Origin of the sequence: Nostoc sp. ChiQUE02, assembly GCF_034531305.2 — a bacterium.
GTDB lineage: Bacteria > Cyanobacteriota > Cyanobacteriia > Cyanobacteriales > Nostocaceae > Nostoc.
In genome coordinates, this window is the sequence record NZ_JAVRBN020000008.1 from 115,344 (window position 1) to 173,014 (window position 57,671).

General features: G+C 41.4%; 51 protein-coding genes and 2 pseudogenes (2 of these 53 cut by a window edge). 21 read left to right on the forward strand and 32 right to left on the reverse strand.

The annotated features are described in order from the left end of the window. Positions 1–457 carry the 3' portion of a DUF1392 family protein gene (locus RM347_RS11020; protein ID WP_322721862.1) on the forward strand. 2 nt of this gene lie to the left of the window's left edge, so 457 of the gene's 459 nt are visible here — the last part of the coding sequence; its start codon straddles the left edge of the window (only 1 of its three bases is visible, at position 1); it ends in the stop codon at positions 455–457. A gap of 90 nt (positions 458–547) precedes the next feature. Here the strand turns inward: RM347_RS11020 and RM347_RS11025 are convergent, their stop codons facing one another. Further along, positions 548–934, reverse strand: a complete 387-nt coding sequence (locus RM347_RS11025; RefSeq protein ID WP_322721863.1) for a winged helix-turn-helix transcriptional regulator — start codon at positions 932–934, stop codon at positions 548–550. A 247-nt stretch (positions 935–1,181) separates the two neighbouring features. Here RM347_RS11025 and RM347_RS11030 point away from each other — a divergent pair, with 247 nt between their 5' ends. From RM347_RS11030 to RM347_RS11055, 6 genes are all read left to right on the forward strand, one after another. Continuing rightward, entirely contained in the window at positions 1,182–1,940 is a 759-nt protein-coding gene (locus tag RM347_RS11030; protein ID WP_322721864.1) for a pirin family protein, read from the forward strand. Positions 1,941–2,745: 805 nt separating this feature from the next. Then, a complete protein-coding gene (locus tag RM347_RS11035; protein ID WP_322721865.1) occupies positions 2,746–3,636 on the forward strand; it encodes a lipid kinase in 891 nt (296 codons plus the stop codon). 113 nt (positions 3,637–3,749) lie between these two features. Next, positions 3,750–4,355, forward strand: coding sequence for an exopolysaccharide biosynthesis protein (locus RM347_RS11040; protein WP_322721986.1), 606 nt, complete (start codon positions 3,750–3,752; stop codon positions 4,353–4,355). Positions 4,356–4,840: 485 nt separating this feature from the next. Continuing rightward, positions 4,841–5,398 (forward strand): hypothetical protein, encoded by a 558-nt coding sequence (locus tag RM347_RS11045; protein WP_322721866.1) that lies wholly within the window; start codon positions 4,841–4,843, stop codon positions 5,396–5,398. A gap of 281 nt (positions 5,399–5,679) precedes the next feature. Further along, positions 5,680–6,588 carry a hypothetical protein gene (locus RM347_RS11050; RefSeq protein ID WP_322721867.1) on the forward strand — a complete coding sequence of 303 codons (909 nt, stop codon included), beginning with the start codon at positions 5,680–5,682 and terminating at the stop codon, positions 6,586–6,588. Positions 6,589–6,707: 119 nt separating this feature from the next. After that, on the forward strand, positions 6,708–7,484 hold the full coding sequence (locus RM347_RS11055) for an SDR family NAD(P)-dependent oxidoreductase (protein WP_322721868.1): 777 nt from the start codon (positions 6,708–6,710) through the stop codon (positions 7,482–7,484). Between the two features lie 120 nt (positions 7,485–7,604). Here RM347_RS11055 and RM347_RS11060 read toward each other — a convergent pair whose 3' ends face one another. The 8 genes from RM347_RS11060 to RM347_RS11095 all read right to left on the reverse strand — a co-directional run bounded on the left by RM347_RS11060 (position 7,605) and on the right by RM347_RS11095 (position 15,203). Next, positions 7,605–8,384 carry a photosystem II S4 domain protein gene (locus tag RM347_RS11060; protein ID WP_322721869.1) on the reverse strand — a complete coding sequence of 260 codons (780 nt, stop codon included), beginning with the start codon at positions 8,382–8,384 and terminating at the stop codon, positions 7,605–7,607. Positions 8,385–8,428: 44 nt separating this feature from the next. Then, positions 8,429–8,665 (reverse strand): GNAT family N-acetyltransferase, encoded by a 237-nt coding sequence (locus tag RM347_RS11065; protein ID WP_322721870.1) that lies wholly within the window; start codon positions 8,663–8,665, stop codon positions 8,429–8,431. A 65-nt stretch (positions 8,666–8,730) separates the two neighbouring features. Continuing rightward, positions 8,731–9,240, reverse strand: coding sequence for a hypothetical protein (locus tag RM347_RS11070; protein WP_322721871.1), 510 nt, complete (start codon positions 9,238–9,240; stop codon positions 8,731–8,733). Positions 9,241–9,659: 419 nt separating this feature from the next. Further along, positions 9,660–10,037, reverse strand: a complete 378-nt coding sequence (locus RM347_RS11075; protein ID WP_322721872.1) for a hypothetical protein — start codon at positions 10,035–10,037, stop codon at positions 9,660–9,662. A 180-nt stretch (positions 10,038–10,217) separates the two neighbouring features. Further along, complete coding sequence (locus RM347_RS11080; RefSeq protein WP_322721873.1) at positions 10,218–12,458, reverse strand: TolC family protein; 2,241 nt, start codon at positions 12,456–12,458, stop codon at positions 10,218–10,220. A 103-nt stretch (positions 12,459–12,561) separates the two neighbouring features. After that, entirely contained in the window at positions 12,562–14,124 is a 1,563-nt protein-coding gene (gene kaiC, locus RM347_RS11085; protein ID WP_322721874.1) for a circadian clock protein KaiC, read from the reverse strand. Positions 14,125–14,201: 77 nt separating this feature from the next. After that, positions 14,202–14,516: a circadian clock protein KaiB gene (gene kaiB, locus RM347_RS11090; protein ID WP_322721875.1), complete on the reverse strand. Its 315-nt coding sequence runs from the start codon at positions 14,514–14,516 to the stop codon at positions 14,202–14,204. 105 nt (positions 14,517–14,621) lie between these two features. After that, complete coding sequence (locus tag RM347_RS11095) at positions 14,622–15,203, reverse strand: KaiA family protein (RefSeq protein ID WP_322721876.1); 582 nt, start codon at positions 15,201–15,203, stop codon at positions 14,622–14,624. Positions 15,204–15,862: 659 nt separating this feature from the next. Between RM347_RS11095 and RM347_RS11100 the strand changes: the two genes are divergently transcribed. Beyond that, positions 15,863–19,120, forward strand: a complete 3,258-nt coding sequence (locus tag RM347_RS11100) for an ATP-binding protein (RefSeq protein ID WP_322721987.1) — start codon at positions 15,863–15,865, stop codon at positions 19,118–19,120. Between the two features lie 79 nt (positions 19,121–19,199). Here the strand turns inward: RM347_RS11100 and RM347_RS11105 are convergent, their stop codons facing one another. Next, entirely contained in the window at positions 19,200–21,140 is a 1,941-nt protein-coding gene (locus tag RM347_RS11105; protein ID WP_322721877.1) for an ArnT family glycosyltransferase, read from the reverse strand. Between the two features lie 114 nt (positions 21,141–21,254). After that, complete coding sequence (locus RM347_RS11110) at positions 21,255–21,893, reverse strand: hypothetical protein (protein ID WP_322721878.1); 639 nt, start codon at positions 21,891–21,893, stop codon at positions 21,255–21,257. A gap of 1,128 nt (positions 21,894–23,021) precedes the next feature. Between RM347_RS11110 and RM347_RS11115 the strand changes: the two genes are divergently transcribed. The 3 genes from RM347_RS11115 to RM347_RS11125 all read left to right on the forward strand — a co-directional run bounded on the left by RM347_RS11115 (position 23,022) and on the right by RM347_RS11125 (position 25,728). Beyond that, complete coding sequence (locus RM347_RS11115; RefSeq protein WP_322721879.1) at positions 23,022–23,354, forward strand: DUF565 domain-containing protein; 333 nt, start codon at positions 23,022–23,024, stop codon at positions 23,352–23,354. Positions 23,355–23,369: 15 nt separating this feature from the next. Continuing rightward, entirely contained in the window at positions 23,370–24,416 is a 1,047-nt protein-coding gene (locus RM347_RS11120) for a glycerate kinase (RefSeq protein WP_322721880.1), read from the forward strand. 79 nt (positions 24,417–24,495) lie between these two features. Continuing rightward, a complete protein-coding gene (locus RM347_RS11125; RefSeq protein ID WP_322721881.1) occupies positions 24,496–25,728 on the forward strand; it encodes a GUN4 domain-containing protein in 1,233 nt (410 codons plus the stop codon). A 299-nt stretch (positions 25,729–26,027) separates the two neighbouring features. On the opposite strand, the gene RM347_RS11130 is transcribed toward RM347_RS11125, so the two are convergent. From RM347_RS11130 to RM347_RS11145, 4 genes are all read right to left on the reverse strand, one after another. Beyond that, positions 26,028–26,651, reverse strand: coding sequence for a Uma2 family endonuclease (locus tag RM347_RS11130; protein ID WP_322721882.1), 624 nt, complete (start codon positions 26,649–26,651; stop codon positions 26,028–26,030). 41 nt (positions 26,652–26,692) lie between these two features. Beyond that, entirely contained in the window at positions 26,693–27,328 is a 636-nt protein-coding gene (locus RM347_RS11135) for a restriction endonuclease subunit R (protein WP_322721883.1), read from the reverse strand. Between the two features lie 155 nt (positions 27,329–27,483). Then, positions 27,484–29,007, reverse strand: a complete 1,524-nt coding sequence (locus RM347_RS11140) for a SulP family inorganic anion transporter (protein ID WP_322721884.1) — start codon at positions 29,005–29,007, stop codon at positions 27,484–27,486. A gap of 430 nt (positions 29,008–29,437) precedes the next feature. Continuing rightward, entirely contained in the window at positions 29,438–30,997 is a 1,560-nt protein-coding gene (locus tag RM347_RS11145; protein WP_322721885.1) for an ABC transporter permease subunit, read from the reverse strand. 87 nt (positions 30,998–31,084) lie between these two features. On the opposite strand from RM347_RS11145, the pseudogene RM347_RS11150 reads away from it, so the two are divergent. Beyond that, a pseudogene (locus tag RM347_RS11150) lies at positions 31,085–31,845 on the forward strand (amino acid ABC transporter ATP-binding protein). A gap of 97 nt (positions 31,846–31,942) precedes the next feature. Here the strand turns inward: RM347_RS11150 and RM347_RS11155 are convergent. Together RM347_RS11155 and lipB are read right to left on the reverse strand one after the other, a co-directional pair. Continuing rightward, positions 31,943–32,143: a hypothetical protein gene (locus RM347_RS11155; RefSeq protein WP_322721886.1), complete on the reverse strand. Its 201-nt coding sequence runs from the start codon at positions 32,141–32,143 to the stop codon at positions 31,943–31,945. A 183-nt stretch (positions 32,144–32,326) separates the two neighbouring features. After that, positions 32,327–33,019, reverse strand: a complete 693-nt coding sequence (lipB, locus tag RM347_RS11160) for a lipoyl(octanoyl) transferase LipB (RefSeq protein WP_322721887.1) — start codon at positions 33,017–33,019, stop codon at positions 32,327–32,329. Between the two features lie 610 nt (positions 33,020–33,629). On the opposite strand from lipB, the gene hpf reads away from it, so the two are divergent. After that, positions 33,630–34,277: a ribosome hibernation-promoting factor, HPF/YfiA family gene (hpf, locus tag RM347_RS11165; RefSeq protein WP_322721888.1), complete on the forward strand. Its 648-nt coding sequence runs from the start codon at positions 33,630–33,632 to the stop codon at positions 34,275–34,277. A gap of 61 nt (positions 34,278–34,338) precedes the next feature. On the opposite strand, the gene RM347_RS11170 is transcribed toward hpf, so the two are convergent. Next, positions 34,339–34,797, reverse strand: coding sequence for a peroxiredoxin (locus RM347_RS11170; RefSeq protein WP_322721889.1), 459 nt, complete (start codon positions 34,795–34,797; stop codon positions 34,339–34,341). Positions 34,798–34,915: 118 nt separating this feature from the next. On the opposite strand from RM347_RS11170, the gene RM347_RS11175 reads away from it, so the two are divergent. The 3 genes from RM347_RS11175 (at position 34,916) to RM347_RS11185 (ending at position 37,868) form a co-directional block, all read left to right on the forward strand. Beyond that, positions 34,916–36,043, forward strand: a complete 1,128-nt coding sequence (locus RM347_RS11175) for an acyltransferase family protein (protein WP_322721890.1) — start codon at positions 34,916–34,918, stop codon at positions 36,041–36,043. 290 nt (positions 36,044–36,333) lie between these two features. Then, positions 36,334–37,038 carry a CAP domain-containing protein gene (locus RM347_RS11180; RefSeq protein ID WP_322721891.1) on the forward strand — a complete coding sequence of 235 codons (705 nt, stop codon included), beginning with the start codon at positions 36,334–36,336 and terminating at the stop codon, positions 37,036–37,038. Positions 37,039–37,058: 20 nt separating this feature from the next. Next, positions 37,059–37,868 carry a hypothetical protein gene (locus RM347_RS11185; RefSeq protein ID WP_322721892.1) on the forward strand — a complete coding sequence of 270 codons (810 nt, stop codon included), beginning with the start codon at positions 37,059–37,061 and terminating at the stop codon, positions 37,866–37,868. A gap of 15 nt (positions 37,869–37,883) precedes the next feature. On the opposite strand, the gene RM347_RS11190 is transcribed toward RM347_RS11185, so the two are convergent. The 10 genes and pseudogenes from RM347_RS11190 to RM347_RS11235 form a co-directional block, all read right to left on the reverse strand. Next, a complete protein-coding gene (locus tag RM347_RS11190) occupies positions 37,884–39,977 on the reverse strand; it encodes a pentapeptide repeat-containing protein (RefSeq protein WP_322721893.1) in 2,094 nt (697 codons plus the stop codon). Positions 39,978–40,007: 30 nt separating this feature from the next. Further along, entirely contained in the window at positions 40,008–40,340 is a 333-nt protein-coding gene (locus RM347_RS11195) for a hypothetical protein (RefSeq protein ID WP_322721894.1), read from the reverse strand. 99 nt (positions 40,341–40,439) lie between these two features. After that, positions 40,440–41,822, reverse strand: coding sequence for a carotenoid oxygenase family protein (locus RM347_RS11200; protein ID WP_322721895.1), 1,383 nt, complete (start codon positions 41,820–41,822; stop codon positions 40,440–40,442). A 90-nt stretch (positions 41,823–41,912) separates the two neighbouring features. Next, a complete protein-coding gene (locus RM347_RS11205) occupies positions 41,913–42,362 on the reverse strand; it encodes an RpiB/LacA/LacB family sugar-phosphate isomerase (RefSeq protein ID WP_322721896.1) in 450 nt (149 codons plus the stop codon). Positions 42,363–42,479: 117 nt separating this feature from the next. Next, positions 42,480–43,153, reverse strand: a pseudogene (locus RM347_RS11210) (efflux RND transporter permease subunit); the annotation flags it as partial. Positions 43,154–43,155: 2 nt separating this feature from the next. Beyond that, positions 43,156–44,739 carry an efflux RND transporter periplasmic adaptor subunit gene (locus tag RM347_RS11215; RefSeq protein WP_322721897.1) on the reverse strand — a complete coding sequence of 528 codons (1,584 nt, stop codon included), beginning with the start codon at positions 44,737–44,739 and terminating at the stop codon, positions 43,156–43,158. Positions 44,740–45,030: 291 nt separating this feature from the next. Beyond that, positions 45,031–45,690, reverse strand: coding sequence for a TetR/AcrR family transcriptional regulator (locus RM347_RS11220; RefSeq protein WP_322721898.1), 660 nt, complete (start codon positions 45,688–45,690; stop codon positions 45,031–45,033). Between the two features lie 90 nt (positions 45,691–45,780). Then, positions 45,781–45,918: a hypothetical protein gene (locus RM347_RS11225; RefSeq protein ID WP_322721899.1), complete on the reverse strand. Its 138-nt coding sequence runs from the start codon at positions 45,916–45,918 to the stop codon at positions 45,781–45,783. A 222-nt stretch (positions 45,919–46,140) separates the two neighbouring features. Then, positions 46,141–47,430 (reverse strand): glycosyltransferase family 4 protein, encoded by a 1,290-nt coding sequence (locus RM347_RS11230; RefSeq protein WP_322721900.1) that lies wholly within the window; start codon positions 47,428–47,430, stop codon positions 46,141–46,143. Positions 47,431–48,154: 724 nt separating this feature from the next. Further along, positions 48,155–48,400: a hypothetical protein gene (locus RM347_RS11235; protein ID WP_322721901.1), complete on the reverse strand. Its 246-nt coding sequence runs from the start codon at positions 48,398–48,400 to the stop codon at positions 48,155–48,157. 87 nt (positions 48,401–48,487) lie between these two features. Between RM347_RS11235 and RM347_RS11240 the strand changes: the two genes are divergently transcribed. Next, the gene (locus tag RM347_RS11240; protein WP_322721988.1) at positions 48,488–50,662 is read left to right on the forward strand and encodes a DEAD/DEAH box helicase; all 2,175 of its coding nucleotides are present in this window, start codon (positions 48,488–48,490) and stop codon (positions 50,660–50,662) included. Here the strand turns inward: RM347_RS11240 and RM347_RS11245 are convergent. From RM347_RS11245 to RM347_RS11260, 4 genes are all read right to left on the reverse strand, one after another. Next, positions 50,631–50,831 (reverse strand): hypothetical protein, encoded by a 201-nt coding sequence (locus RM347_RS11245; RefSeq protein ID WP_322721902.1) that lies wholly within the window; start codon positions 50,829–50,831, stop codon positions 50,631–50,633. The two genes, RM347_RS11240 and RM347_RS11245, sit on opposite strands and share 32 nt — an antisense overlap. A gap of 253 nt (positions 50,832–51,084) precedes the next feature. Further along, the gene (locus RM347_RS11250; protein WP_322721989.1) at positions 51,085–52,263 is read right to left on the reverse strand and encodes a DNA double-strand break repair nuclease NurA; all 1,179 of its coding nucleotides are present in this window, start codon (positions 52,261–52,263) and stop codon (positions 51,085–51,087) included. A gap of 266 nt (positions 52,264–52,529) precedes the next feature. Beyond that, a complete protein-coding gene (locus RM347_RS11255) occupies positions 52,530–53,315 on the reverse strand; it encodes an HAD family hydrolase (RefSeq protein WP_322721903.1) in 786 nt (261 codons plus the stop codon). Between the two features lie 137 nt (positions 53,316–53,452). Continuing rightward, on the reverse strand, positions 53,453–53,812 hold the full coding sequence (locus tag RM347_RS11260; RefSeq protein WP_322721904.1) for a Rieske 2Fe-2S domain-containing protein: 360 nt from the start codon (positions 53,810–53,812) through the stop codon (positions 53,453–53,455). A gap of 727 nt (positions 53,813–54,539) precedes the next feature. Between RM347_RS11260 and RM347_RS11265 the strand changes: the two genes are divergently transcribed. The 4 genes from RM347_RS11265 to RM347_RS11280 all read left to right on the forward strand — a co-directional run. Continuing rightward, positions 54,540–54,875 carry a hypothetical protein gene (locus tag RM347_RS11265; protein ID WP_322721905.1) on the forward strand — a complete coding sequence of 112 codons (336 nt, stop codon included), beginning with the start codon at positions 54,540–54,542 and terminating at the stop codon, positions 54,873–54,875. A gap of 164 nt (positions 54,876–55,039) precedes the next feature. Then, a complete protein-coding gene (locus tag RM347_RS11270; protein WP_322721906.1) occupies positions 55,040–55,777 on the forward strand; it encodes a hypothetical protein in 738 nt (245 codons plus the stop codon). 22 nt (positions 55,778–55,799) lie between these two features. Beyond that, a complete protein-coding gene (locus RM347_RS11275; protein WP_322721907.1) occupies positions 55,800–56,492 on the forward strand; it encodes a prolyl oligopeptidase family serine peptidase in 693 nt (230 codons plus the stop codon). A 1,109-nt stretch (positions 56,493–57,601) separates the two neighbouring features. Then, a protein-coding gene (locus RM347_RS11280; RefSeq protein ID WP_322721908.1) for a GTP-binding protein crosses the window boundary here: on the forward strand, positions 57,602–57,671 show its 5' portion. The gene runs 1,277 nt beyond the window's last position; the window shows 70 of its 1,347 coding nt (coding positions 1–70); it begins with the start codon at positions 57,602–57,604; its stop codon lies off the right edge, out of view.

Genomic DNA, 57,671 nt, shown 5'->3' on the forward strand with positions numbered 1-57,671 from the left:
GATGAGTAACGAAATTGCTGTTTTAGAAGCATGTTGGCATAATTCTGCTCCGTGGGGTCAAGCCATGCCTCCACTAGCAATTCAAATCCTCGAAAAAGTCTTTTTACCAAGCTCTAATTTGTCAGGCTACTGCTGCGGTGTTTACTGGGAGAAGCAAGAGTGGATTTATGCGATTGTTTGCCAAGGTGAAACACTCTACTTGCCTCGACGAGAATTTTCTGGAACAAGTTTGCTAAAAAAAGCTCAGGTTTCAACTTCAGTTTTTAAATTGGGGGATGTGGTGGAAGTTGATTTTGGTGAAAGGTCAACATATCGTATTATTCAAGGCATTTTTTGCCTGAAAAACAATTGGCTTTATGCAGTAGAGTGGTCTTCTCCGACATTAGAAGAAAGACCATCAGCTCAAAGTAGAATTATCTGGCTTGCGGATGTGGATTTAGCAAAAGTGGATGTATGACTAACCCCCAAGAATTGCGATCGCACCCTTTAGCCCACATCTGATCAATCCCCACTGGCTACAGCAGGGCTTGATGACTGAAACAATGGATTATCTGCGAGGGGGTATTCCAGATGCCAGTGAATCCAAGGATTTCTTATTTTCCTCTACTTGGAGTGATAGAAGAGCGTTATTTTGATCAAATTTCTGCTGCGCCAGAGAGATTTGGGGATAGTTCGTCTGCGCCCATACAGCAAGCGCCTTAACTGGTTCTAGCAATGTTTGTCCCAGCGTTGTTAGCTCATAATAAACGCTCGGCGGTACAGTTGGCTCAACTGTCCGCGTCATTAGCCCATTACGTTCAAGCTCCCGTAATGTGCGGGTAAGCATCCGCTGAGAAATGCCATCAATCCGTCGGCGTAACTCATTGAAGCGTAGTGGTCCATCACTGAGTATGACAACAATCAATACACTCCATTTATCACCTACAAGGCTCAAAACTTCGCGTACGGGGGCGCAGCATTATTCTGTATGGTTGATATTTTTAGACAGAGGAACATCGTTGTAACCTTCTGACATAATTGTGCCTTCTTGCGGTCTTTTTTGCAGTTACTATAATATACCTTATTACCTCTAGTCACTAGATAACTTGCAATAACCAAAATCTAGAGAACTCTATAAGCTTCAGCTTTGATAGACGCGAAAAACAGGCAGCGGAAATATCTTAAAAGGCAGCGTAATGGTTATGGAAAAATCAAGCATCACACCTTTGCATTTGAAGACAGTAGACAGCACCTCCTTAAACGACTCCACGCGCCGTATCATTCATCGTACTTGGGGGCAGCGAAACGGGCCGATCACTCGCTTGGTTAGTCCATCTGACATTGGAGAGCTAATCAAACCGTTCGTGTTCCTCGATTATTTTGAGGCGCAACCACTAAGTGCATCTAGCTTTGGATGGCATCCCCACTCAGGCATTGCGACAATTACCTTTATGTTGTCGGGTGAAGCATCTTATGAAGACAGCACGGGCAAGCAAGGTATTCTTCTGCAGGGAGGTGTTGAGTGGATGCGTGCTGGCGGTGGCGTCTGGCATAAGGGGGGGAGTAGCTCAGGCTCACTCATACAGGGCTTTCAGCTTTGGATTGCGTTACCGCCTGAGCAAGAGCTTGCTCCTGCACAAAGCGTCTATTTGCCTCCGCATGAGGTAGAGTCAGAAGGAGCGGTGCGTGTGGTGTTGGGTCGGTACGGGACTGCAAAAAGCCCTATTGCTGCACCGCCATCCATAAACTACCTCGCCGTGCAATTGAAGGATAGCGAACACTGGCACTTTGAACCAGATGTAGGTCACACCGTGTGCTGGGTCGCCGTACAGGCTGGAATACTGCATACTGATGATAATACGTTGGCATCTGGCGAGCTTGTGGTTTTTGAGGAATCAGATGCTGCCATTGATTTCCATGCCCAAGGTGATACTACGTTTGTGCTTGGTTCCGCCATTTAGCACCCACACAATTTGGTGTTAGGCTACTACTCAGTTCACACCAGCCCCGATGCTTTACATCAAGGCGAAACTGAGATTAAACGCATCGCTAAGAGGCTTCGGACTGAGGGTCGGTTGCCCTGAGTATCCATTATCTCGGATGAACCGCTCTTGGCTACTTCGCTGAGTCAAGAAAGAGACAAGGGCATAAGGGGAACGGGGACAAAGGGAAGACTTTATAGCAAAATGGGAGCCTTAGACTGTGGATGTAGAATACCTCGTTGCAAGCAATCAAGGGAACAATTTTTTTTCTCCATAAACAAATTCACTTTTCTTGAAACCGTATGGACAAGGGGTATGAGTTCTTTTTTACCCTTGTCCTTTTCGGTCAGGAGTTTCTGATTTCAATCTGTCACAGCAGGAGTTGACAGATATAATCGTTTTTTCAGCAAAAAATTAAATAATTGTAATTATTAATAGTATAGATACAAATTTAATCTCGAAACATGTATCTATACTGATTAAAAATATTCCTTTTTTTGGGCATAATATTATTTAAATATTCCCCTGTTTGATAAAAAACATACCTAAATTTCAGTCAGTTCTTAAGTAATGATTATATTTACTGGGTATCAAAATAGTGAAGATTAATAGAGCCAACCTAGATAAAAGAAAAATTAAAAATTAGTATTTACAATATAATAAATGTTAACAAAAAGAATTGTTGATAACTTTCATAACAGCCTAAACACTTTTTTATAGTCAACTTCAAACAGAGTACATAGATGCGGATAATTGGACATATCAACTACCAAAGGTACTACCCATGAGTTCCCGCGCACTGCTGTTAGTAAATCGTCATGCCCGCCAAGGGCAAAAGGGTCTGTCGGAAGCGATTCAATATCTGAAGACATTCGACTTTGATTTAATTGAGGAGTCTACAGAAGACCCCAAACATCTTGCTGAAGTTATACTTCGCCATCAGCATCAAGTTGACTTAGTAATCATTGGCGGAGGAGATGGCACTCTCAATGCCGCAATAGATGCTTTAGTTGATACTCAGTTGCCCTTGGGAATCTTGCCTCTGGGAACTGCCAACGATCTAGCGAGAACTTTGGGAATCCCGAATTCCCTCAGCGAAGCTTGCAAAATTATTGCACATGGAAATTTACACCGCATCGATTTGGGATGGGTAAATGGCAAGCACTTTTTTAACGTTGCCAGTCTGGGATTGAGTGTAAAAATTACCCAACGACTTACCAAAGAAGTCAAGCGCCGTTGGGGAATATTTGCTTATGCTGCCACTGCATTGCAAGTAATTTGGGAGGCTAGACCTTTTACTGCGGAGATTGCGATCAACGGTGAATCGGTTCGCGTAAAAACAGTGCAAATTGCTGTGGGTAACGGCCGCTATTATGGTGGCGGTATGGCAGTGGCTGACGATGCCACAATAGATGATCAAAGGCTTGACCTTTATAGCTTGGAGATTGAACACTGGTGGCAGATTATATTATTACTACCCGCAATGCGACAAGGGCGACATATACATTGGCAGAGTGTACGTTCTCTTCAAGGTCAAGAAATAAAGGTGTATACTCGCAAGCCACGCCCTATCAATACTGATGGTGAAATCACTACTTACACACCTGCTCATTTTCGGGTTATACCTAAAGCAATAGCTGTTTTAGTACCCCAGAAATCAGGAGTTAGGAGTTAGGAATTTGGAGAGACGCGATTAATCGCGTCTGTACAAGAGTTAAGAGTTATTCTCCCTCATCTTCCCTATCTTCCTTGACTACAAATGTGGGAACTCGCATTAACTCACGCCAAATGCATCTGAGATTTTCTCAAGATATAAAGTCCCTATTGCAACGCCTAGCGGAACAACCACTGACTCTAGGCGATATTCTGGCAGAAACCTCAGAACGAGGGTTCAGCCTGGTAATTACATTATTAGTTTTGCCTTTTTTATTTCCTATGCCACCGGGATTAACTGGCCCTTTTGGTGGTGCTTGTTTACTGTTGTCAGCGCAAATGCTTTTAGGGAGGCGATCGCCTTGGCTACCGAAAAGAATCGCTAACTACAAATTTCCTCGTCCCTTCGCTCAGTTGCTTTTGCAAAATTTGGGACGTCTTACCAAAATTTTACAGAAAATTGCCCGTCCCCGATTGCCAAAAATAGCCCATAATCCTTTGATTTGGCGAATTAATGGGTTTTGTATCTCTTTATTAACAGTATTACTAATATTACCAATTCCGTTTACAAATCCCATCCCCACTGTAGGTATTTTACTTTTGACTGTTGCCACCATCGAATCGGACGGTTTATTAATTTGCATCAGCTATGGCATTACTGCTCTGATTAGCTTGCTATTTGGTTTTCTTGGTTATGCAGTGTGGTTAGCTCCCAGTTTGCTGCCATCTATATTTAAATAATAAAAGCCCTTAGCTTTAGGCTGAGGGCTGTAATTTATTAGGGTGCATCTACCATTTATTAATCCGCTTTATTGATTGCCATATCCGGGAAGATTTAACTTGTATACAATTTTTTTATTCACCGATTAAAAATATCAGTAATAAAAAAAGCCCCCAACTAAAAGCTGAGGGCTATGATTTAATTAAGGTGCATCTACTATTTATATATCCGCCTTAGTTGTTGCTGCATCAGGAAGAATTGAAAAAAATGCATGGTTATGGAATTGATTTTGTTAGCTACAACGGTAGTACTGACCTCAATGAAGATAACCTACGGTTTTTGACTAGGTAATCGCTGACCACCTTCACAGTAATTTTACAAATATCCCAAATTTCCTCTGGATACACAAAGTTTCTGTTAATATCTCTGATAAGATATCCGCAATAGTACGAATTTAGTTTATTAGTTGAGTATATAACTATGAAAGTTAGACGCACCCAACTTGATGAAGCGATCGCAATTCCTATTAGCCCTTGCTAGTCTTAGTATTGTCGGGGGAAGCTTTTTTCTGAGAACAGCTTTTAGCAGTACTAACGAGCCTAAAATAATAACTGATACATCGCGCTACAAAGAAATTCGTAATCAACTATGGTCTGATAATGATCAAGTAAAACATTTTCCTAATGAGATTCCCATTGATGCCAAAGGCGTTCGCATTGCTTACTCTCCCGAATTTTTGCAAGGAAGCAGTTTTTTTCAAATTAGGCTGAAACAGCCACCAAACAAGATAGAAAAATTACTTTCACAATACAGAAATAGTGCAAAGCACAAATATAGGGGTGGTAACACAAACGACCATATAAACCAGCCTAATGGTGTGCCGACAACTTTCTTCTACACCAGTGACTCTCCTACAGAATCTTTTCCAGCTAATTATGAAATATTGGTATTAAATACAGAGGACAAAGGTAGACCTGGCTTCAAGTGGAATCATGGAGATAGCTACGGCGTCGCTATTAATAGTTCAGCCTCAGAAATTATTTATTGGTCTGAAAAATGGTAATTGGCAATTCAAAATGAATTTGAATCGCTATGAGAAAAATCATTATTTGTGACAGCGAACTTAATAAAGTTCTTACATAAATCAAAAGCCCTCATACTTAATCCCTCACCCAAAATTCGGAAAAGGGGTTAAGGGATGTAGCAAGATACCGCAGGCAAATTTTGCATTTGTGCAAGAGTCTGATAAAAAATACCTATATGTCATACAGAAATTTATCTTACTGGTACAGTTAATAAGGTTGTGTTTTATTCACACTAAATTCAGTAATAGAGGTGTGCCAAATGAAAAATATAGTCAGAAATCTCCTTGATGAACGAATCAAATCGATGGTTAGATCGTCCGATCTGTATCAAGGTTTATATAATAGAACGCATTCCAGTAGGTTAGCTCTTACAGGCAAAAGGCTTGATATTTGTGCTAATGAAATTGCTATCTATCTGCTTCAGTCTGGTAAAGAAAAATATGTATTACGTGATAAAGTTTGTCTTGAAATTGGAAGTGGATGGTTACTTACTCATTCGTTAGTATTTTACCTTCTTGGAGCAAAAAAGGTTTATGCAACAGATATTTGCCCGTTATTACAACCGGACAATATTTTCAAAGCCGTGTGTAATTCTGTAGATTGGAGTATCTTAGATAGTCTATCTACATTTGAAGATCGGGATATTATCCGCTTACGTTTAAAAAAACTGCTTTCATTAAAAAAAATATCTGTAGAAGTCTTAGAAGACTTGGGCATAGAATACATTGCTCCAATTAATTTATCTGAAAAAGTGCCGATTCAAGAAAAAATAGATTTTATATTCTCTAAATCTGTGTTAGAACATGTCCCAATTGATGGTGTTGTGCCACTTTTAGAAAATATTGTAAGTAGCCTGTCAGACGATGGCTTTATGTTTCATCTCATTGATTTACTAGATCACAGAGATACAAAAGAAAGACCATTTGAGTTCTTGATTTATCAACAGGAAGCCTACTCGAGAGAATTACAATCAAGGTGGGGAAATCGAATTCGACGAAGCCAATGGAAGCAGATATTTTCTAGCCTTAAGCATTTAGACTCTAAATTTGTATTTGAGTGGTCGCGCCAGGACGCAGAATTACCAGAAAAAATCGACTCGTCTATTCAATATACAGATGAAGAAGATTTAAGAATCTCCCATATCGGTATATTTGGAGAATTAATATAGTTTCCAAAAGTCACTAAGGGTTGCTTTTACCCTTTTGGATATATCACTTTGGGTAGTTAAAACTTATAGTCAGCATAGTTAAAATTTATAAGTGCTTAAAAACTATCTGAATATGTAGAATGTCAACTGCTTTAATTACTGGTGCCTCTAGTGGTATTGGTAAAGCTTTTGCCCAAGAACTAGCTGCACGCAAGACAAATCTTGTACTCGTTGCTCGTTCCGAAGAGAAACTAAGCCAATTAGCTAAACAACTACAACAACAACACAAAGTTCAAGTAGACGTTATAGTCAAAGACCTCACAGAACCTAATGCAGCAGCTGCTGTATTTGATGCGACTAAAGAAAAGGGATTAACCATTGACTTATTAATCAACAATGCTGGTTTTGGTTACTATGGGGACTTTGCTGAAGGGGATGGAGAAAGACAAGTCAAAATTGTACAATTAAACATTTTGGCATTGGTAGATTTAACCCATAAATTTCTCCCATTGATGCGGCAACGTCGTTCTGGAAGTATTATTAATGTATCCTCTATTACCGCATTTCAACCAATACCATACCTTTCTGTTTATGCTGCCAGTAAAGCTTTTATTCTCAGCTTTAGTGAAGCGCTATGGGCAGAAAATCATCAGTATGGTGTCCGTATTTTAGTCACTTGTCCAGGGCCAATAGAAACAAACTTTTTTGCAGAAGCTAATTTTCCTCCAGCGCTGGCAAGCAGCACAGATAAAGTGTATTCTTGTGAAAAAGTGGTTTGGGAATCTTTGGAGGCTTTGGAAAAAGGGTATCCAACTGTTATTAGTTCTGATAGTAGCACTCAAATTAGAAGCAAATTATCTCGGCTCGTACCGCGCAAACTTTTGCTGAGTATATTAGCAAAACACTTTAAAGCCTAAGTATATAGTTAGGAGTTAGGAGAGACGTGATTAATCGCGTCTGTACAAGAGTTAGGAATTTGGAGTTAAAAAAGTAGTTAATTTTAAACTCCTAACTTTTGATTATTAACTCCTCACTTATTACATATATCTTGTTAATTGAACTCGGTAACGGTCTTTTTTGGTAACAGCGATTTCCCCAACTTCTAAACGTCCTTTAGAGCGAATAGCGATTAAGTCACCTGATTTCACTTGAGAACTAGCTTGGGTAACTTCCTTCCAATTGACGCGGACATCGCCAGCATCAATGAAATCAACCATTTTGCTGCGGGACATACCAAAACCAGCAGATGCGATCGCATCTAACCGCAAAGAAGCCTCCACAGTAGTTAATTCTTTTTTCTTTGGTTCCCGAACCCTTAATTCAGTTACCTCAATTCGCTGAGTTTTCACAGGAACCGATCGCACCTGTTTAAGACTCATTTCCAAAAATTCCACTAACTCTGGGGCGGCAATCGCCTGGGCCCCTCGCTCTCCCAAAACTATAATGTCTCCCGTCTTTTCACGAACAATTCCCGTTCCCAACATTGCACCTAAAAAGTCGCGGTGAGAGGCGGTATCAAACAGGAAATTACCAGCAATTTCCACGGCCACAAGGCTGACTTGAGATTGATCTAAGGGAAGTTCCGAACGAGCGATCGCTATTCTTTGGCGTTCAGCTTGTGGATATCCACCCCACGCAACCAATTGCACTTCTGTTAATCGGTTAAATACCCGTTGAATTTCCGCCAATTCTGGGGGAGACAGAAAATCAGTCAAAACCACTTCCCAAGTTTTGATGGCTTGCTCCGCTTGGTCAATTACACGAGCTAGACTATCTCGATTTTCAACACCTTTTAAAAGTTCTTCTCGTGGCAACATTCTTAAAAATTATGAGTTATGAATTGAGAATTAATCTGCTATAACTATCTTGATTCTAACTTTAATTCCCATTTCAGCAGATTTTCATTCCTAGCAATTTGTTGCATTCCCAGTTTTTCCAAAATGCGAATCGAGGCAACACGATCGTCTGGAGAATGAGCGATAATTCTTTTGAGTTTTTGCTGAGTAAAGGCAAAATCGAGGAGTGCTTCTACTGCTTCAAAAGCAAATCCCTGCTGGTCTACTTGGGATTTGTTTTTGATCGCAGCGGCTTGCGCCACCTCCAAAGAACAGGGAAGTAACTCAAGTCGCTGTGTCGTGTCGTAATGTGTAAACTACGATTCATTCAATACACAGTATTTGTGTCAGCATAACCTTGGATATTTTCTGGATCAAACTGACGTAATATTCGCGTTGCTTGCCGAGTGAGAGTTTCAGAACCTTGAACAGCAACTAAGTATTTACCCGCATCTAAGCGGTTGCGATAAGGTAAAGCATCACCGCTACCTACGAGTAAACCGACTCCGCCACCGACAAATACACCACCCATAGCACCACTAGCAGCACCCAGCAGTCCACCAACGATATGATTACCAACTTCACCTGCCCAGGCAAAAGTATCTAAACCAGTGATCAGGCTGAATGTAAAACCTGCAAAAAAGCCAAATGGTATCAGCCAGGTTGCCATCAGTTTTGCTTGCTTTTTAGCTTGTTCTTTGGGGTCAATTAAGCCAAACTCGTCAGCCGTTTTATACCCTCTCCCCAGGATAGTACTGTTTATGCCTTCTTTTTCTAAAGCTAAGTAAGCAGCTTCGGCTTGAATCCGGTCTGGTAATACGGCAACAAGGTAATTCATTGATTTTACAATTTGTCTAATAGAAGTTTTGCCTTAATTAACAGCGTATCAGTCCTGGTCGAATCAATCTTGCATTGGGTAGGAGTGAGGATTCAAAAGTCAGGAGTCTTACTCCCCAACGCTAGTAGGGAAGGGGTTGGGGGTTAGGTCTCATATTGAACAAGAAGCAGGGGGAATGCTCCTTCTTCCATACTGCGAAACGAAGTCGAGCAAAGGCGCAATCCCCCACTTCAATAAACGTGCTTCTCATTCAGTCTGGGTGTTCACTGGGCTTTGTTGTTGGCGCAGCCTCTCGTAGAGAAGTGTACAATTCCCGTCTGAACATCCCCCTGCTCCCTTGCCTCTTCTTGAACTCAACTGCAAATTGCGTAGGCGTAGCCCGCCGCAGGCATCGCACAAGTTAAATGCACATGGGGCGATCATTTGAGCGAATCTAGCGGCTCACAAAAATTGTTCACGCCTTGCTTGACGACATATATCAAAACTGGCGTTGCCAAAATCTTAGGAAACGTCGGCATCGCTTTTAGACGTTCCATCATCTTTTGAAGTGAAGTATTCAGCAAATCGTCACGATATTCTTGTTCGCAGATCACCGCACGCCATTTTCTAGCTAAAGCATCTAACCACTCGGCATTTGCTCTTTCTGGTTGTTGTCCTGCTCGGATAGCTAGCGTCATTGCTGCATCTTCTAAATCTCCATCACAGTCTTCAATCAAATCCAGCGCTTCCATATCGCTGGGATCATCTGCCAATTGAGAGCGAAACTGTGCAATTTCTTGAGATGTTACTTTAGTCATGAGTCTTTGACAAGGCGAGCGATGCCTACGGCGGTAAACTACGAACACTCCGTTATGCTACATCATTTCACAAAATTGCTGTTACAAATACGTTTTTTTTACCAAAAAGCCTCATTCTTCAATGTAATTATTGAAAAATGAGGCTTTTAGAATTTTTAATTGAGAGATAAGTCAGCAGTACTAGCGTAGTGCTCTGAGGGTAACAGACCGTTGTAACTGAGCTAAAGCACGGTTGTAATCCAAAATTGCTGTGACTCGATTACCTTCAGCTCTTGTGAGGTCGTTTTCAGAGTTAATGACATCAGTTTGAGTACCTACACCAGCTTGGAATCGCAAACGCGCTAAACGTAGAGCTTCCCTAGCTTGTTCTAAAGCGGTATTAGCGGTTTGAACATTCTCCAAACTAGATTGCTGGGTAGAATAGGCTTGTTCTACCTGAAAGCGAATTTGGTTGCGCTGTTCGGCAAATTGAGTTTCTGCGATCGCAATATTAACTCTTGACTGAGCTGCTCTTGCTCTTGCTGCTCCTCCATCAAACAAATTTAGGGTTGCCCTAACTCCAAATGAATAACCATCAGTAACACTGACATTATCATCGAACTGGTCTAGCAGGTCGTAGCTGGCGACCAAACTAACTTGAGGACCTAGCTCGGCAAGGGCCTGCCTACGCTGTTGCTCGCTGATATTGCGTTGTGCCAACTGCTGTTGCAATTCTGGACGATTTTGAAAAGCCAGCACAATACTTTGTTCTAGTGTTGGGTTCCAAAGACCAGCTAATTGTACAGGGTCGGCTGCACTGATATTTATCCCCTGCGGCAAACTTATCCGAGTTGCTAATTGACGACGGGAAATTGCCTGCTGCGATCTAGCATTAGTCAAATCTTGTTGGGCATTTGCTAAATTCACCTGCGATCGCAACACATCAAACCGCGTACCAACCCCAGCTCGCTCTAAAGCTTCTGCATCACGCAAACTAGCTTCAGAGTTCTGCACAGCCGACTGGGCAATACGTACTTGTTCATCTGCTTGTTGCAGATTGTAGTAGTCAGTGGCAACATTCAAACGGATTGTCTCAGACTGAGTTTCTACAGCCAACTCATTAAAACGTACCTGTTCTTCAGCCGCTCTGACGCTAGCTTGCACTCTCCCAGAAGTATAAACGTTATATGAAAGTTGTGCTTGACCAGAAAAAGATGTACTGGGTTGATCTTGGTTAGAGAGTCTGCCATTTCGCCCGTTTATTTCGTCCGTCAGCTGACTACTAGAAGACTGACTACGAGTAAGATCCGTGGTAATTCCCAAAGTGGGCAATAAAGCAGCTTGCGCCTCCCGTAGAGCCGCTCGATTGCGTTCTAGCTCCAATAGAGACACCTGTAAATCCCGATTGTTACGCCGTGCTAACTCCAAAGCCTGTGCCAAAGTAATCGGCTGATTTCCCTGAAGTCTCACTTCCTCAGGTTTGGTGGGAAATTGCAGGGGATTTGAGTTAGGAATCAGGTTATCGGGAATTTGCACCGGCCCTGATGGTGCAGGAGTTACGGTTCTCGGCACAGTGGGAGGTTGCACTGAACCCCCTGGTACAGGAGTTACGGTTCCTGGAACAGTGGAAGGTTGCACTGAACCCTCTGGTGCAGGAGTTACGGTTTCCGGCGCAGTGGGAGTTGGCGTCGAATCTGCCGGAATCGGGGTATTACTCTGAGCCAGGCGGCCAACAGCATTTTGTTGTAAGCAGGTGTTTGAGGTTAGTAGCAAATCGACCAAAGAGTCAGTTTTGCTTTTTCCCAACTCCTGTGGACACCTCTGCGCTGACAACAGTTTTGCTGCTCCTCCACCTTTAGCTGAAGTTTGTAAAAATGTTTGCAAGTGAGTAACAGTATTTATCTTTTGAACCACTGGCTGCTGTGCAGAAGACAGGGACAAAATTTCTTTTTGGACAGAAGGGGATTTTGAAGTGTAGTTGGGAACTACTATCCGCTTTAATTTCTGCCCATAGGCGCTTGAATTACTCTGTTTTTTGTTATTCTGAGCAGAACGGCTGACATCAAGCTGTTGGGAAGGATTAGAGGTAGGTGTCAAACTGAAAAATCTACCTTCATCTTTCTTAAGTACTTGTTTTATTGGCACAACAGTATTTTCAGCCGTGAATACTGGAATACTGTTATTACTTAAAGGCTTGACACTAAGTTTAGTAAAACCAAAAGCAGGTACTAGGGTTGGAACACTAACAAATGCAGCATTAGGCAGTTGCGTATTCATGGTGTCTACAACCAAGTTTTGACCATAAGTAGAAGTCAAAACACTAGGAGAAGACGCCAGTTGTACCCCAGTTAGTTTTGCAGTACCAGCCCAAGAAGGCTGAGTTGTTAAGACCGCTGCCGTTACACCAGGTAAGAAGCTATAAAATAATTGCTGTCCTTTCACCGCATCCCTCACACGAAAATCAATCTAGCGGCAGAAAACCTTTCTTCACCACAGAATATAGCACGATACTAAATTTAGGAAAGAATATACTACGATACTAAATTTAGGGTTCGGAACTCTGTTTGTCTTCAAAACGTCTAACAATGCGAGAAAGTTCCGCCTTTTCATCGATACTAACGCGAGTAGGAGCACCGCTGATAATCCGTTCGTAGTTTCGGAAAGAATCTTTAATATCGGGCCCGTCAGCAGTGATATTATACTCACGAATGCCCTTATCATGCCAAGATCCGCGCATCTTAAATACGTTAATTGCCCGCGACATTTCTCCACGAATTTCTACGTACTGTAACATTAGAATTGTGTCGGTAATCGTAGAAATGTGAGAGTCAGTAATCGAATGCGCTCCCAGAAATTGGTCAGTTGTGTTAGTAAAGAAACCAGTAATTTCTTCTTGTTTAGCATAACCTGTTACACCAATTACAAACTGCCGAAATGCATTATTGCTTACTCCTCTAGCTAGTGCTGATAGGGAATCAATGGCGATGCGAGCTGGTTTGAAGACAGCAATTTCTGATTTAATAATTTGTAAGTGATCTTCTAAACCAGTTGATTCGGGATAGGTACAGATTATTTTGAGTAAACCTTGATGTTCTAATTCTTCAAAATCAATTCCCCAAGAAGAAGCATTACGAGATAGTTGGGCGCGTGATTCTTCATAAGCAAATAGTATTGCCTGTTCTCCATTGAGGCAGCCATCTTGAATAAACTTACTTACTAACAGGGTTTTGCCAGTACCTGTAGCTCCTGTTGCCAAAATAATTGAATCTTTAAAGAAACCACCACCGCACATTTGATCTAAGGTTTTAACACCAGAAGATACTCTGACATTAGAAGACCGTTGAGTTAAGCGCATTGCTCCTAGTGGGAAGATGTTAACTCCTTCATTAGTAATGGTGAAGGGATATTCGCCTTTCATGTGAGTTGTGCCGCGTAACTTGAGAATTTCAATTGTGCGGCGGCGGCGTTCTCCTTCTAAAACATTGCGAACAATTACTACATTATCGGAAACAAATTCTTCTACTCCGAAAGAAGCAACGGGCCCATATTCTTCACTACGTTCAGTGGTAATTACAGTGGTGACACTCAGTAGTTTGAGGCGTGCTACCAGGCGAAAAATCTCGCGCCGCACTACTCCCATCGCTTCATACTGCTGAAATACCGCTGTTATTGAGTCGATTGAAACTCGTTTAGCTTTGTATTTGCGGATGGCATATTGCAAGCGTTCAATGAGTGCAGAAAGATCAAAATTTCCAACGATATCTTGACCTTCTGGATCGGGAGATGCATCAAGAATAAATAACTTGCCTTCTTCGATTAGCCGTGGCAAGTTCCAACCAAAAACATGGGCATTTTTAATAATATCACTGGGTGATTCTTCAAAAGTAACAAATACTCCTGCTTCATCAAAGTAGGTGATACCGTTATAGAGAAACTGAAGAGAGAATAAAGTTTTGCCTGTGCCGGAGGTGCCACTGATCAAGGTAGTTCTACCAATTGGTAAACCACCATGACTAATATCATCAAACCCTTCGATCATCGTGCGAATTTTTTCTACACCCTTAATTATCGGTGTTTGCTTTGGTTCTACTTGCTCGTTTTCACTCATTGCTTGATAACAAAAGGGTATTAAACCAGGTATTTTTATTACTAAAATTTGTACTCAATTCTTTTATGATTAAAATTTTACTCTTCAAAATCTTCTTCACTCAGTTCTTCATAGAGCAAATCTAATCCAATCAATACTCTTTCTCGATCTGAAAGATCCCCAATAATTTTGCGAACTGGTGGAGGTAAAATTTTAGATAATGTCGGCGTCGCCAATATTTTATCTTCTTCGGCCAGTTGCGGGCTTTTCAGGACATCGATCACTTTTAAAGCATAAACACCTTCAAACTCCTGTTCTAAAATATTTTTGAGTGTTTTTAATGCCCGAACTGAATTAGGTGTGTTCCCTGCTACATAAAGTTTGAGAACGTAGGTTTTTCTGGCTTTATTCATATACTTAATAGCTAGTCACGATCTATAGAAATACAAAATGCGAACGTGCATTGAGAGTCATTAACAGCAGTATCTTGTTCCAAGTTGAACATTGATAAATTAAATTTATTTAGAAATCGAACTCCTATAGACTTCGCACAGGTGAGCCAAAATATCTATCAATGTTAGGCGGTAATCAAGTAAAGTTTCATTGCTCCTTCCTTCTAATTTTAGCTGGTTAGAAAATTCTTCAATTACCTCCATGTGAATTTCGATGATTTGGGGCACAGGAATATTAGCATAAAATATAGTATTGATAAATTTATCAATTTTCTCTTTGAGTGTTTTATCTGTGGTAAAATATTCTATAAGAATCAAACTGTAATCAGATTTAAGCTGTCTTAATAATTTTTGCCTTTCTGCTGGAGTCATCTCCTGAAAATGCTGTTGGCTTTTTTGCATCTGACTTGCAAATACATAGACGTACTTGCCAGTGTATGCCTTATTTTGATTTTGTTGCGGCCAATTTAGTAAGTAGTTAATTTTTCCAGAGGTAGTTGCAGCAACAGGTAGGTAGCAAAATTGGGCGGTAATTGCGTGAATAAATTTCCATACCCACGTGCTCCAACCTTTTTGGTTGGCTAAGTCGACTGGATTATCTAAAGATTTGTTAACATCAGGTTGCAGAATCAGTATCGGTAATAACATCTATTCTTGAATATATCTCCTCGATCGCCCTGACCAAGAAACGCGGGCTGATAAATTTGGCTAACGCTTCTAAAGGAATACTAGGTGTGCAGTAAACTGGTGATTTAGCCCCAAAATAACGCTCTGTGTTAGCAGATAGTACTAGCCACTCAACAACCTAGTGCAGCAACTGAGTAATAAAACTTAGTAGGTTTTTGATGATGAGGTATCTGTCTGCATAACAAGACACAGTAGCTAATCTATTATTTGCATATCTATGTATATAAATAGATAGATTTTTTTATTTTGCTCCTTGATAAGATACTTAAACGAACTTAAAGGATTGTCGCATTCTAAATCATTATAATTCCTCAAGGTTCTAAAGCGATTCTTTGGGGCCATAATTGTTTTAGCCGTCGCTATCGATGAGGAGTTTAAATACCAGTAAGACACTGGGGAGGCTAGTTGCTAGAAATGAGAAACGTCGCCTCTTGGAAAAATGCACTCGTCCGCAAGCAAGTGTCCGTGAGGGGAAATCCCGTTGTTTTAATGGCGTTGAAATAACCAGAGTTGCTTATATGAGTCTTCTTAGAGGATATGACTTCAGGCGAAAAGACCATCAACAGTTGGCAGATGGAAATGCCGGAGGGTTCCACAGGAAGAATGACCCCCAAAGCCCTATGTTAATGCTAGATTACCCGCTTTATGACTTTCAGGCAACCGTACCTAGCTGCCCCCAAACAAGTTCTCTGGCAGTGGTGTTGGAGATTTTTGAGCAAGAGCAGTGCGATCGCTTGGTAGTAGTGAATCAACAGCAATGCCCCATCGGATTGCTGTATTCTGCCCGTTTAATCCAAAAATTATTAGCAAATAGTGACGATAAAAATCTAAATTTACACCAATCACTCTCTATCTGGGGTCAAGGTTTAATTGAGCCAATACAGACAATATCAGCTTCTGAGCGTGTAGAGCAATTAAGCTTGCACTTGTGTTATCCACAAGCCGAAAAACACCAGAACTTAGATTGGGCACTGATTGACTCTAATGGTCAATATTTGGGGCTACTGGATAGTTCACGCCTGTTGCGATTGTTGGCTAAGGAACGCATGGCTGGTTCATTAAGCTCAGGTATCCAGAGGCCTTCTGGTGAACATCGCCATGAGTATGATGCTAGTCTGCGGACGCCAAACGAACCCAACTCATTGGGACACCAGCCACTGGTACACTTGCTGGAAAGACTGCCTTGGCCTTTGATGTTGCAAACGGGTACTGGCGAGGTGGTCGCACGAAATCCCGCTTGGTGGCAGCAATTAGGAGCCTTGAAAGATCCAGAAGGAGTTAGGCAACAGGTGGAAGCAATACTTGTCCCTAACCGCTCCGAAAAACCAGAATATGCCACCCAACAAGCAATCAAGGTTCATCCCAATGGTAGGGAGAATGAGCATGGTGGTGAAGAAAAACTGACTCAGCAAGAAGCATCACCTGATGCTGTATACAGTCGGTGCTATTTGGATAGTCAGGTGGGTACTTGTACCTGCGTTGTCGAAGTGCAAAATGGTCAGGAGCGAATCTGGCAGTTTGCCAAAATTCCATTAGATAGTCCTGAGTTTAAAGTCATGAGTGCTGAAGAGGAGGTTGCATTCAGTACTGACCTGTGGTTGGTTTTAGCTACTGATGTCACCGAGCAGCAACAGCTTTGCAAAGAATTGGCAGCGAAGAATGCCGATTTAATTCAACTAAATCGGTTGAAGGACGAATTTTTAGCTTGTATTAGTCATGAACTCAAAACTCCCCTCACTGCCGTTTTAGGATTATCACGCTTGCTGGTGGATCAGCAGTTGGGAGAACTCAACGAGCGTCAAGCCCGTTATGCGGGACTAATTCATCAAAGTGGACGCCACCTGATGAGTGTGGTGAACGACATTTTGGATTTGACCCGCATGGAAACGGGACAAATGGATTTGACGCTGACGCCAGTAAAAATTAGTGCTGTGTGCGATCGCGCCCTATCGGAAGCTAAAGCCATCCATACTCAAACTACCAAAGCCACATCCCAAACTCAACAAAATGCCCGTTCATCTGCTCCCCAATTCTGCCTCTCCATTGAACTAGGCTTAGACCAAATAGTGGCAGATGAATTGCGCTTGCGCCAGATGCTTGTCCACCTACTTTCCAACGCCTTTAAATTCACCGAAATATCTGGCGAAATTGGGTTGCGGGTGAGTCGTTGGGAAGGATGGATTGCCTTTACAGTTTGGGATACAGGTATTGGCATTCCTGAACACCAGCAACACTTAATTTTTCAAAAATTCCAACAACTGGAAAATCCCCTCACTCGCCAATTTGAAGGGACTGGTTTGGGACTGGTACTAACTCGGGCCTTGGCTCGTCTCCACGGAGGAGATGTCAGCTTCTTATCTCGTGAAGGGAAAGGTAGCCAGTTTACCCTACTTCTACCGCCCAGTCCTCCGAAAACAGGCTTTTCTGAACCAGATATGGGAATTAGAGAAGACGAGGAGACACGATATCAACAGACACGGGAAAACCCCGCAGTCGCTCGTCAACTTGTTACGCCCACACAGCATCATCCCGCTAGTTCGCAACGGTTGGTCTTGGTAGTCGAGGCAGTAGCCAGATATATTGAAGACTTGACCGAACAACTAAAAGGTTTAGGATATCGGGTAGTAATTGCGCGATCGGGGACAGAAGCAGTCGAAAAAGCTCGGCGCTTGCAACCAATCGCGATATTTTTGAATCCGTTGCTACCCCTGCTATCAGGCTGGGATGTGCTAACTTTACTAAAATCTGACACCGCAACCCGTCATATATCGGTAATTGTGACCGCAACGGGAGCGGAAAAGGAGCAAGCATTTGCTAACCGAGCCGATGGTTTCTTAAGTTTGCCAGTAGAGCATCAGGTCTTAGCACCAGTTTTAGAAAAATTATGTACTGTACAAACAGTTCCGCAGCAAGGGTTAAACAACAGCGCAATTATTCCAACTAAAACCCCACTGCGAATTCTCAGGTTGGTAAATCCCCAGTTGGAATCGGTCAATCCCCACCCCTCACTTCGAGAACACCGGGTGATTGAAGTAGATGACTTAGATCAGGCAGAACTTTTGGCGCGGGTATGGCAGTTTGATGTCATTTTGCTAGATGTCGAAAGTACCACCGCCCAAATTTATCTGCAACAACTAATTCAGCACCCACGTTTGGCGGCTATCCCACTGGTCACTTGCGATGTCGCAACTACCCTAATAGCTTCTAAGATACCAGGGCTATCTGTATTTCCTTACTTAACACCATTTGCCAAAGACAACAGCAGTCGCACCGAGAAAACAGATGCTTTACTATCAGTACTGCAAATTGCTTCTGGTATTTGCTGTCCTCCTAACATCTTGGTAGTGGATTTGACAATGCTGCGTGATTTACCACAAGTAAGACGCAAGCAAGTTAAGGGTTATCGGACAGCAAAAAATTGCTCAATTAGTAGTGAAACTGCTGAAAGGGGGTCTGAGTGGTTCCAAGCTTTAATTCAGTACCTACAAACAGCAGGTTTCAAAGCGGCGATGAGTCCCTGTTGGGCAGAAGTGTTACAACAAATTCGCCACCAAAGCGTTGACTTACTGCTAATTTGTTTAGGAGAATCTGCTATCCACAAAGACGTGCTCAAAGCACTGAAAACATTGGGAGACTCACCTGAAAAATTACCACCAATTTTGGTACTGAATCAGCGATTAAATCGCCTAGAAACCAGGTTCCAGCCTGGGGTGGCTTATAAGGAAATTGACAAGCAGAAGAAGAATGGTTTGGAATCGATAGAAACTGTTGTTGGTGCGATCGCTACCCAAATATTACCGCGATCGATATCAATGGAAGACCTCTTAAACCAGATCAATCAAGCTTTAGCTGTCAACGGTTACAATGACAAATGTTAATTGGGTAATTAGTCATTCGTCATTAGTCATTAGTCATTGGTTATTCGCAAAGGACAAAGGACAAATGACTAATGACAATTTATGATATATCTATTTTTTCATTTTTCTTTTTCTTAAAAGGAACTCGAACCAAGTTATAAGCACCCTTGGTCGATAAACTCTTGTAATCATCTGGCTGTAAGTCCATTTGTAAAAACTTTTTCTGTTCAGCCAACAGCAGCAGCGAGGGAGGTTGTAATCCTTTGGCAGCCTGGTTTTGAATATGCTCTATAGCCTCTTGGGGAAATCTTAAATAATTTACGTGGATGTGGCTGTAAAATACCACACTAGGCTTTTTGAAGCCAAGCATGATCAATTCTTCATTTGGTTGTTTCGCTTCTAGGATGACCGCAGACAACTCTCTTAAGGGTAATTGACGTTCTCGATCGATAAAGAACGAAGCAGGCGTTAAGACAAAAATTACAAACGCCACAAACCCGATTAAATTAATACTGATAATGTAGTTCCAGCGGCGACTCAATAATAAACCCCCAACCAAAACAGCACAAATTAGCCAAATTACACCCGCTATTACTGGTAAACCAGATTGTTGAATTAGTTCGTGGAAGTTACTTATAGCTGGATCGGTACCTAATATATGGGTTATGTTAAACAGTGCTGTTGCCAAAAATGATAAAAACACTACATTTACCCAACCACTCCAGATGAGTGGGGCGGGGAGAGGGAGACGCAATGAACTAGTATTACTCTGTCCGCGTATCCCCATGTCCTCTTGATTTTCCTTGTCTCCACCTGACCTTGTCTCTATGCTGGGGAAAAGGTCACTCCACAACAGGGCTACTAGGATTGCCGCTGCTGGCATTAAAGGCAATACGTAGCTAGGGAGTTTGGTGACAGCAATGCTGAAAAAGCCAAAGATACTAGCAAACCAGAACCAGGCAAATAAACCAAATTGCTGAAAACGTTTTTGAGAACGCCAATGCGATCGCTGCCAAAACTTTAGTCTTACTATAGAGGCTGGTAAATACACGGAGTATGGCGCAAAACCCAGCAGCACTACTAAAAAGTAAAAATACCAGGGTGCTGAGTGGCCATTAACTACTTCTGTAAAGCGTTCTAGGTTGTGATAACCAAAAAAGGCATTAATATAATTCCAGCCATTGCGCCAAATAACTAGAGCATACCAGGGCACTGACAAACCTATAATTATCAGTATACCTACGAAAAGGTGCATTTCCCGTAACACCTCTCGCACCTTTCCCACATAAAGCAAAAAGGCAGCAACAATTAGCCCTGGCAAGACAATTCCCACTGGTCCTTTAGTCAAAATTGCACCAGCAATCAGCACATAAAAAGCTAAGTACCATTTATTAGGGAATAGGGTATGGTGGATTGGAGATTGGGCATTGATTATTAATTCTGCTCCCTGCTCCCTGCTCCCTTCCTTCCCTGCGTAGCCTAGAAAGAAACATAACAAAGCTGATGCCATGCATCCGGTGAGCAGCATATCAGAGACACCCGTTCTCGCCCAAATAATAGTTTCGGGGTTGAGTGCCATGAGCGCTGCTGCTGTAAAAGATGTTAAATAGCGGCGAGTAGGACGTGAAACTTGTTCTAATTCGTCTTGTTTACCCAAATACCAGTGTACGGTGTAAAAAGCCAAACAAACTAAACCTAAGGCTGCGATCGCTGAAGGAAGGCGTACTGCCCACTCATTCACCCCAATAATGTAATATGCGATCGCCTGACACCAGTAAATTAAAGCAGGTTTATCGAAACGAGTGTCACCATTGAAAAATGGGGTAATCCAATCACCTGTGACGAACATCTGGCGAGAAGCTTCCGCAAACAACGGCTCTGTCTCATCAATCAAGCCAATGTTGCCCAAATTCCATCCAAAAGCTACCCAGCCAATCACTATCAACCACAAAATTGACACAGTTAGACCAAGGGCTGGATTCTTTTCTATTTTGTTGAACCACTGATCGACTGTGCGATTAACACTCAATTTCATTCTCATTTAGTCAATAGTCAACAATCACTAATCAATAGTCGTTGGTTATCTATATTTTGTTCTTCTTCAACAAAACAAGTCTTAAATACTGAGTTATAAACTTAAAATTTAACATTTTTACTACTCAGCACTCAGCACTAGTTGCCATTCTCTCTTTTGGGAATTCCACTTAGGTAATTGAGTTTCGCCGACAACATAGGGGCCCCAGTAACGGCGGGAGCCATCTTGTGCAAAAGCAACTAAAATATCTCCTTTCTCCAGCTTTAAATTATTCTGAGGTAGGGATAGAACCAGTCCCTTCTCACTACCTTCTTGGGGAGCAAAATCCCAATGTGCTGGTACATCATAGTTAGTTTGTTTAGTACCAGAGCCTTTTACTCCTGACTGTCGTGCCAGTAGAGCCAGCCGTACAGGCTGATTTGTTTGATTGCTCATTCGCAAAGTACCTTGATCCTTGGCAATACTTGCTGATTTATCACGATTTGCCAAGACAGGATAAGTATTCTCTTTACTGCTATGTTCTACTTGATTGGTTGGGGTAGTTGCTGGAGTAGATAAACTAGCGGAAATACCTTTTTCAGGTAAAACAGGTGTAGACGAAGTTGCCTTCCACTGGGTAGTTTCTGTTGGCAGTTGTGAAGATGTATCTGGGTTTGTTGACTCAAAGGATACGCTAACTCCAAAGCATCCTACCAAAGCAATAAGCAGTCCCAAGCAAGAAGCTGTAACACCGACGTTACGATACACTGAAGATTTCATATTGATAGTTATTAGAAATAAATATTTCATTTAGGCTTGACCAAATAGTAGCCTATTATCCCAAAAGACAATCACACAAAATAACCTAATATAGACTTTCTTGAAATTAAGGACACGAATGTATTATAAATATCATTCTGATTAGAAAAATTTTGGATGAAATAATTTCTTTGATGTTTGACAAACAAGGGGTACAGACACCTATTTATTCGGATTTTGACCGTAGGCTTGGATAAAAATAAGAAAATTTGATACCAAACTAGATCATTCATTTGTATAAAAAAATAAAAGTTTCCTGAAACCGCTAGCGGTCTCAACAAGGCGTCCTTTGCCAAACCTCAGATAAATCTAAGTGGTATATTTTATCTTCTGCTATCAAAAGCCACCTTTTAAGAAGATGTTTAGAAAGTGCCTAGCAATCCTCCTAAATCCACGCCAGTTCCTTCTCCTATTCAAAGACGATAGGCGTAGCTTGCTTCCCTATATGGATACAAGTCAGGAAACCCACATAAAAGACTAGCTCCCTTTAAAAAGGGGGACTTTGAGTTATTTTCCCCCTTTTTAAAAGCTTGCTTGTGGGGATCAAACTAAATTTATGCTTTCCAAACATCCTCTAAGAAACTGTACTTCTCTGAAGATGATAAAATGGGCAAATTTGAATAAACACTGGAAGCCCAGTAGATATCTACAATATTAACAAACAAGCTGATGCTAAAACCAATATTCTCCTCCTTAATATAGATAGATTTCAAGGGGTCGCGCCCAGGATTCCTCAACTTCTCTACGAGACGTACTCGCCTTCAGCTAAGAAAAGTTGGGGAGGAATAGGTGCTCTGGGACTGGGTACTGGGGAGGAAATTCTTTTAAGATTTGGTTTTGTGCTGTGCCGATCCAAATCTTCAAGAGTCCCCAGTGCCTAGTCCCCATTACTCCTTATCCCCAAAGGGGGCCCGAGTTCCCCAGTCCCCAGTTCAAGATATGTTCCAGAAAATAAATTATCCAAATTTACTCAGATAAGATTTTTCTTTCTCCCCCTGCTCCCTGCTCCCTGCCCCCCTGCCTCCACAGCGATAGGATATTTTTTTAGTTGGAAGTCCCTATATTGACTTTTCCCCAGAAGTCCTTCTCATGCAAAACACTCGTCTCAATAACTTGTTCGATGCCATTGCTAGACGCTTGGGGCAATGGTTTTTAAATCCTTGGCGGCGACTATCAGTGTTGATAATTAGTTTTTTGTTCGGTTTTTTTCTGGGAAACGCAGTTTCCACTACAGCTGGACAACAGGGTGTATTGGACATTACGATCGCTGGTTTTTTAGTACTGTTGACGGAAATTACCAGTAGGATATTTTACAGTCGTAGCTTTTTGGAAAGGCGATCGCTCTTGGTGGACTCATTAAATCTCCTCAAAGTTGGTTTCACCTACAGCCTGTTTCTCGAAGCCTTTAAGCTGGGATCGTAGTGAGATGGGGAATTTATGAATTTGTGGCTGGGTGAAATTTTGGCAACGGATGCGGTAGCGGAAACTTGGCAGCAGCATGCAAGAGAAGCAGCGCTGGCAGATAAGTTAAGGGCTAAAGCTTTTGGGATCGCGCCGGAAAATGTCGATGAAGTGATAGAAAGGCGATCGCATTTACTAAAATCTGTCTTCCCAGCTTTTAATCAATTTTGCCAAACTAACCTCCAAATAGAACCCAAGGAAATGTTACAGGTATTTTGGGACTTGTGGCTGCCTTTGGGGATCAAACTAGCATCGCACCGCCAGGATTTGGGACGCCCTCTGATTCAAGGCATTTTAGGAGGACAAGGGACTGGTAAAACCACAATGTCTAAAGTTCTCAGCTTGATTCTCGATCGCTTGGGATACAGGACTGTGAGTTTGTCTTTGGATGACTTATATAAAACTTACAGCGATCGCTTACTTTTAACACAGCAAGATCCCCGCTTGATTTGGCGCGGCCCACCAGGAACCCACGATATAGATTTAGGTTTAAATGTACTAGATCAAGTTCGCCAGTTGCAAAGTCCAGTGATGGTTCCCCGGTTTGATAAATCTGCTTATGGAGGTGCTGGCGATCGCACTACTCCAGAAATGGTAACAGGTGTAGATATTGTACTATTTGAAGGTTGGTTTGTGGGTGTCCGGCCAATTAACGCATATATATTTGATACTGCACCACTGCCAATTCTCACAGATGAAGATAAAGCATTTGCCCGCGATATGAATCTTCGCCTCTACGATTATTTACCACTGTGGGAGCGATTAGACAGCTTAATTTTGCTCTATCCCACCGATTACCGCTGTTCTTTAGAGTGGCGCAAACAGGCGGAACAGCAGATGATTGCTGCGGGTAAATCGGGAATGAGCAATGCAGAGATAGAGCAATTTGTCAATTATTTTTGGCGATCGCTTCACCCGGAATTATTCATCAAGCCGTTGGTAAAAGATGCAACAGTGGTTGATTTAGTTATTGAGATCCATGCTGATCATAGCTTTGGTGAAGTGTATTGCGATCGCACTTAGGGCGTTAGTTCTCAAGCAAATCAGCTAAAAACACTATAATTTGCTTAAAGCGTGATTTCTCCTACTCTTTAGACCAAAAATGCCAGAGGTATCGTTACAGCTTTTCTTTTCTTACTCTCACAAAGACGAAGCTCTACGGGATGAACTAGCTAAACACCTGAGCATATTAGAATGGCAGGGCGTTATTTCAAGCTGGCACGATCGTAAGATACTACCTGGAGAGGAGTGGGATTACCAAATTAACGATAATCTAAACACCGCCGACATCATTCTATTGCTCATCAGTTCAGATTTTCTTTTTTCTAAATATTGCTGGGATGTCGAAGTTAAGAAGGCAATAGAACGTCACCATGCTGGAGAGGCTTGTGTTATCCCGGTTATTCTGCGAAGCGTTGATTGGAGTGGCGCACCATTTGCAAAACTTCAAGCTTTGCCTAAGAATGCTGAACCTGTAGTGTCAAGGCATTGGCACAATCAAGATGAAGCTTTCACAGATGTAGCTAGAGGAATTCGGGCGGCTGCTGAGAAGCTAAAGAAGGAAAGAGAGGAACAGCAAAAACAGGAAGCAGAAAGGCTACGACTACGGGAACAAGAAGAGGAAACCAGGAAGCTACAACAACAGCAACAAAAAAGGCTGCGGCTACATGAACAACAAGGAGAAGCAGATAGGCTACGAAGACAGGAAGCAGAAAGACTGCGAAGACAACAAGAACAAGGAGAAGCAGATAGGCTACAAAGACAGGAAGTAGAAAGACTACGAAGACAAGGAGAACAAGAAAAAGCCGATAAGCTGCGACTACAACAGCAATCTACTGCCAAGGATCTCCTCTCTGAGAAGGGCATAGACTATACACGGTTGCGCGATTTACTTAAAGCTGGGAATTGGAAAGAAGCAGATCAACAAACTCTGGCTGTTATGCTCCAAGCCACCGGCAGAGAACAAGAAGGCTGGCTTGATCCTGAATCAATTAATAACCTTCCTTGTAGTGACTTACGCACCATTGACCAACTGTGGGTAAAATACAGTGATGGGCACTTTGGGTTTAGTGTGCAAAAGCGAATTTGGGAAAGCTTTGGAAAAGACTACCAAAAGTTTGGTGATCGCGTCGGATGGCGAAAAGGAATTAATTTTAACAAAGACTGGCTATTTTACTCAGACCTGACCTTCACAAAAAACTCTCCGCAAGGACATTTACCTGCTCGGTATGTCTTGCTTCATGGTATGTCTTGTTTCATGGTTCGGGGTATGGGTCGGGGGGTGTGGTTGGCTGGTTGGGCGGGTGCGTGTCTTCTCTCGCATCAAGACTTGTAAACTTTAACATATAAGGCTTACAGGAATTTGTGAAGATTCACAAACAAGTCATTTCGTACGAAGTATTGCGGTTTCTACGTTTCCGTTACCTGGTATAGGGCATAAAAAAAGTCTTCTTGTTGTGCTTGTAGTACAATGCTAGCTTTTTGGCTGTCATAGCAATTAGCAAAGATAAATTTGCTTGCTACTTTTTCTATTTCTTAGTTACTTGCTTCCCATTCATCCCAAGGTAGTCTCATACTAATTCGTAATTCGTAATTCGTAATTAGACAAGTTGTAAAAAAGCTCTCTCAATATCTTTAACTACTTGGGAAACCTCCAGCTTGAAAAATCTGTTCAGCGGTTAAATTCAATTCTGGGAAAGTAGGTGAGACGATGCGATCCTTACCTCTAAATTGAGTAACTTGGTATTCACCATCGATTAATTGATAAATAGACATAGTAGACTGTTTAGGGTTGCCAGTAAACTTTTTAGCGCCTAAAGCGAGATAATCTACAATCCAATATTCAGGAATTCCAATACCCTCATACTTACCTTGTTTTGTGTAATAGTCATCATCCCAATTAGTACTAACTACCTCAACTACCAAGGGAATTGATGCCGGATATGATACAGTTGATTCTTTTTTCCATAACGGCTCATTCACTAAATTAAGACGATTTAATATCAACACATCTGGGGAATAGGCAGATAACGAATTAGAAGGCTTTATCAGCGCAGTTTTAGGGATTATATAAGGTAAATTTAATCGGTCAAATTCTACTGTTAGTTTTCTAGCGATAAAACCAACAACATCTTCATGTTCACCAGTTGGTTGAGGCATTTCAACGATCGCGCCATCATGTAATTCGTATCTTCCGCCTTCAGGCCGCCACGCTGCAAAATCTTCAAAGGTTACTAGTTTGGGTATGGCTTGACTCATAAATTTTTGCCTTGGCTTGTATGTTGCTTTAATACTTGCTTTTAAAGCTGACAAATTGCTTTTAAAATTTGTAGCAACTGACTTGAACGCTCTCTTTCCATTAAATTTAATTCTGGTAACAGGTAATAAATAGGCGGATTTCCTTGTTCAATATAGACAAACTGATAACTTCTACCATTAGTCGTTAATCCCCAAACTGATTTTTGATTATCTAAATTTTTATAAGCATAAGTGAGTAGCTGAGGCAAACCTGTTGAAATATCAACTTGACTATTTTTAGATTCAATTAACAGTACCCAAAAATATGTTTGAGGTTTTGTATGTTGAGCTTTACTAATAGCTAAAATATCAAATCTTCCTTTAATTCTGATATCTTCATCCTCAACTTCAATATCAGCAATATTCTCCTCCAAAACAATCTCAATCGGATAACGGTAAAAACCAGCTAATCTTAGTAAAGGCGCAACTGCAAGAAACTTTACCTGACCCTCAGAAACTTTGCCAGCTGTAAGGTAACGTCGAAAATCATTTCTAATTTGCAGAAGTTCTTGTTGTTCGACTTCGAGGAGAGGTTCTAAAGATAAGTAGTTAGAAAATGAGTCACTGTACTGTTCTTGAAAACCAAACAGACGCTGAACTTCTTCTAAGGATAAATTACGAGCATTGAAAATTGTCATATATTTTTGGTTAATTCAGGCGTAACTCAATCCAAATTCACTATATAAAACCTATCTTAACCCCTGGCTGATTACATAGAATACAAACAATTTGTAGGGTAGGGTAGCATAGCCGTGCCACCCTACCGTGAGCAAAATTCAATCTAGCTTGACTACTACAAAGTAAATGGGTTGCGATTACGATCTATCAGACGATCCCATTGCATAGTTAAAGTGCTTCCCATTTGTTGCTGTTGTTTTGCCCACACTGATAGTAAGTCTAGGCAAGAGTGATCTATATAAGCCAAGTCTTGCATATAAACATGCAATTCACTTCCTGGAGGCACAAGTTCTAAAATGTTCGCCAATTTTGGTAGCCTCACAAATGTTGCCGCACCTTGTAAATGAATGTCTATTCGCTGATTATCTTCGTGCTTAATAATTTGGATATTAAGTACGGACATTTTGTGAATTAGTAACATTCCTGTCAACAGAATACCAATTAAAACACCTGTGATTAGGTCAATAACAACAATCCCGATTAATGTGGCAGAAAATATTACCAGAGGAAAACGTCCATATTTCTTTAACTGGCGAATATGTTCTACTTCGATTAATTTGTAACCAGTAACAACTAGAATTGCTGCCAGACTAGAGATGGGAATTATTTTGAGCAAGGTTGGGGCTGCAATTACTAAAATTAACAGCCATAGACCGTGAAGCATGGTCGATAATCTAGTTTTGGCACCAGCTTCTACGTTTACAGAACTGCGGGCTATCACTCCTGTCATCGGCAAAGCACCCAAGAACCCACATATAATGTTGCCAATTCCTTGCGCCGTTAATTCGCGATCGAAATCGGTTCTTGTCCCGGTATGCAGTCTATCTACTGCTACAGCTGAAAGCAAACTTTCTGTACTAGCAATGAATGCAATCACGATCGCATCAATCAAAACTGGTGCCTGAATTAAGCTTGGCAAACTGGCAGGTGTTGGTAATTGAATTGCTTCTGCCAGATTTGCAGGTACATCAACATACTGAATCGGTAATCGATACACTGTAGCAATAACGGTGCCAATTACAACGCCAACAAGGGCACCAGGTATCAACTTCAAACTATTCGGTTTAAATTTTTCCCACAGCAGAAGACTGATAATAGTTGTTATACCTATCAGTGCTGCAACGTGATGAACGCTACCATCAATAGGGAAGAAAGCTTTGTAAATGCTGTTGGGAATAGAAATTAAATTCTCAATGCCGTGTATACGTGGTTGATCGTCTAGCATGACATGAAATTGGGAAGCGAAGATTAATATCCCAATACCTGCAAGCATTCCATAGATGACAGCCGGTGACATGGCGCGAAACAACTGGCCAAGTTTAAATATACCTGCGAGTAATTGGATTAAACCCGCTAACAGCAGAATTGGCCCAACCATTTCAATGCCATATTGTTGAACTATTTCTGCGACAATCACGGCAAGTCCAGCAGCTGGGCCACTGACAAGCAAAGGAGAACCGGAAACAGCACCAACAATAATTCCGCCTACTATTCCTGTAACTAAGCCGCGAGATGGCGGAAGTCCCGAAGCGATCGCAATACCCATGCAAAGAGGGAGGGCGACAAGAAATACCACAAATGATGCCGGTACTTCACTAGTAAATGAGCATTTGTCTATGATTGCTTTCAAATTTCTCATTTGCTTCTCCTCCAATGAAAAGTTTTTAATTTTTGGCTGGCAAGCTGAACTGTTACAATGCAGCGCAAATTAGGCCTGCATTGAATAGTTCAAACATATTTACTGAGTTTTTATTGCAGCATGACTGTACTGGTATATTCAGCCCTCAAATAGCAAGTACGAAATCATTAAGTTAAATTGACTTACAACTATAGTTACTATTTACATTTCTTAATGATTACAAACCTATGATAACAATATGGTTATCTGATTGATATTACATAACTTTTTTATTGGATTCGTAGTAACTCATTAATTTAAATTGAACAATGACTTATAATCACTCGAAAAAAGGTATAATTTATCTCCCCGTAGCTTGATTTTATCTTAGGGATCTTAACCCCAACTGCTACCTATCCCAAAAAATTAGCTTTCCAAGCATATTCATCGATCATTCTCTGGTTATTGAGAAATCATTTTTGGAAGTCCCTTTGCGCTTGACGGGATTCATCCAAGTTTCCAACTGACTAAACGCCTGTGAAGAAAGTAGTGTTAAACATAAATAAACCACTGCTACACCTGCGTAAATTTCAAAGGCGCGATAGTTGTCAGCAACAATTAGCTGTCCTTTGCGGAACAATTCTTCAAACCCAATCACTGCAACTAAACTTGTATCTTTCAATAAACTGATAAACTCATTACCCAACGGTGGAATCATCCGGCGGAAAGCTTGGGGAAAAATCACATACCTCATGGTTTGCACAGAACTCAAACCTAATGATTGCGCTGCCTCTGCTTGTCCTGTTTCAATTGATTGAATCCCAGCACGCACAACTTCTGCAATATATGCAGCGCTATTTAAACTTAAAGCAATTACCCCAGCGGTTAAGCGATCAAAAGTAAATGTCAAACCAAGTTCTTGTAAAATTGCTGGGAAACCAAAGTAAATCATAAAAATTTGCACCAGCAAAGGTGTTCCCCGAAAAAAATCTACATACGCCCTCGCTATCCAACGCACAGGTGCAATATGAGAAAGGCGGACAATACCAATCAGCGAACCGCCAATTAAACCAAACACTACAGAAAGTATTGTCAATTGCAACGTTACCAACGCACCCTGCAATAGAGTTGGAAAAGCCTGCAAAATCACGTCAAATGAGGTAAATATTTTAGGTGCACCAGTGCTAGCTTGATTCTCAAATGGTGATTTCACTGGTAATAATGGCGGTTCGGCTTTAAACCATTTTTGGTAAATTTGGGAATAAGTACCATTTTTCAGCACCCTATCCAAACCATCATTTATCAATGCTAAATTCGGCGATTCTTTATCTGTAGCAATTCCATAAAACTCCTCCGTCAACAATTGCTGTACAACTTTAATTCTCTTAAGATTTACCGTATTAATTGCATATAAAGTCACAGGTGCATCATTAATTACTGCATCCACATTACCATTGAGCAATTCTTGCAGGGCTAAAAGTGCAGAATCAAAACTACGAATTTGTACTCTCGGAATACTCTTAGCTTTTGCAGCCCCTGTTGTACCAATTTGTACTGCAATTTTTTTATTTTTGAGACTATCAAAACCAGCAATATCTTGATTGTCTGCGCGAATTGCGTAGGCGTAGCCCGTCGTAGACATCGCTAATCCAGCTTTAAAATAAGGACGGGAAAAAGAAATCGTCTTCGCCCTCTCCTCTGTAATTGTGATCGAACTAATCGCCGCATCTACAGTTTTACCTTGTAAAGCTGGGATAATGCCATCAAAAGGCAGACTTTGAAAATCTAGTTTAAAGTTAGCAGAGGAAGCAATCGCATTCATCAAATCAATGGAAAACCCCTGCAACTCGCCGCCTTTTCCTTGAAACTCTAAAGGTGGAAACGCAGGTTCGGTAGCAACCCGCAGAGTTTTCCCGGCGCTAGAGTTCACAGCACAGCTAATTAGTAATAAACAGCTAAAACCTACGAAGACACATAAATACAGCCAACGCATAAAACCAAATTTAGCCATATTATTTTCTCTCTCCCTCTGCGCTCTCTGTGCCTCTGCGGTTTCTTAAAACATTACAATCAACTGTAGAGCAGCTTGACATAAGTAATGAACAATACTATCCCCGCCATTATTTTTGACAATATCGAAAAAAATTTTGGTTCCCTAAAAGTCCTCAAAGGAATCACAGGCGAAATCAATCGGGGAAAAGTCATCGCAGTTGTCGGTTCCTCCGGCTGTGGTAAAAGTACCCTACTACGCTGCTTCAATCGACTAGAAACCATTGACAAAGGACGCTTGATAGTCAACGGTATCAACGTATCCCGACCCACTGTCAACTATAGCCAACTGCGGCAACTACGGACACAAGTAGGCATGGTTTTCCAGCAATTCAACCTGTTTCCCCATCTCAGCGTTCTGGAAAATATGACACTCGCCCCTCGGAAAGTCTTGGGTAAAACACCGAAAGAAAGCGCCGAATTAGCGAGATTGTATTTAGAAAAAGTTGGCTTATTTGACAAAGCCTCTGCTTATCCCGAACAACTTTCTGGAGGACAAAAGCAACGAGTAGCGTAGGCATCGCCCGTAGTTTATGTATGAATCCCCAAATCATGCTATTTGACGAACCTACCAGCGCCCTAGATCCCGAACTCGTCGGCGAAGTTCTGCAAGTGATGCAACAATTAGCAGCAGAAGGCATGACAATGGTGGTTGTCACACATGAAATGCAATTTGCAAAAGAAGTAGCCCATCAGGTGATATTTTTAGACAAAGGTATTGTGACAGAACAAGGCCCAGCCTATGAAGTGCTGACTAATCCTCAAAGCGATCGCCTACGTATTTTCCTCAGTCGCCTCAATAGCAGATAGTTAAGAGTTAGAGACGCGATTAATCGCGTTTGTACAGGAGTTAGGAGTTATAAATTAAAGGCTTCTTTTGAACTCATCACTCAGCACTCAGCACTCTTTAAAGGTACTCGCGCAAGAAATCAAAGGGATCGTCCTCCCAACAAGGTTCAGGTATCAGCCAAAACAAACTACCGCTGATGTCGGCTTCAATTTCATCACCGTCGTCTCTATCAAATAGTTCTATTAAAGCTGTCCAATCACGTTCTCTCAGAGATGTTAACGATGGGGCATATACCTGAAGATTATTTAAGTAATTCACGCGCAAAATTGTGCTTGTCAGCCGTAAAAAGTTAGGATAAAAATTTGTAAATAATCAAATTTTAGCTTTGACAACCGCAGTTAAATAGTTATTTTGATAATATTAAATATGGACTACTCTCATAAGTGTCTCACAATTTAAATAGGACTGCTATAGTATTTATTACATAATTACAAGCTGAATTTACTCAGACCGGAAAAATCCTTCAGCCTGAGATTCGATTAATTCCACACCAAAGACTTCCGTAAAGGACTGTGCTACATAAAAACGCACTTCTTGGCAGGTAATACCAGGAATCCATTCGGCTAAACTGCCTACTGGTTTATCAGAGATACCACAGGGTACAATGCGCTCAAAGCCTGTCATATCTGGACAAACATTTAATGCAAAGCCGTGCATGGTAATCCAACGGCTGACTTTTATACCAATAGCCGCAACTTTTCGCCCTTGTAACCAAACGCCAGTAAAAGCCGGAATTCTTTCTCCCTGCAACCCATAAACTGCCAATACGCGAATTATTACTTCTTCGAGTTGCCGTAAGTACCAATGGAGGTCTTTACGATAACGTTGCAGATTTAAAATTGGATACCCCACCAGTTGACCGGGACAATGGTAAGTAACCTCGCCGCCTCGTTCAACTCTATGCACATTATACTGACTTTTGTCAATATCAAATTTGAGAAAATCTGAGTTGGCTCCTTGCCCTAAAGTGTAGACAGGTGGATGTTCTAGCAAAATTAACACGTCATCTAGACTGGGGTCATGGATGCGCTCAGTCAGGAGCGATCGCTGCCATCCATGAGCTTCTGAGTAAGGCATCAATCCTTGGTTATACAGCAAACAACGGTTTTTGTGTGGTTCTATACTAGGGATCATGCCAAAAATCAACTTGGATTGGGGACGAAATATATTTCAAGTTACAGGATTGGAGTCAAAAAATGTCAAGATTTGCAAAGGATTTTAAAGGAAAGTCAAGGGAACATGCATTAGAAAATACAAAGTGCTAGCTTGAATATACAACCTCAATAGGTTTTAGGAGGAATTCTCTGCAATAAGCATCATGCCAAGACAATAAAGACGAATGTACTGGCTGATGACTCTCATACTTTGCATTTAAAACAGAATCAAATTTCCACAAAGATTTGGATTATTGAACAACAGCAAGCAAACTTCAACCGAACACAGAAGGAGCAACTATTAACAGTTCTGTAAGCGTTGTTTTAACACAGAAGACAGTTACAGAAGTTACTGCTCAAATTTCCTCACCAAAGAGTTCTAGGTGAATATCCAATTGGATATCAGCGCAGAGATGAGGAAAATCAAGGGTATAATGAGCAAAAACCCAGATGTAGTAAGCTTAGAGACGGCTTACGGGCAGTACATAGAAAAAGTTCACAATTTGTTTTGGCGGGAGTAATAGACCTTACCGCAATTTCTTTTCATACAAAGCAAATTCACACATTAAATATTCAGTGGGAGAGTTTACATGAAGCTTGTCATCCACGGCAAAAATATTGAAATCACCGAAGCAATTCGTGAGTATGTACATCAAAAGATTGAAAAAGCAGTTAGTCACTTTCAGAGCATTACAAATGAAGTGGATGTGCATCTTAGCGTAGCCCGTAATCCCCGAATTAATCCAAGACAAGCAGCTGAAGTAACTATTTACGCTAATGGAAGCGTTATCCGTGCCGAGGAAAGCAGCGAAAACCTCTATGCCAGTATTGACTTAGTTGCAGATAAAATTGCCCGTCAACTGCGGAAGTACAAAGAACGGCGTCAAGATCAGAAAACTCATGCCCTACCAACAGAAGTAGTTGTTGCAGAGACGGTAGTCACAGATTTAATTGGCGATCGCATCCCCGAATTGCCCAACGAAGTCGTTCGCACCAAATATTTTTCTATGCCGCCGATGACCCTTGCAGAAGCCCTGGAACAACTGCAACTTGTGGGACACGACTTTTATATGTTCCGCAATTCTGAAACTGGAGAGATTAATGTAATTTACGAACGCAACCACGGCGGTTATGGTGTAATTCATCCCCGCAATGGTAACGGACATACTAACGGCAAGAATGGCAAGTCAAGCCACGCTAATGTTGCCATGCCGGAAAAGTCGCATTCGAGTAAATAGGGACTGGGAATTAGGGACTGGGGATTGGGAAAGAGTTTCTCAATCCCCAGTACCCAATCCCTTATTTTACAAGTTGTTGCAGCGTTTTCAGCGCTTCCTCAACGTGACCTTTAAAGTTAAACATTGAATCAAACACGTATTGCACAACTCCCTGTTGGTCAATAACGTAAGTAACACGACCAGGGAATAAGCCAAAGGCCGCTGTTGCACCATATAGCTTCCGCACTTGGTCACCTTTGTCAGTTAACAGAGTAAAAGGTAGATTGTATTTCGCAGCAAATCGCTGGTGAGATTCGCTGGAGTCAGCACTCACGCCGACAACTTCAGCGCCAGCAGTTTTAAACACTTCATACTGATCGCGAAAGGCGCAGGATTCAGCCGTACATCCAGGTGTGTCGTCTTTGGGATAAAAATATAGGACAACAGCTTTTTTGCCGCGAAAATCTTGGAGGCTAATTGTTGAGCCGTTTTGGGCAGGTAGAGTGAAATCAGGAGCTGTATCTCCAACTTTGATTGGCATAGCGAGTGGTGGTAATTACTTAACAAAATTTTACCTTGTATCCAAGTCTATAAATTTTGCTTGATTACCTGCATCAAGCGGAGTAGCTTAGATACTCATGTAACATAAAATTCCGTTTATGCGCCTGACTTCACTGGATGTTTTTCGCGGTATTACTATCGCTGGAATGATTCTCGTCAATATGGCGGGAGTCGCAGATGATGTATATCCTCCCTTAGCCCACGCCGATTGGCATGGCTGCACACCAACTGACTTAGTATTTCCCTTCTTTCTCTTCATTGTTGGTGTAGCGATGGCTTTCTCATTGTCAAAGTACACCGAAGGCAATAAACCAACCTCAGCTATTTACTGGCGGATATTGCGCCGCGCCGCCATTCTCTTTGCCTTAGGATTGCTGCTAAATGGCTTTTGGAATCAGGGTGTTTGGACTTTTGATTTGAATAGCATCCGCATTATGGGAGTGTTGCAGCGGATCAGCCTTACCTATCTACTGGCTTCCCTGGCTGTTCTCAACCTTCCGCGTAAAGGTCAATGGATACTAGCAGCAGTACTACTCATCGGCTACTGGCTAATGATGATGTATGTACCAGTACCCGATTATGGTGCGGGATTTCTGACGCGGGAAGGTAATTTTGGCGCTTATGTTGACCGCCTAATTATTCCGAAAGCACATTTATATAAAGGTGATGGTTTCAAGTTTATGGGAGATCCAGAAGGACTTTTCAGTACTATTCCCGCTATAGTAAATGTCCTCGCTGGCTACTTCACTGGGCAATGGATACGCAGTCAACCAGTACAGTCACGCACAAGTATAGGTTTAGCGTTATTTGGAGTTGGTTGCTTAATTATTGGTTGGGTATGGGGGTGGACATTCCCCATTAACAAAAAGCTGTGGACAAGTTCCTATGTAGTCTTTACCAGCGGTTGGGCGTTACTGTTGTTAGCAGCTTGTTATGAACTCATCGAAGTACGGCTGATGCGTCGCTGGAGTAAACCTTTTGAAATTATGGGCTTAAATGCGATCGCTCTTTTCGTTGCATCCGTTTTGTTGATTAAAATTTTAGTCAAAACCACTATTGGCACAGACAAAGACGCTCCCAGTACCTACAATTGGATTTACCAGAATTTTTTCGCATCTTGGGCGGGGGTTTTGAATGGTTCCCTATTGTTTGCCCTAGTCACCGTGTTGTTGTGGTGGGCTGTTGGTGTTTTGATGTATCGGCAACGCTGGTTTTTGAAAGTGTAAATTTGAAAGCAGGCGTCAGAATATGAAAAGATTTTTGTTGTTATTTACGTTTTAGTGTTATCGAGGTTACAACAGGTATTAAGTGATAGCTTTGTAACACTTTAGGAACAAAGGCAATCGCAACTTTATCTATATTATTGGCGCATTAATCTGCGCTTTCTTTGGCGAACTCACTTAAGTTCTAATATCGTTTCTAACGGCAGAAGCGTCTATAGACTTATCTGTGCGTTGAAAATTCTTATTTCTTCTAATTCACTAAATTAATCCATAGAAAAATTGTGAGGTAATGGATGCGTCGCATGAAATTTTGGGTATTTTTGCCAATTGCCTTGATATTCGGCTGCTCAGATCAACTGTTTCAATCTAACCCGTCTGTAGCCAACTCTAACCCAGCATTAGTTCCACAAACTAGTCCGACTTTGTTAGCCAAGGCAAGTTACCTTTCACCGCTGGAACAACAGGTAATTGTTGAAACAAATAAGGTACGAACAAATCCCAAGGCATACCTCCCAATTCTGGAAAACTATAGAAAGCGCTTTGAGGGAAACCGAGTCAAAATTTCTAATAATACCTATTTGCGAACTCAAGAAGGAGTCAAAGCTGTTGATGAAGCGATCGCATTTTTGAAATCAGCACGGCCTGTAGGAGCGTTGAGTGCATCTAAGGGCATGTCTTTAGGAGCAAAAGACCACGTTAAAGACCAAGGGCCAAAAGGCGCTACAGGTCATGATGGTAGCGATGGTAGCAGTCCTTTTACTCGCATCAACCGTTATGGTAAATGGCAAACAACCGCAGGTGAAAATATCAGTTATGGCCCAAACACCGCTCAAGATATCGTCATGCAATTAATTATTGATGATGGTGTGCGCGATCGCGGTCATCGAAAAAACATTTTTAACGGCGCTTTTAAAGTCTCTGGTGTTGCTTATGGAACTCACAAATCATATAGAACAATTTGTGTAATTAACTACGCTGGAGGTTATAGAGATAAATAATTTGAGATGGGGAACGGGGAGTGGGAAAGAAGCAGGGAGCAGAGAGCAAGGGAGAAGAGTTTTCCCCTCTGCACAATGCCTCATTCCCAATCCAAAATTTAAAATCTAAAATCGTATATTCTATGTCTAGAGACTTTGTTACCATTATAGTATTTTTTACTTTTGTAGCTGTTGTTATAAATATTTTATATTTTCAATGGGAAAACAAAAAGGAACAGAAAAGAAGTGACAAAATAAAACTTATTTTTGCTCAGTTAAAAATGAACTTTTTAGCAGAAGACAGTAATAACATTATACAGAATTTACATAATTTTAGACTGTTCAATAAAGGAGGAAGAAAGCTAGTTAAGAATATCTTGTCGAAAGAAATAAAAAACTTTAAAATATACATTTTTGAATACAGATACTCAATATCTAGTGCTAAAACCAGATACGAACATTGGCAAACAGTAGCTTTTTTGTATGACGATAATATGCGTTTTTGTAAATTTTTCTTAAAACCAAAAGGGATTTTAGATCAACTCAGTCATTTTTTAGGATATCAGGATATTAAGTTTGAAAACTATCCCAGATTTTATGAACAATATCTGTTAAGGGGTAGTGATGAGCAAGGCATTCGCCAGATATTTACTGACAATGTACTTTCTTTTTTTGAAGCCAAAATAGGATTCTACCCAGCTATACAAACAACGCCATGTTTAGAGGCAGCTGACTCCTGCTTGATCTATTACCGTGAAAATGTACGTCTTGAACCAGAACAGATTGAATTGTTCTTACAAGAGGGAATGGAAGTTTTTGATTTATTGAGAGCAAAAGTATCCAATAACTAAAGGATACTGTCAAAATTATCCCAAACTGAATAGCTTGGCGATCGCAGGCAATAATTTATTAGCTGTTTCCACTAGAGAAGCGACAGCAGGTAAACTAGAAAATATTCCTTTCAACATTGTGATTGCGGTTTTTGCAGTTTTTTGCTTAGTGGATTCTTGAGGAGTTTTACCCGCTTCAGCTAAAGTTTTCACCTGTTCCAGCGCCTCAGCTTTCTCTTCATCTGGCAAATCTGAGGATTGGGAAATTGCTTCTTGCAACTGCGTCAATAATTCTTTAATTCCCGGTTTATCTGCTGACGGTGAATCAGACAACTGATTGAGGGCAATACTCACATTACCACTGATGGTTCCTAGATTCGCAACGGAACTATTCCCAGCAATACCGCTGACATTACTGCTACCTTGAATATTGATGCCGCTGATATCAGACATGATGGTATTTCCTTGTGTATAAGATTTCGGCTGCTGGAGTGCAGTTGTTACCATAATTTCTAAATTACGAATGCGATTGCTTTTTTCTACAAGCAATAATTGCTGACTCTGCGATAACGCTTTGAGTTGATTATAGTCATCAAAATATTCTGCACTCAGTTGAGATTTATCGCTACCTGCTGCGGTTTTAGCTCTCAGTAAGAATTTATCATTGCCGCGTTTCTCCATTGCCACAATTTCTAATTCGGCTTCTGGATGGTTTTGTGTAAGGTTTTTAAAAGCGATCGCAACAGCACGGGGGTCAACACCTTGATTGTGATAAAGGTCGAGGGTGTCAAAAATAGGCTGGATAAAGTCGGCAAAATCTCCTTCTTCGAATACTTCTTGTTTATTATCAGGTTTGCGGAGGGGGTCGGGGTTTTCTTTGGTGGGTAAGCGCATGAAGACATATTCACACCTCACACCATGTAATTTAGTTGTATTTGTAATCCCCCAATCTTCAATGTACGCGCCGGTGAGAGTTGCACCTGTTAAATCTGTGCCATCTAGTTGCGTTTGCTTAAGCTTTGCTCTTGACAAATTGGCATCTTGCAAGTTTGCTTCACTTAGATCAGCTCCGATAAAACTGGCATCTGCTAAGTTAGCTCTTTGTAAGTTGATACCCCGCAGGTTTTGACGGTCAAAGTTTTTATCTTGTCCCTGTCCGGTAACTAGCAATTGACGTACTTGTGGGTTTTGCAGATAAGTTAAACCAGGGCGAACACGGTCAAGCATTTTAGCTTGATGCCAACAGCTACAAATAAGGATAGTGTTGCGGAAATCTGTACTTTTGAGCGTAGTTTGGGTGAAATTAGCATTGGTTAAATCAGCGCCACGAAAGCTTGTACCTCCTGTAGCTGCAAAAGCGATCGCAATATTACGAACTAAAGCATATTTTTCATCTCCTTTGATAGCTTGCCAACCAATGAAAATGCTAAGTAACGCTCCAGCTCCAGCAAAAGTAAAAGCAAAAGCGAAACTGAAGGTTAAAGCTAAGACTAAGGCTACGGTTAGAGCTCCTGCTAAGGCTAAGACTAAGGTTAAAGTTCCTGCTCCTGCTAAGGCTCCTGCTCCTGCTAAAGCTCCTGTTAAAGTTCCTGCTCCTGCTAAGGCTCCTGCGACGGTTCCGATAAAAGCTATGCCTCCTCCGATTCCGATTTTAGTGAAAGCTTCGGCGAAAGTTCCAGCAAAAGCTTTGGTAAAGTATCCACTGAAGGCTGCGGTTAAGGTTACAGATCCGGCTCCAGCAAAGGCTACAGCTATAACGAAAGCTCCTAAACCAGCTCCTACTCCTTGGCGAATTGTGACGAAAAAGAAGACAATCAATATTATTAAAGTAGTCCAACCCGCGATCTGGTTTTCTAATTTAGAGGTGTCAAATATTAGCGATACCAAATAACTATTTATGTACCAGATAAATCCTGACAGTCCCGACAACAGCCATGAGACAAGGACTAGGAAAATTACCCAATGTCGTTGCAGTCCTGCTTTAGCATGGCTAAAATTTGCCCCTTTTAAATTAGCGTTGGTGAAGTTTGCTCCTCGAATATCGGCATAGCTAAAGTTTGCACCCGCAAGGTCTTGTCTACCTTTGAAGTTGCGTCCTCGAAGATTTTGACTGGAGAAATCTAAAGCCATGTTCCACTTTACAGAGGTGAGCAAATTTTACTACACGCTCACCCCTGTAAATTCAGGAATGGTTAGATATATTTCTGAGTTGAGGCTCAAAGGTGCAACTTCGAGGCTCAAAGGCGCAACTTCGAGGCTCAAAGGCGCAACTTCGAGGCTCAAAGGCGCAACTTCGAGGCTCAAAGGTGCAACTTCGAGGCTCAAAGGCTCAACGTCGAGGCTCAAAGGTGCAACTTCGAGGCTCAAAGGCTCAACGTCGAGGTTCAAAGGCTCAACGTCGAGGTTCAAAGGCGCAACTTCGAGGTTCAAAGGCGCAACTTCGAGGCTCAAAGGCGCAACGTCGAGGTTCAAAGGCTCAACGTCGAGGTTCAAAGACGCGATAAATCGCCGTCTCTACAATAATTAGTCCTTTGTAGAGACGGCGATTTATCGCGTCTGTTGCCTTAACCAAACAGTATTATCTACCTAACGTTATTCCCCTGCAACCCAAGCACCATGAAACCCATAAGGCACACGCTGGGGAATTATTACCCGCGCTACAGGTTCAGCAGTTACATCTTGAGCATTCACCACTACCAATTCTGAAGTGTTGGAACCCTCATCGTGGAGGAAAGTCACAAGCCAACCATCATCCTCAACCGTTGCACCAGGACGTGGCGCAAACACAGCTTCACCGCCGTAGCGTCCTTCTCCGTATTCATGGGTTTGGGAATTTCCACTGCTGAGGTCGTATTTGATGATACCTTCAAATAAAGGTAGGGGACTGTTTGCCATTTTGTTAGTGTAGCCATATCGGTTTGGTTGCCCCAATAGGTTTTCGTTGATGCGGGGAAATTCTGAAGCTACATCATCCAACATTTCTTCACGTACTGTCCCCGTGTTCAGGTTAAATCTCCAACGATGCAAACGGGGGATATTTCCTTCTGGGTCGAGTTGCGAATCATCTGAACTCAAGACTGTAGTGGAACTCATGCGACAAGCGATAAGCACAACTTCGTCTCCTTCTTCGTAGGCGTTGAGAGTATGGAAGACGTAGCAAGAGGGACTGTCAAACCAGCGGATATTACTGTTGTCTCCGTGACGTGGTAATATGCCGAAGCGACTAGAGCGATCGCGCTCAAACATCATTACAGGTTCTCCCCGTTGCGCTCTTTCAGGGTTGAAAGTCAACGGCAAATCCATGAAAATCGTGTAGTTTTCAGTGATGGCAAAATCGTGCATCATCACTCCTATTGGCAGTTCAATTGGCACTGTCTGCAACAGTTCGCCTTGTGCTGAGACCACACTATATTGCACGTACGGTGGCATAAACAGAGAGTAGCCAAAGAAGATCATTTCGCCCGTAACCGGATCTACCTTGGGATGGGCTGTGAAGGCAGAAACCAGCTTGCCATTGTAGTTATACTCGCCAATGGTTTCTAATTCAGGAAGCTTTATGGCGTGAGGTTTACCTCCCTCATTCAGCGCCAACATCTGACCAGCGTGCCACACTAAGGCAGTATTGGCGGTGTTTTTGTAGCCACCGTGGGGGTTATCCATTTGCGGTGGTTCTAATAACCCACTCCAGAGAGCCTTACCCGCTTCTCGTTCTTTTTTCCATCCGGTTGTCTGGACGTAGCGGTTACGATAAGTGGCTATGCCGTTGTTAATTTGCACACCATGCAACATACCATCCCCATCAAACCAATGATATTGACCGATAGGTGTCCATTGAGGATTAGGGCCATTCCGCACAAACATCCCCGATAAATCAGGGGGTAACTCACCGATGACTTGCAATTTGTCGGTAGTGATTTCTTCACGGACTGGAGCAAAATTGCGATCGAGATACGGATTGACTGCGATTGTTGGCATTGTCTTGATTTAACTTTACATTTGGGTTTGCTATCATGCCCACCTAAAACTTTTGAGGGCATTGTGGAATTTTTGCAATCTGTCTACAAATTAAACCTTTTTCTCTAGCTGGCTAATTCGTTTGATTTGCAGGAGGTTCCACTCATCTTCAGAATAGGGTGTGTTAAACCAGGCATCTAATATTTCTTTAGCGATCGCTTCTGTAGTTGCACGTAAACTTAATACAAGAACATTCGCATGATTCCAGATCCTGGCCCCGCGTGCAGTCTCAGCATCATGGCACAATGCTGCACGTATCCCAGAGACTTTGTTAGCAGCAATAGATGCGCCAGTACCAGTCCAACAAAAGACAATTCCCTCATCTGCTTTCTGGGTTGCCACTGCCAAAGCAACTTTACTACAACTGAGAGGCCAATCGACTTCAGAATCATTCTCGGCTAGGGAACCGAAGGGTATAACTTCATGCCCACCCTGCTTAAGTTCTTCCAGTATCCTATCAGTAAGGTTGGTGCGTTCATCACTGCCAATAGCGATTTTCATGCATTCCCCTGAGAAAGTAGTCTTCTCTACTGTTTCATTTTAGGATATGTAGCGACAGTTAAGAGGGTGATGAACTGCCGCTACAATTGGGCGAAATTATCTGAAAAACAGAGATACTCAATCCTCAGCTTTTGTTGAATATACAGCAGTGCTGCCATTCACTGACACTGCTTCTGCTTGTAGTTCTTGATGCCTTGGTTTGATAAATCGCTCGGTTATCGTCTTAATCACGATATATAAAATCGGCACTACAAACAAACTCAAGAAAGTAGCGATTAACATCCCTCCAAATACTGCCGTTCCCAAAGATTGGCGACTAGCCGCTCCTGCACCTGTGGCAGTAGTCAACGGAAAAACCCCAACAAAATAGAAAAAACAGTCATCAAAATTGTCCGTAACCGCTCTTGTGAAGCCTCAATTAATGCCTTGGTAATTGAAAACCCTCGCTTTCGTAATTGGTTAGCAAATTCCACAATCAAAATAGCGTTTTTACTCGCTAAACCAATCAACATTACTAATCCAATTTGACAGTAAACATCATTAGCAAAACCCCGCATTGATTGAGCTATAAGTGCTCCAAAAATAGCTAAGGTAACTGATAATAGAATGATGAAGGGATCAACGTAGTTCTCGTATTGAGCAGCTAGTACCACAAATACAAAGACTAGTCCTAATCCAAATATCAAAGGTGCTAAACCAGCAGAGTCTATTTCTTCTAATGCAGTTCCTGACCATTCGTAGCCATAACCCGGTGGTAAAACTTCTTTAGCAACTTGTTCCATTGCCTCAATAACTAAGGCTTTTGGCTACCCACTTGTTCCGGTGCAGGAGCGATGGGAGCGCCATTGGTGAGGTTGAGAATACCGGAAACAACAATTTTGTCCCCAGCCTTTAATCCTTCGATAACTTGATAATTATTCCCCTCAATGACTCCTAATTTCACGGGTTTTTGTTGAGCTACTAGGTTAGGTGCTCCAGGTTTAGACTTTTCCTGCGGCGCTTGAGCCACAAACACGAAAGTCTCCCCGCCCAAGCGAGATACTGCTGTAACTGGAATTAAGATTCCCGGACGTTCGTTCCAGATCACTTTAGTTTGGACTGTCTGGCGATTGACCAGTTGTCTTCTAGAATTACCAAAGTTGGCTTTAGCCAAAACTGTCTGTGAATCTAAACTGGCGTCTGGGGAGATGAAACTCACCTTACCAGTAGCTATGGGTTTATCTTGGGCATCCAGCATTTGTACTGGTAATCCCAAGCGCAACTTTTTGGCTTCGGCCAGTGGAACGGAAATATTTAGTTCTAAAGAGTCATTTCTAGTCAGCGTAGTGAGCTGGTCTGCTTTTTCCACATAATCTCCCACCTTCGTGGGAATATCACCAACAATACCAGTGAAAGGAGCAAGGACTTTTGTGTATTGCAGTTGGACTTGAGCAGCTTGGACTTGGGCAGCTGCTTGACTTACTTGCGATCGCGCTTGGGCAATTTCTTCTGGGCGAGAACCATTTTCTAGTTGCCTTAAGTTTTGTTTCTGTTGTTCGAGCGCACCAGCTAGCTCATTGATACTAGAATTTCTGCTTTTGCGAACTTGGTCTAAGCGTTTTTGGGCTACCACAAGGGCAGCTTCAGCACTTTGCTGTTCTTTGACATATCCTTCTAAGACATCTTGGGAAACTGCACCCTCTTTCCTTAATTGTGCGTATCGCTTGGCTCGTGACTGTGCTAGCTCCACATCAGATTTAGCTGACTGAATTTGAGCCTCAGCCTGAGCAATTTCTTCTGGTTGCGATCCCGATTGGGCATCTCTAAACCGAGCTTGGGCTTGGGCTAACTGCGCTCTAGCTTGGGCAATTTCTTCTTGTCGCGTACCCGCTTTGAGTTCAGCAAGACGTGCTTGAGCTTGTTCTAGTCCAGCTTTTGCTTGTAATAATTGAGCTTGGACATTATCACTTTCCAGGCTAATAATGACTTGCCCTTGTTGAACACGGTTGCCCTCTTGGACGAAAATCTGGGTAACTCGTCCTTCAACCTGTGGCTTGATGATTACCGAACGTGGAGCCTCTAAGGAGCCAATAAACTCCGAACTTTCCTGCACAGTTTCAGTTTCCACAGTTGCTAGCTTGACAGAAGCTATAGGTTGACCAGCAGGTGCTCCAGCACCCGATGGTGCATTGCTAGCATTACTAGTTTGCCACCAGCGCCAACCAAAACCAACACCTGCAATTAATAGAAAGATTCCCAACAGCAGGGGCCAACGCCGCTTTTGAGGTGTCTTAGGCGATCGCTCCAACAATGGTTGCGATTCCTGACTAGAATCATTAACAGCAGGCTGTTTTATTTCAACGGGCAGGGGAGAATCAGGGAACTCAGAATGGGACATCTTCGGTTTCTCGTCTTGTGGATTTAGACTTGGGCAATCTACTCTTGGCTACAAAAGCTTTGTTTGAATAGTTTTTTAGACCTTTTCTCTTGATGTTTGGTGACAAATATGTATTTGGATATTTGGGCGATCGCTCACGATGTCTAGCACCTAAAACAAACAAATATTCTTAAGCAAATTATGGTTATTTTGTAAATTACTTAACTCCTGTCAGTTTTTTTTAAAGTGTAATTTATAAAACTTTTTTAGTCAGTATAAACACATCACTTTAGCTCAGAGAGAAAACACGGTTTATCTTGTTGCAAGAGAATCAACTGAATCTCCTGCCTCCTGCAATGGCAAAGTGCTAATACCGGGCACAAATAAATTGACACAAGTTTCCATGTAGCATTGACGACTGTAATTTAGCGTGGTAGCGATATCGCTAAAATGCAGCATACTGTGAAGCAACATACCCGTGAAACTATCCACAGATGCTTTCAAATCTATATCTGAAGACAATGTGCACTTCTCTTGACTCTTCTGCAAGTACACAACCAGGGGTTCGCGCAGCGATTTTTTAGTTTCGTATAAGATCAGGCGGGCAGCTTGGGGGTGTTGCTTTGCTTCCCGAATAAATGTCCGAATCAGGTCTTTATGCTCCTCTATCATGTGGTTGCAAAGCCTTGCATAATTCTTGAGGTCAATGTATGGGTCTTGAGTCCAGTCGTCGTTATGAACTAAAGCTTCTGCCTGTAAAGCGATCGCTTCAGTAATCACAGCAGCTAGTAATTGCTCTTTCTTCTGGAAATGACGAAATAAACTTACCTCATTGACAACAGCAACACGAGCAATTTCTCGCCTTATAGCTGCGGTTAAACCTGCCGTTGCAAACACCTTAGTTGCCGCCTTGATCAAGCGTGCACGAGTCTGTGCTGTCCTTGATGCTAAGTTTTCCGTGAGGGTTTGCAAGTGCTTGCTTGCATTATAACCACACAGAACACGAGATTGGTATAAGTTACAGATGAGTTTATCGCTCTTGAGTCGTAGTGAATACTGGATCTAGGGAAGAAAAGGGTATGGAGCGATGCCTTCTCTACGATAGGCTTGTCTGCGACACGCTGCGCGTAGCTTGCTTCCCCATAGGGCTACGCCTACGCTGATTAATTCAGCTCTGTTAATCAAGGTTGCAAGTTTCATCGAGTTATCCTCACCAAGAACGACGTGCAATCAATCAGTATTCTCTAGAGTCCTATTTTCGAGCAGTCTCAACTTCCTACACTTAGGTCACCCGATCGGATGATTTTTAACTCACCCGAATGGGTGATTTAATTTTTCCTAATCAGAGTTTTGTCTTTCCAGTCGCCTGGTCTTCGCTAATTAAGCGAGATCCCAGAAATTTAGAGCAGTCTCCAATCCCCTTTAACCATCCACAACTGATTTCTTAGAATCTAAATCCGGTAAGATCCCCACAGTAGATTTTCGGTTAGCAACAATATGAGAAAGCAGCCCTTCATACCGGTCAAGTGCTTGCTCCAAAGAATAATTTTCTTCGGCAAACTGTCTTCCTGTGTTACCTAGCCTCGCCCCTAAAGTAGGATTAGCATATAAATCATACACAGCTGCGGCTATTGCATCAGGTGATTCTGGCTCAACAATTATTCCACCACCGCTGAGTTGGATTGCTTTAGCAGCAGTACCAGTAGCAGGAACTGAACCCACAATCGGGCGACCACTCGCCAACAGCAGTGGTATTTTTGAAGGCATATTGAACGAAATCACATTGCGCTTTTGCACAATCAGCCCGACATCAGATGCTGCTAGCATTTCGGGTAGTTTTTCTCGTGGCTGCAACGGTAGCAGCAAAACATTATCTGCTCCATTTAAGAGACAATATTCCTGCAACCTTTGCAATGCTCTTGATTCGCCAACGATCACAAAGACAATATCCTTGATATAGCGCAAGCAAACTGCTGCTTCTATTACTGTTTCTAAACCTTGCGTTAGAGCAATGTTGCCCGAATAAAGTACTACAAATTTTCCATTGAGTTGATGGCTAGATGTCCAAGAGTTGTTCTGTTTCGGTAAAGGGTGGATAAAATTTACATTTACCCAATTGGGAATACAAACAATTTTATTAACAGGTACTCCCTTATTCACTAAATTCTCACGAAAGCCATCAGCGATCACACTAATAGTATGTGCAGTCCGATATGCAAGTTTCTCTAGGGCTGCAAGAGTTCGGATCATCCACTTGTTTTTTAATAGCCCGATACGTACCGCAGCTTCTGGTAAAATATCTTGCACATTCAGAACTACTGGGCAGTTGTATAACCAACCAAATATTGTTACTGGTAACGTACCGAATAGAGGTGGAACAGTTAAAATAATCACATCTGGGCGTCCGCCTTTAAAGGCTTGGGGTAAGCTAGTGAAAACAAAGCTCAACTCCAGCAACAGCCGATCCACCAGGTTAGGTTTAGACTTAATTCGGAGGTAACTTCGCTGAATAGTGACGCCATTTTTTTCTTCAGTAAGATACAACTTACCCCGATACCCATGGTAAATCTCGCGCTGAGGATAGTTGGGCATTCCTGTAATCACTCGCACTTCATGACCTCGCTTTACTAGTCCTTCTGCCAATTCAGTCATTAGCGGAGCAATTCCAATCGGCTCTGGATGATAGTTGTAGGAATAAATCAGAATGTGCATGAGCTATTTGTAAATTTCGTGAAGACAGACTGAGATGATCGAATTTATTCCTTAATAGCCAGTAGACCCTGCTATTTTTATTATTTATTTTAACTTGTAAGATTACCTGATTAAAATTGCGTTAAGGCAAGTGGGCAAGAATAAATCAAACTATGTGTTGGCAATATAGAATTAATTAAAATGCCTCGTAGTAAGCTGATCCAGCCCTATTTCAGGGGTTAAAGCCGCTTACTACAAACCTTTAATTATTCACGCCTACTGACTTCAACATTGTTTATAAATTTTATTGATTGATTTTTAAAATAGAATTTTTGTACTGCATAAAAGACTTAATAACCAGAACATCACCTTGTGTAAACAGGTTAGGTTCTTATAGGCATAGCCTTTAGTTTCTGGTGATTATGACAATACTTGGTCTGGTTGTTTCTGAACTAATGATTAAATTTATACTTGGGGGATTGTAGCATTATATTTACGATCGTGCATATAACCCTCATTCCGCCTTTTAAACTGGCACATGAAGTATTTTTAACCAAGTCATCAGTATTGTATTCATTGGGAAGCATCTCAATTTTTTTAATAGTTCAAAGGCACTGACTAAAACAGTGCTGAGTGTTGAGTAAAAAGTAAAATTAATTGCACTCAGCACTGAGCTTTGTAAAAGTGTTAATGACGAACCAATGAGTTTCTATTCTAGCCCCAACAGTTCACTGAACTATTGGGGCTAGAATAGAAACTCAGTAAATTTGGCAAGCTCGCTTTCTGAAATAATTGTAGGTGCTGTAGTTTTGCTGTAGCTGAATGAACCTGTTGCTGAATAACCAGCATCACCTAGCCAGTTAAAGTTCAACTTAATAACTTGTGCTGGGTTGTTAGTAGCAGCAATCGCAACAGTAAAAGCAGCACTGGTTGCTGCGAGCGTGGCGATTTTGGGGAAAATTTTTACCAAGGTTAATAGCTTTGAAAACATACCTTTCCAAGATGGGAATCGCTATAAACAATGGGTCATAATTTAGTAGTCAATTTATTACCTGTTACTAATTTTACCCATAAAAATATGAGCAATGCTTTTAGCCAACTCGCACCTTTCATCCAAGAATATATTTATTATCACCAGTGGAGTGAATTACGACCAGTTCAAATTGCGGCCTGTCAAGTTATATTTGATACTGATGCTCACTTGCTAGTTACTGCTGCAACTGCTGCCGGTAAAACAGAAGCAGCCTTTCTACCAGTTTTGACTCTATTACATACTAACCCTGCTGCTAGCATAGGGGCATTATACATTAGTCCAATCAAAGCTTTAATTAATGATCAATTTGAGCGCCTCAACGACTTACTCAAAGAAGCAGATATTCCAGTTTGGCACTGGCACGGTGATGTTTCGCAAACTCGAAAAAACAAACTTTTAAAGAATCCTCAAGGTATTCTACAAATTACACCAGAATCTCTAGAAAGTTTGTTAATTAACAAAAATAACGACCTAATTCGCTTATTTGGTGATTTGAGGTTTGTCATCATTGATGAAATTCACGCCTTTATGGGTTCAGAACGCGGCTGTCAAATTATTTGCCAATTACAACGTTTAACAAAGTTGACAAAAAAACAACCGCGCCGTATTGGTTTATCGGCGACTCTTGGTGATTACTCAATAGCTGAAGAGTGGTTGCGTTCAGGAACAGATAAGCCAGTCATAACACCAAAAATTGACGGTATAAAACGCCAAATAAAGCTAGCTGTAGAACATTTTTATATTACTGATGAAGTAGATGAATCAGAGGCGACGGCTGATGAACAATATATTTTTAACCTCAGCAAGTCTCGCAAATGCCTAATATTTGCTAATAATCGCACGCGTACCGAATCTGTCATTGCATCTTTACGACAAATTGCCACACAGCAGGGATTACCAGATATATATCATGTACATCATGGAAGTATATCTGCTAGCTTGCGGCAAGCTGCTGAAAATGCAATGCGCGAACCTAACAATCCAGCTGTTACCGCTGCTACTCTGACTCTAGAATTAGGCATAGATATCGGTCATTTAGAGCGAGTTATTCAGTTAGAATCACCCTTATCTGTAGCTAGCTTTCTACAGCGCTTGGGACGTAGTGGCAGAAGAGGTGAAGCTGCTGATATGCGCTTTGTCTGCGCTGAAGATAAGCCATTACCAGAAGCTTCTCTACCAGAACAAATCCCCTGGCAACTTTTGCAGTGTATCGCTATTATTCAACTTTATTTAGAGGAACAATGGATTGAACCAATCAGACCAATTAAATATCCTTTGAGTTTGCTTTATCACCAGACAATGAGTATTTTAACAGCAATAGGGGAAATTTCAGCTAATGCCCTAGCTAAACAAATTTTTAGTATGTCAGCCTTTGCTGCGATTTCCAAAGAGGATTTTCAACTATTGCTACGCTATTTAATTGATATTGATCATATTCAGCATACTGAACAAGATAAATTAATCCTGGGTTTGGCAGGAGAAAAGGTAGTGAGAAAATTCCAGTTTTATGCTGTCTTTGCTGAACACCAAGAATATATTGTTAAGCAAGGTACAACAGAAATTGGTAGTATCGTCACACCAGTTCCTGTTGGCAATCAATTTGCTTTAGCTGGAAGAACTTGGGAAGTTGTAGAAGTTGACTTTAAAAAGAAGGCTATTTTTGTTAAACAAGCTGAGGGTAAAGCGAGTATTTATTGGCGTGGTGGTGGTGGTACTATTCATACCAAAGTTTTGCAACGAATGCAGCAAGTTTTATTGGAAACTGTTGAGTATAGTTACTTGCAAAAAAATGCTTTGCAACGTTTACTTCAAGTTCGCTATTTAGCGCAGCAGGTTGGATTAGATAAGCAGAATATTTTGCAATTGGAAAAAGGTAAATGCTGCATTTTTCCTTGGATGGGTACGGTTGCTTATCGCACCTTAGAAAGATTACTCAACTCCTACTGTCGAGAATCGTTGGAAATTACAAGTATTGGCGGAGTAAATCCCTATTATTTGACAATCAAATTAGGCAAGGATAAATTTAAATATCTTTATCGCGAAATTACTTCATTATGTGAACAAAGAATTACCCAAGAAGATTTAGTTAGTACTTCAGAAGCACCGGAAATTCAAAAATATGATCGATTTCTTCCTCATCCACTTTTATGGAAAGCTTTTGCTAACGATTATTTGGATATGAGGGAACTCAAACAGCAAGTGGCGCTGTGGAGAGAATAAACTCTTTGTGTCTTTGTATCCTCCATTCGCGATTTGGCGGAATTTGCTCATTGGGTTTACCGATATGAAACACCGAAATATCTGGTGATAACTCAAAAGCAGTGTTGGTTTGGACATGAAAAAGCTCCAAACTCAGTCCTATAGTGTTGGATGTACTTAAATTTTGCATAGTTTGTAGTCAATAATTCCTCTAGACTTTTGACCCTTGCAAATCAGTAGGCAATTTAAATCCGTTATAGCTTACCGATTTCCCTACCTGATGCAAAGGAATCTCAATCCAAAACTTGGTTCCTTTGCCATTTGCATTGGTCAATCAGGATATATTCTTTCAATTCCTGAATTTAAAGATAACAAAAAAACTTATCTGATTCGTCATAACTTCTAGTTGATTTTGACAAAAACTCAATAATTATCTGCCTTCTTCACGCAATACTCCCACGCTTTCTGGCTTCTTTGTAGGAAGTTCCCACATTTTTTAAACCAGCTTTAATCATTTGTTGTTCGAGAAGGGCAAAGAAACGCGCTCTATCGCCACCTTTTACCACTGCTTGATTATGGGCTTCGGCGATCGCTACAGGGTAGCCATATCCTTTTTGCACTTGTGCTAACATCAGTCCTAGTGCTTGGTCTAACATGGTTGCATTCTGTGCTACCCATGCCGGAACTTCTATTCGGGCGATTTCGGTGCCAACGTGGACGTAGCAAAAGTAAATAGTTTGGTCTCCGTAAAGTTCGAGAATGGGGGAATTACTGCGCCACAGGGTACTGCGTTGTCCTGGCTTGAGTCGGGTTGACCAAACAGAAGTATCTCGCAACTGTTCAAAAATTTTACAAGGTACTTTTTCTAGCTGATTTGGGCAATGACTTTTACAGTCTGGCACTGGATGGGGACAAGCCAACAACCGTAAAAAGTTCATTGTTTCGATGCTGCGAGAGGCGCTAAGATAGCCCATCAACGGAATTTTAGCATCACGCATCTGCTGCCAAGCTTCCAGGATGGGAGGTAAAATGCGATCGCGTGCATCCATCGGTAACTGTTCTAAAAACCAGTAAATTAGCGAACCATCTACCATTGCTAGCGCTGGTGTTTTCCCTTGCGCTGCACCACATGCAAGTTCTGCTAACACCGTTGTTTCTGATGCAGTGCGGCGGAAACTCATCCATTCTTCGGTTCTAATTCCCCACTGCCGAGACATATATAAATCTTCTGGGCGGTAAAATACTTCTGGTAAGCTATCGAGTAGCGGATGGCGATTTTGTCCGTAGTGCAAGACGACTCTGCCGATATTTAAAAGATAACAGTAAGCAATTTCATGATGGTTGGGGGCAATTTGGGAACCATCGGTAGCGATGACAGTATGAATTTTTGGGGGAACTGGGATATCGATACAGGTTTCTAGTGGTTCAATTGGGGTAGCATTAGCAAAGAGAATGCGATCGCGCCATTTTTCCTGACGGTCGATTAAATCTTGTTGACACTCGTAAGCATTTTTTAGATGTTGTTGCGCCAATTCTAAACGCTGGCGACTAGCAGCAGCTTCTAATGTTAGATGCTGACTTAAACCCTGCATTTGTCGCGCTAGTTTTGTGAGGTCAAGCATAAAAGTAAGTACTAAGTTAGGAGTTAAGAGAGACGCGATTAATCGCGTCTGTACAAGAGTTAGAAGTTTTCCTAATTCTTTATTATTTACATACATCTCTTAAAGATGTTGTTTCATTGCCATTTTGCCAGGAAATGACGCTCTAATACTCGCTAAGGTAATTCGTAATAAAAGAAAGTTGGGGATTTAGACCCCAACAGGTAAAGAAAACTAAGATAGACAATTACGTGCGAGTGTTTTGCCAATAATTACGACTTACGAATTACTTAAAGCCAAGCTGAGAAATCTTTGGCAAACTGAGAAAGTGATAACAATTGAATTCGCGGGTCATTTTGGGCAGCTTCTCTTTCAGCTTGGGTATTATAGCCCCAGTCTGCAAGGAAAAGTTTCACATCTCCAAGGTCTGCTTGCTGTTGAACTAACTGTAATGTCTTCAGTCTATCTTCTACAAACCAGAGACTAGCTGGCTTGTCTCCTGCTGACTGGATTAATTCTCGCAAAATTTCATATTTGGGACGCTTGACTTCTTTCCCAAAAATCGCTGCTGGTGGTAAATTCACCCCTTCTTGTTGCAACAACTGCTGCACAAAACGTCCTTCTTTAGTGGTGACAATGTATAGCCTCACTCCACTGTCAATAGTTAATTTAATTTTTTCTATTACAGCCGGATAAAATCTATGCAGACTCAGCCAAGCGCCTAAATCCGTAGTAATCCATTCATCTCGCTGCTTATCTAGTTTTGCACCTATTTCTTTTGCTTGTAGCTTGTCATTTAACAAAAGTTGTGGGGCAATGCTTACCCATTCATAAAGAATCTTTTCGTCAGGGATTCCATCTACCAAGGCTTTAATTAAAACGGGCATTTCCCAACCTGTTTCAATAACAGGTCTTAGGCGATAGAATCTCAAAGCTAAATCATCTGGCGGTGTGTCGTTATTAGGAGACCAAATTTCACAGTAGGTACGCCATGCTACCTCAAAATATTCAATTAACCCGTCGCAAATCACTCCATCAAAGTCCAGGGCTAAAATTTTGGGACTACTTGTGGTCATTGGTTTGAGAATGAAACTGCTGTTGTCAGCTTACTCGACAAATTTCAATCATGCAGTAATTTTTGTTAGTCTTTTATAATTTATAACTTGCTCAAAAAGTATGGTGGCATTGTTCAATTTGATTTGATAATGGTAGGTTAACGAGGATCTATAGCAGGTTTGCGATCAACTAAACGAATTTGGTTTTGCTTAACTACTACAGTCATTAGTGGCAAAGAACGTTTAGCTGGGCCATGAACGACTCGACCCTGAGAATCGTATTGAGACCCATGACAAGGACAAATAAAGTAATTCTTCTCAAGATCCCACTCAACTGTACATCCTAAATGGGTACAGATTGGACTAATAGCGTACTCAGCAATCTGTGGCCCGTCTTGAATAATCAGATAATCAACGCTACGGTCTGGCAAGCCTTTTACGAGAATCGGAATTCCTGGCTTTGCGCTTGCTAGTAGTGCATTAGCCTCAATTTCCTTGTCGTCTTTAGCCAGTGCCACTGATCCTGGAAGATAATTTTGACAGCGCGAATTCTTTGGATAAAGTGAGCAAAGGGTTTCTAGGTCTAGTTCACGACTTTGGCTGACCTTGGGAAATAGATATCTGATAGCTACTGATGGGGAGCATCCCACTTTTATTGCATGTCATTGCGAGCGTTCGCGCAGCGTCTCGTAGAGAAGCGAAGCAATCGCAAAATCCTCCAACTCAGAGCGAGTCTATGCGATTGCTTGTCTGCGACACGCTCCGCGAACGTCGTTCCTCCTCGCAATGACAATTATTTTCTCATTAAAAAATAAAAACTGGGATGCATCCTACTGATGCGACTGTAGTACCTAGCATATAGGTTAAGAAATCCCGGCGCGTTTTTATCCTCGCTGGAATTTTGCCATTAGTAGAAGAGTGTTCTCTCATAATTCGATTTCCCAAGAAAGGTCTAATAATATACTACGGCGCGATCGCATTAGGATTAATGTACATCTGTGTTTACTGTGGGATCATGTTCAGAAAATTTGCTTTTTTTTAAGAGTTGTTCCTGAACTTTAATATTTAATTATTATTTATTTCTGGAGTAAGAGTTTATTCATAAATCTCAAAGCTAGGATCTAACCTAAGATATGCTCCTCACAAAATCTATTCTCAAACTCTCTCCAGAGAAAGAACTCTTTATGCCTTTGATTTTTTAAACTGTTGTTAGTCAAGTCAGATATTTTAATACCTGAAAGAGCCATGAGTGATAATAATCAAGAAAATCAAATTAATCAACCAGTAAGCGGCGATTGGGATTCTCGTGACGAGCCAAATGTGAAGGAAAGAAACTTAACCGCGAATCCGGGTGATAAGATTGCTGATGAGCCTCAATCAATTGAAGAGAAGGCTAAACAAGTAGCTGTCGATCATGTACCAGACATTACAGGTGACAAAATAACAGTCCCGACTTACTTCGTTGTAGATGAACCCAATGGTGAAAAGAAGGCACTCCACCACGTAAAAGATGCTGAAGAGATTTCCGATGTAATTCGGGAAGCACGAGTTGACGAAAATGGAAATCGAATTTGGTGGTAGTTCTTTAATTGAAGACGCGGGTAGGTGGGGACACAAGGACGCAAAGAAGCGATCAAATACTTTTTCCGTGTCTTTGTATCTCACACTTCCCGCATCTTATTTAGTTAAGTTAGTCTAATAGTTTATGTAATTAGAATATGAAAATTCTCTCAGGATAAAGGATAATGGTAAATCTCAAAAATACTAAAGAATTGACATATTTGAGTACGCCAGAAATTAAAAATCAAATTTTAGAACTCGTTAAAGGTCGCAATTTAGAGCCATTAAATGCTAAAGTAGAATTTTATAAAAATGAATTAGCACCATATTTTGCAGAGTTGAGCCGACGTAATCCTTTTGGCAAGGTTGTAGATCAAGTGGCAATCGTCATGGGAGGATGGATGCCAATATGGTCTACTATACCTTTTCAAGACATTTTACCTGGTAGGATACACGAGCAGTCTTATCAAATTTTTCATAATGATGGTTACTATGCAAATATTGCCCGCTATGCACCAGGACATCAGTCTGGTTTTTGGCGAAAATTTGCATCAAGACTACCAGCTTACGACTTAATGGTGTTGCAAAAGTATTCAGTTAAACATGAACAGTGGGATATTAAAAATATTGGGATATTCCAAGCATTGCGAAATCGAGAAATCCCATTGACAATTTATGATGCAGATGAGTGGTTTATAACAACAGTTAAATCTAAATTTAGGGAACCAGCGCCAAAAGTAGACTTACGGCAAGAACTGCAATTAGAAAATATGGACAGAAATACTGTCAAAAAATTTGAAAAAGCCTATCTAGCTACTTCTTTTTTAGAACATCTATATATAGATAATGACTTTCGACTGGTTAAGAGTCAACGAGAAGTGACACAGCGACCAAGTTATACAATAGCTGTTCGCAAATGTTGAACTAACAATAGTTATGAACCCTATGCCTTCAACACAACAGCAAGTTACTTCCACCGACAGCTACAACTACCTGCTATTCTTGCCTGATGGGCTACACCTCAGCGGAGGCGATGTCTACGACGGGCTACGCCTACGCAACAAAACACAACAGCCACTTTTACCAACAATTTTATTTTTACATGGTGCAGGTGAGCGAGGTTCTTACTTAGATGACGTGAAAAAGCACGGTGTTACCCAGGTTGTAGAGAACCAGCCGGATTTTCCTTTTATTGTAATTTCTCCCCAATGTCCGCGCGGTGAATATTGGAATGTAGAACGATTGAGCGCCCTTCTTGATGAGGTTATCTCATCCTATCCTGTTGATCCAGATCGGATTTTCCTGACTGGCTTAAGCATGGGTGGTTACGGAACATGGCATTTAGCAGCAGCACAGCCTCAAAGATTTGCTGCGATCGCGCCCATCTGTGGTGGTGGTAACCCACAAGCAGCACGTAAGTTGAAAAATCTTCCCGTGTGGGCATTTCACGGAGCAATGGATAATGTTGTTCCCTTAAGCGAGTCTGAAATCATGGTTTCTGCACTAAAAGCCCACAATGGGAATGTAAAATTTACAGTTTACCCAGAAGCCGATCACGACTCGTGGACGCAGACATATAATAATCCAGAACTTTATGAGTGGTTTTTACAGCATCGACGGCAGCAGGCTGTAAGTTAAAGAGATTTTTCTCTGCATTGGAATACACTCTAAATTAAATCAGAATCTATAGTTTTATTAGCGTTTATTTCGCTCTTAATTTTTGCAACTTCGTTTCCTATTTCTTCTGGTTAAAACTCAGTTTTTTATCCGTAGTCTAAGACTTTGATATGTTTCATCTAGTGGATAATGCGTTACTTGCATTTTTCGATAATATCAGATGCGCCCCTTCGTGAAACTTCGGATTTATCGTCTCTAGGCATAAAAAAGAATTAACGCTACTTCTATACTGCCAGTACCACGCCAAAATTTGGTTATCAAAATTTGGTATCAGATACAGATATACAACAATCTAGCCTTATACCATTATTCTTGCTGCATCGGCAGCAGAACGCCGTGAGTTAAATTTGCCAGGATTTACGCAAGGGCAATCGCTACAACTTCAACATATTTTCATGAAAAATATTTTTTTGCGCCCAAAGATTAAAAGTTCTAAGAAGTCGTCACTTGCACCTTTGACATCAGAGTATATAGCTTCAATAATGTTCTTACGTAAAAATCCGTAGTCATATAGGACTTCTGTTTGATTTTTGCTAAATATACTGAGAGCCAAAATTTGATCCGGCTAGCTCTCAGTCAGCTTGGCTTTGACAGATCAAATGGAATTGCTATATAAACTGGCATTAATAGGGTTGCATTATGCTTTTCTCGAATTCAACGACTAGCTTAAAAACTCGCCGAAAAAATAATAAAATAGGCACAGTTTTTTGGACTCATAGTAACATTGTGCTGCTCACTGCATATTTAATTATTTTACCGATTTGTACATTGATAACTTTCTCCTTATTATTGCCTTTATTAACTGCTAGCTTATTCGCTTCCATTGGAACTTCGCACCACTCTACATCGATTCCTTGGATAGATGATCCATCTGAATGTGAACATACGGGGAGAAACTGGAGCGCTCGCAAGTGTTGGGATAATGAACACAATCCCATGTTCTGAATGGATATTGCACTAAGAGATATGCAAATCATCAGAACAATTGCCTAATTTGACAAAACAGGCTAACAGTCTGGGAATTAGTTCAAAATGGATATGTAGCCTGTTCCTTGAATTAACCTAACTTCGTGCGTAATCTGCAAGAAACTCATTTAAATCGTGCCCGCGCCAGTCTCAGACAAGCGCTGTCTTGGTATG

Coding starts and splice junctions, on each gene's coding strand:
- RM347_RS11030 (WP_322721864.1), top strand. CDS start 1,182: ATGGAAAAATCAAGCATCACACCTTTGCATTTGAAGACAGTAGACAGC.
- RM347_RS11035 (WP_322721865.1), top strand. CDS start 2,746: ATGAGTTCCCGCGCACTGCTGTTAGTAAATCGTCATGCCCGCCAAGGG.
- RM347_RS11040 (WP_322721986.1), top strand. CDS start 3,750: ATGCATCTGAGATTTTCTCAAGATATAAAGTCCCTATTGCAACGCCTA.
- RM347_RS11045 (WP_322721866.1), top strand. CDS start 4,841: ATGAAGCGATCGCAATTCCTATTAGCCCTTGCTAGTCTTAGTATTGTC.
- RM347_RS11050 (WP_322721867.1), top strand. CDS start 5,680: ATGAAAAATATAGTCAGAAATCTCCTTGATGAACGAATCAAATCGATG.
- RM347_RS11055 (WP_322721868.1), top strand. CDS start 6,708: ATGTCAACTGCTTTAATTACTGGTGCCTCTAGTGGTATTGGTAAAGCT.
- RM347_RS11060 (WP_322721869.1), bottom strand. CDS start 8,384: ATGTTGCCACGAGAAGAACTTTTAAAAGGTGTTGAAAATCGAGATAGT.
- RM347_RS11070 (WP_322721871.1), bottom strand. CDS start 9,240: ATGAATTACCTTGTTGCCGTATTACCAGACCGGATTCAAGCCGAAGCT.
- RM347_RS11075 (WP_322721872.1), bottom strand. CDS start 10,037: ATGACTAAAGTAACATCTCAAGAAATTGCACAGTTTCGCTCTCAATTG.
- kaiC (WP_322721874.1), bottom strand. CDS start 14,124: ATGAGTGAAAACGAGCAAGTAGAACCAAAGCAAACACCGATAATTAAG.
- kaiB (WP_322721875.1), bottom strand. CDS start 14,516: ATGAATAAAGCCAGAAAAACCTACGTTCTCAAACTTTATGTAGCAGGG.
- RM347_RS11095 (WP_322721876.1), bottom strand. CDS start 15,203: ATGTTATTACCGATACTGATTCTGCAACCTGATGTTAACAAATCTTTA.
- RM347_RS11100 (WP_322721987.1), top strand. CDS start 15,863: ATGTTAATGCTAGATTACCCGCTTTATGACTTTCAGGCAACCGTACCT.
- RM347_RS11105 (WP_322721877.1), bottom strand. CDS start 21,140: ATGAGAATGAAATTGAGTGTTAATCGCACAGTCGATCAGTGGTTCAAC.
- RM347_RS11110 (WP_322721878.1), bottom strand. CDS start 21,893: ATGAAATCTTCAGTGTATCGTAACGTCGGTGTTACAGCTTCTTGCTTG.
- RM347_RS11115 (WP_322721879.1), top strand. CDS start 23,022: ATGCAAAACACTCGTCTCAATAACTTGTTCGATGCCATTGCTAGACGC.
- RM347_RS11120 (WP_322721880.1), top strand. CDS start 23,370: ATGAATTTGTGGCTGGGTGAAATTTTGGCAACGGATGCGGTAGCGGAA.
- RM347_RS11125 (WP_322721881.1), top strand. CDS start 24,496: ATGCCAGAGGTATCGTTACAGCTTTTCTTTTCTTACTCTCACAAAGAC.
- RM347_RS11130 (WP_322721882.1), bottom strand. CDS start 26,651: ATGAGTCAAGCCATACCCAAACTAGTAACCTTTGAAGATTTTGCAGCG.
- RM347_RS11135 (WP_322721883.1), bottom strand. CDS start 27,328: ATGACAATTTTCAATGCTCGTAATTTATCCTTAGAAGAAGTTCAGCGT.
- RM347_RS11140 (WP_322721884.1), bottom strand. CDS start 29,007: ATGAGAAATTTGAAAGCAATCATAGACAAATGCTCATTTACTAGTGAA.
- RM347_RS11145 (WP_322721885.1), bottom strand. CDS start 30,997: ATGGCTAAATTTGGTTTTATGCGTTGGCTGTATTTATGTGTCTTCGTA.
- lipB (WP_322721887.1), bottom strand. CDS start 33,019: ATGATCCCTAGTATAGAACCACACAAAAACCGTTGTTTGCTGTATAAC.
- hpf (WP_322721888.1), top strand. CDS start 33,630: ATGAAGCTTGTCATCCACGGCAAAAATATTGAAATCACCGAAGCAATT.
- RM347_RS11170 (WP_322721889.1), bottom strand. CDS start 34,797: ATGCCAATCAAAGTTGGAGATACAGCTCCTGATTTCACTCTACCTGCC.
- RM347_RS11175 (WP_322721890.1), top strand. CDS start 34,916: ATGCGCCTGACTTCACTGGATGTTTTTCGCGGTATTACTATCGCTGGA.
- RM347_RS11180 (WP_322721891.1), top strand. CDS start 36,334: ATGCGTCGCATGAAATTTTGGGTATTTTTGCCAATTGCCTTGATATTC.
- RM347_RS11190 (WP_322721893.1), bottom strand. CDS start 39,977: ATGGCTTTAGATTTCTCCAGTCAAAATCTTCGAGGACGCAACTTCAAA.
- RM347_RS11200 (WP_322721895.1), bottom strand. CDS start 41,822: ATGCCAACAATCGCAGTCAATCCGTATCTCGATCGCAATTTTGCTCCA.
- RM347_RS11205 (WP_322721896.1), bottom strand. CDS start 42,362: ATGAAAATCGCTATTGGCAGTGATGAACGCACCAACCTTACTGATAGG.
- RM347_RS11215 (WP_322721897.1), bottom strand. CDS start 44,739: ATGTCCCATTCTGAGTTCCCTGATTCTCCCCTGCCCGTTGAAATAAAA.
- RM347_RS11225 (WP_322721899.1), bottom strand. CDS start 45,918: ATGAAACTTGCAACCTTGATTAACAGAGCTGAATTAATCAGCGTAGGC.
- RM347_RS11230 (WP_322721900.1), bottom strand. CDS start 47,430: ATGCACATTCTGATTTATTCCTACAACTATCATCCAGAGCCGATTGGA.
- RM347_RS11235 (WP_322721901.1), bottom strand. CDS start 48,400: ATGTTTTCAAAGCTATTAACCTTGGTAAAAATTTTCCCCAAAATCGCC.
- RM347_RS11240 (WP_322721988.1), top strand. CDS start 48,488: ATGAGCAATGCTTTTAGCCAACTCGCACCTTTCATCCAAGAATATATT.
- RM347_RS11245 (WP_322721902.1), bottom strand. CDS start 50,831: ATGCAAAATTTAAGTACATCCAACACTATAGGACTGAGTTTGGAGCTT.
- RM347_RS11250 (WP_322721989.1), bottom strand. CDS start 52,263: ATGCTTGACCTCACAAAACTAGCGCGACAAATGCAGGGTTTAAGTCAG.
- RM347_RS11255 (WP_322721903.1), bottom strand. CDS start 53,315: ATGACCACAAGTAGTCCCAAAATTTTAGCCCTGGACTTTGATGGAGTG.
- RM347_RS11265 (WP_322721905.1), top strand. CDS start 54,540: ATGAGTGATAATAATCAAGAAAATCAAATTAATCAACCAGTAAGCGGC.
- RM347_RS11270 (WP_322721906.1), top strand. CDS start 55,040: ATGGTAAATCTCAAAAATACTAAAGAATTGACATATTTGAGTACGCCA.
- RM347_RS11275 (WP_322721907.1), top strand. CDS start 55,800: ATGCCTTCAACACAACAGCAAGTTACTTCCACCGACAGCTACAACTAC.